The organism is Moraxella haemolytica, assembly GCF_030177935.1.
Classification (GTDB): Bacteria; Pseudomonadota; Gammaproteobacteria; order Pseudomonadales; family Moraxellaceae; genus Moraxella; species Moraxella haemolytica.
Map to the genome: position 1 here is coordinate 576,715 of NZ_CP089974.1, position 57,671 is coordinate 634,385.

Genomic DNA, 57,671 nt, shown 5'->3' on the forward strand with positions numbered 1-57,671 from the left:
TGCCAATAGTGATAGTTTGTGGGCAGCATCAATGCCTTCAACATCAAAAGTAGGGTCAGCTTCAGCATAGCCTAGCACTTGAGCTTCGGCAAGCACATCACCAAATTTGCGATTCTTGGTCTGCATTTCAGTCATGATGAAGTTGCCTGTACCATTGATGATACCAGCCAACCAGTCTATTTTGTTGGCGGCTAGGGCTTCACGAATGATTTTGATGATCGGAATGCCACCTGCTACCGCTGCTTCATAACGCACTTGTACGCCATATTCATCAGCAAGTGCAAAAATTTCGTTGCCATATTTTGCCAGTAGAGCCTTATTGGCGGTAACAACATGTTTTTTATGGCGAATGGCGTGCATGATGACATCTTTGGCGATATCAGTACCACCGATGACCTCAATGACGATGTCCACATCATCAGCTTGGGCAATGGTCATCAGGTCAGCATTCTGTTGAATGCTAGGGTCAATATCATCACGGTGGCGGCGTGTGCCAACATGGGTGATATTGATGACATGACCACTGCGACGAGCCAACTCATCGGTATTGTCTTTTAGTAGATTGACCACGCCAGTACCGACAGTACCTAAGCCTAATATGGCAAGATTAATGGTTTTGTTCACAAGACGCTCTCAGATTCTGTCTATTTTAATAAAAGATGGGTGCTTAACTTATCATAACTTTGACAAAGTTGCTAGATACTTCACAAAATTTTTTATCTTCTGTTTTGTGTTCTCTTGTGTTTTAGCAAGTCTCCTAAATCACTAAGTATTTCTCCATCAATCTTTATATTCAATCGCAAGTTTGGCAAGCTCTTTAGCGGGTAAATAACCACCAATTTGTCGCCCTGATTCGGTAAAGACGGCAGGCGTACCGCTAACACCGATTTGATGACCAAGCTCTATATGACTTCTGACAGGGTTGTCGCAGGCAGGTGCGGTGATATTTTCGCCTTCTTTAGCTCGTGTTAAAGCGTCTTGACGATTGTTACTACACCAGATGGCCTCGGTGAGTTCGATAAATCTATCGTTTCTAGGCCAAGCCAAATAACGCACCTCGATACCTTGGGCGTTAATGTCGTCAATTTCGCTGTGTAGCTTTTGACAATAATGGCAAGTTGGATCAAAAAAAACATAAATGGCCGCTTTGGTCTCATTTGTGGCAGGGAAGGTGATCATCTCAGTCGGATCTACTTTGGTGAGTTTTTCTTTGGTGAGTGTGGACTGAAGGGCGGCAGTAATGTCAACTGGTCTTTCGCCACCAATATTGGCAATTTGCCCTTGGATTAGATGTTCGCCTTTGGCATCTGAAAACATGGGCGGTGCTTCATCAAAACTTACCCAATAGATACCGTCCATTGAAGTGGGTGTGGCAGACTTTACGGTCAGCTCAACGCCTGATTTTTTTAAATTTGCTTGCAATGCCGACACCAATGGGTCATTGGAGTTGCCTTGCGGTGTGGTTTGTTTATTGGCTGATTGACTGGTGCTTGTTGTTGAGACCTGAGCGTTAGAATTTTCGCTACATGCACTCAAAACAAGTGCTAAAGATAAAGATGATGTGGTGATGATGGTACGCAGCTTTATCATTGTGTTATTTTCCATTAAGGTTGTGGTAAAAAGTTTCAGGGATTATCGGTGATTGGCTGGGATTACTTAATAATCTTTATGGCTACTGATTCATAAAAATTAATAGTAATGCGGTGTGTATTGTAGTTAAAATTTATTAATTATGCCAAAATTTTTCTATAAATACCAGTGGTATGTTAGGGATTTTTGCTAAAGATGTGTTGGATATATGTTAAAAATATCAAAAATCATTTGCTTTGTTGTCGTAATTTTTGATAGAATACATCGTTATTTTACAACCTGCATAATCTGCCTTTTGATGACTGTTTAGTTCTTCTGTCATTACAAGCAGGTAAGCTCTAAAGGAAATAACCTATGCTACGCATTGCCTACGATGCACTCACTTTTGATGATGTGCTACTATTGCCTTCCTATTCAGAAGTCCTACCTAAAGAAACCACCCTAACCACTCGCTTAACCACCGATATTAACCTTAATCTGCCAATCATCTCTGCTGCCATGGATACTGTAACAGAATCTAAGATGGCGATTGCAATGGCACAGCTTGGTGGACTAGGTATCATACATAAGAACATGAGCATTGAGCATCAAGCCAGTCGTGTTCGCCATGTCAAAAAATTTGAGGCAGGTACGGTTGCTGATCCTGTAACGGTTTATCCGGAGGTAACCGTAGGTGAGCTACTTCGTATTACTCGTGAGCATAAAATCAGTGGCGTTCCTGTGGTTGAGCGTGGCACAGATAAGGTTGTAGGTATCGTTACTCATCGTGATTTACGCTTTGAGACCAATTTGGCACAGCCTGTGGCGAATGTCATGACTCCAAAAGAAAAGTTGGTTACGGTCAAAGAGGGTACGCCACAAGAGACTATTAAGGCACTGCTACATGAGCACCGCATTGAAAAAGTGGTGGTGATTGATGATGATTTTAGACTAAAAGGCTTGATTACAGTCAATGACTTTACTAAAGCTGAAAATAACCCAAATGCCTGCAAAGACGAAAAAGGTCGTCTGCGTGTGGGTGCGGCTGTCGGCACAGGTTTGGATACAGAAGCTCGTGTTGAAGCACTGGTTGCGGCAAATGTCGATGTGATTATCGTAGATACTGCACATGGGCATTCAAAAGGCGTAATTGATCGTGTGGCGTGGATTAAAAAGAATTATCCAAATATTCAGGTAATCGGTGGCAATATTGCCACAGGTGATGCGGCATTGGCACTCATGGATGCGGGGGCAAATGCTGTTAAAGTTGGGATTGGTCCAGGTTCTATCTGTACCACTCGTATCATTGCAGGTATTGGCGTGCCACAGATTAGTGCCATTGATAATGTTGCAACAGCACTGCAAGATCGCATTCCGCTCATCGCTGATGGTGGTATCCGCTTCTCTGGCGATATGGCAAAAGCGATAGCTGCAGGGGCGTCGTGCATCATGGTGGGCAGTCTTTTGGCGGGTACAGAAGAAGCTCCAGGTGAGGTAGAATTATTCCAAGGTCGCTACTACAAAGCATATCGTGGCATGGGTTCGCTAGGGGCAATGAGTGGGCAAAATGGCTCATCTGACCGCTACTTCCAAGATGCCAAAGAAGGTGTGGATAAACTTGTTCCAGAGGGGATTGAGGGTCGTGTGCCTTATAAAGGTCCTGTAACAGGCATCATCAATCAGCTGACTGGCGGTTTGAGATCATCAATGGGATACACAGGCTGTCGCACCATTGAAGAGATGCGTAAGAATACGACTTTTGTAAAGGTAACATCAGCAGGCATGAAAGAATCTCATGTCCATGATGTGCAGATTACCAAAGAAGCACCAAACTATCGCCAAAACTAACCCAACAAAAAAACACCCCATTTTTGAACCAACCCCCAAATCTTAAACACAGGATTAAAGGCTAGGTTGATAAAACTAAGTGGTTTCGCTAAGGACTAAGTTTTTGTACTTTACAGGACTTAGTCCTTTTAGCTTGCTCTTTATTCTATCATGATTGTAGTGGTGTATGTACTCATCAATGGTGATTTTAAGTTCATCAAGACTTGTAAACTTAGTTTGTTCATAAAAGACTTCCTGTTTTAGTGTGCCAAAAAAAAACTTTCTATCCCTGCGTTATCAAGACAGTTGCCTTTTCTTGACATACTTTGGATGATACCATTGTTCTTTAAGGTTTGTTGATAATCAAACATCTGATAATGCCAACCTCTATCAGAATGGATAATAAGTTTATCATCTTTACCAAGCCTACAAAGTGCGTTACTTATCATCTCTTGTACCAACTCATAAGTGGGTCGTTCTTTGATGGTGTAGCTGATGATCTCCCCATTAAACAAGTCTATAACGGGGGATAGGTAGAGTTTGTGGTAAGTTTTGTTGTTACTTTTACCACTGCTATTGGCATTATCATCACCTCTGCTTGATGCAACTTCAACCTTCAACTCTGTGATGTCGGTTGCCTACTTTTGATTAGGCTTTGTGGCTTGAAAGTCTCTTTGTAGCACATTGTCTTTTATCTTGCCTTGTTGTTCACCTTGATAAGATGAATAAGGTTTGTGTCTTTTTTGTCTGATTTTAGCTTTTAAACCCATGACTTGCATTAAGCGTTGTACCTTTTTGTGGTTGATGACAATACCTTGACTGGCAAGTTGGTTGTTCAGTTCTGCACAAATCCTACGATAGCCATATCTGCCTTTATGGGTATCGTAGATGTGCTTGATGTACTCTTTTAAGGATAAATCTTTGTCAGGCTTTTTGTTTTGATGAATGTGGTAATAAAACACACTTCTTGGCAAGTTAGCAATACCAAGTAAGGTGTTTAGGGCATGCTTATGCCTTAATTCTTGCACGATGGTTATTTGTTCTTTGTTTGTTGTTTCTGACGAATTAAGGCATCTAGCTTTTTTAGGTAGTCGTTTTCTGCTCTAAGGTAAGCCAGTTCAGCTAATAAGTCATCAACGCTTTTTTCATTGTCTGGTTTGGTTTGCCAATGGGATTTTGGTTTGCTTACTTGGTTTTTGTTGGTGCTGTGGCTTGAATTAGACATTATTTTTCTGCCTTTGGGTTTTGGGGTAATCCCCATTATACCAAAGGACTGATAAGACTAAAACCAATTGAGTAAAAGTGCGTGATTGCTAATGTTAAGCTCTATTGCCAATTGATGAGAGGGTTTACCAGCCATCATTTCTAAAACAGCGTTGTGTTTAAAATCTGTATCATAGACAGCTTTGGTATTGCGTCTTTTAATACCATCAATGCCATATGCTTGGTAGAGTTTGACCCATTGTTTAACAATGCTGTCTGTGGGTAGGTTAAACTGTTTATCAGTTTGTTTGTAGCTGTGTCTGCCCTGATAATATGCTATTGCAGACAACTTAAAGTTGGTTGTGTATTTTGCCATAGAAAAGCACCCCAAAGGTTAGAGTGTCTAACTTTTGGGGTGCGGTTCATCGTTGGGTGATTTTTTTATTAATAAAGCAGATACAACTGACTTTATAATAATAAATGGCGCACCTAGCGGGCATCACATAAAACACATAAATTATTGATATTTAAATAATTATTTTATATTAAATTTCAGTTATACCAGTAAATATACCAGTTTTTTTCAAAATAACCCCTGTTTTTTGCTATTTTGCCCTATTATTGCCATGTCATGCAGGTGTGCGAAAATTGGCGAAAAGCAGGGCGGTTTTATGTAACTTTATGTAACTTTATTATAGCCCCCACTTTCTCCATCTTTTCGGAAGTTTTTTTCAAAACAGAATTTTTTTATACACGAATAGGGGCGTGGTGTCCGCTGGTGTGGTGTTTGGTATTTTTTGCACGCCCCCCGACTGGTGTTGGTGGTGGATATACCCCCTATGGAATTTTGCCCACACGGAAAAAGTATTAGGGTGGCGGTCTTTAAAGACAAGGGTTTTTCACTTTAAACCTACCCCATCACATACCAGCCAGCACGGTCGCACGGTTCACGCCTGCTGTTCGGTGCTGGGGCGGTCGGTTCGGTCGGTGCTGGTGCTTATCTTTGTTGATGGCTATATCTAGGCGGTGGGGCTGGTGTTTGCGTGCTTGTTTTTATTATCAACATATTCACACCTTTTTAATGATGAATTAAAAATACACCCTATCATTGCCAAAAAGCAATTTCAAGAACTGTCTGACGAAATTCTACACCTATCTACCATTCGCCCAATGTCTGCCACCGACATTGCCAACATTGTGGCATTGGGTGGTCAATCAGGCATTGCCAAAGAGCAGTTAATGCAATTTGCTGACAGTGCAGTCAAAATGGGCGTGGCGTTTGACATTTCCGCCCAGCAAGCAGGTCAATCAATGGCGGAACTTCGCTCCGCTTTCCAGTTAGACCAAAAAGGCGTGGAAACCCTTGCTGACAAAATCAATTATCTTGGCAATACCACCCCTGCTGCTGCCAAAAGCATCATGGAAATTATCCAGCGAGTGGGGGCGTTTGGCGAGGTTGTTGGTTCATCAGCAGGGGCGATTGCCGCTGTTGGTGCAACCATTCGTGGCATGGGGGTGGCTGATGAAGTTGCTGCTACTGGCATCAAAAATATGTTTTTGGCACTTGGTAAGGGTGAGAATGCAACCAAAGGACAAAAGGAGGCATGGAAAAAACTTGGTCTTGACCATGAGCAAATCGCCAAAGATATGCAGACCAATGCTGAGGAGACAACGCTCAAAGTATTGGAATCTATCTCAAAACTTGAAAAGCATGAACAGGGGCAAGTCCTTGAGTCGTTATTTGGTAGCGAGTCTTTACTGGCTATCGCCCCTTTGCTATCGCAACTTGATACACTCAAAGGCAATCTAGGCAAAGTTAGCGACAGTACGCAATACGCAGGCTCGATGAATAAAGAATACGAAGCACGAGCCCAAACCACTGCTAATAATTTGCAGACGCTCAAAGGTCATATGACCGCTCTGGGGATTACCATTGGCTCAGTGGTGTTGCCTGCGTTAAATGGATTGATTGATGATTTAAAGCCTGCTATTGAAACAGTTATCGACTTTGCTAAAGCCAATCCTGAACTTGTTGCCACGCTATTTAAGGTGGTGGCTGCTCTTTTTGCCTTTAAAGCAGGCTCATTGGCGGTTCGATTTGGTTTTAATCTGTTATTTGGTGGTCTTTTATCTGGGTATGGGGTAGTAGCTCGTTTTATAGGTGCTTTTAGGCTGGTTAATGCGTCCATTCGTCTTTTCCAGATGGGTAGGAGCTGTCTCCGCTTTGAGATTGTTTGGGTTGTCTGCTCGTCAAGCCCGCACTGCCATTAGTCTGTTTACAGGTGGGTTTAAATTGATTCGTTCAAGGGCGACTGGCTTTGTGTCTGTACTGGGCAAAATCATGACTTTTGCAAGGCTATTTGGTTCATCGCTTGTCAGTGTAGGCATAAAAGTCGGTCAAGCCTTTATGATGATTGGACGAGTGGCTTTAATAGTAGGTCGCATGATGATGGCTAACCCCATTCTTTTGGTAGCGATGGCAATCGCTGGTGTGGCGTATCTGATTTACAAGAATTGGGATACTATTAAGCCAATGCTTGTGGCATTCTGGACGAGCATCACACAGGCGGCAAGTGCCGCTTGGCAATGGCTGGTTGGTATTTGGAGCGGCTTTACCGCTTGGTTTGGTAATCTTTGGACGGGCATTACTGCCTGGGCAGGCAACGCTTGGACAGCGATAACAACAGGGGCAAGTGTTGCTTGGGGCTGGCTTGTTGGTATTTTTATCGACAATAGCACTACCGCCAATATGAATATTCGTCTTGGTCAGCTTATCAATCGCTTTGGCATAAGGAGCCATCTGCTCAGCCAATACAGGATCAGCTGCAATGATGGTGTATGCCTCCTTGTATTGACGATGGGCAATTAGGCTTTGGGCTAGGTGTGCTTTAAACAGCTGATTATCTGGATAATCTTTAACCAGATTTTGATATAAGGTAATAGCGGTGCGGTGATCTTGATGCTTCGTGGCAATGGTCGCTTTCGCCCAAGTAACCATCGGTGTCTCTATCAATGCTTGTGGCTGTGCCTCATAAATGGGCAATAAGATCTCTACACCATCACTCTGATGATACACCAATGCCGATAACATTGCCCTTGCTAACAGCTCTGGCTGTGCCAACAGCATCTCATCATCCACCGTCATTGTCTCTGTCTGCTTGATATCGATGGGTAATTGCGTTTTGGTAGGCTCAGGGATTTTAAAAGGCTGATCAACAGATTACAATCGTCTGTCATCTTAGCTTTGTTCATCGATCCGATTGGCATGAGCCTGCATGAATGGCAAAAGCACAGCACCAATGAGCAGCGACACGGACATATTTTTTATAATACATTGATACATGGTAATTTCTCATAACTCTGTCAAATCGCCAAAAAATAAGGCTCAACCCAATCATGTGATGGATTAAGCCTACATTCTAACGACACCTAAAACTTCATCTCCAACGCCAGCGTATAATTTCGCCCTGGGGCAGCGTAGCGAGCATGACTTGTACCGACATCTTGATTGACAGCATTGATGGATGATTGACGCACACTCTCCCAAGTACTGTATTTATAGTTCATCAGATTATACACGCCTGCTCTTAGTGTGATGTTGTCATGAGGCATATAATAGCCAGTTAAATCGTGTGTGTACCAACTGCGGCTACGCTTACTGGGTACAGCGATGGCAATCTCATGACCATAGTAGGCACTGCCGGTTAATTCATCAGGATTTTTGGCTTTAGAATAGGTCAAGCTGTGATTAAATCCCCATTTGCCACTGGGTGCATCATAGCCGATACCTGCGACCACACGAGATGGCTGAATGGCATCTAAAATCGGGTCAGTGGTCATGGTATAGCCATCGTAGATATGTCGGTCTTTGACCTTGACACGATTATACGCCAGATTAGAATACAGGCCGTCTGGCAGTTTGTCATAGACTCCATACCAGTCTATTTTACCCAAAACATTGATGCCCTCTAAAGTGATGTTTTGGATATTATAATAATCGCTCAAGGTGTACTGACCTCGTCTGTTGCCTTTGGCGATAAGGTCTTTGTAGTGATTGCGAAAATAGCTCGTCTCAATCGTACCAAATCGCCCTTGTAAGCCAACACCAAACTCATGGTTGGTGGATTTTTCTGGACGTGGGGCGATGCGATTTTTATAATCTTTGTCAGCAATGTCATTATCTTTGCCTGATGCACCCACCCGAATGCCATACATCTCATAAAAGGCAGGCACTCTAAAGCCGTTAGAATAACGATAAGACAGTGCCAAATAGTCTTTGGGGTGTACTGTAAACCCTGCATTGTATGACCAATTTTTATAATTATCCACCGCCGTCCAGTCATCATCAGTACTAAAGCGGTGATTATCATAACGCACCCCAAGCCCCAAATCCACCTTATCACCCAGTGCAATGTGGTCTCTTAGTGCCATAAAACTGTGCTTGCCTGTGATGATTCTTGGTTCACAGTTATTATTGTCAGTACTTTCGTTGTTGCAAGTAATGGCTGATTGTAAGGTTACAGGCACTCGTTTATAAATGCGAGGTTTGTCATAACTGCCATTATGACCCTGCTTATATTCATTATTATAACCGCCAGATGCATAGCTGTATGCCAGAGCACCACGCTCTAGTGTGGATTTGACATCGCCTATCCCAATCAGTGTCTGAAAGCGGTGTTTGGATTTGCCAAGTTCAAAGTTCTTTTGTAAATTAAGCTGAGCTAATTTGAGTTTTTCTTCGTATTGATTAAATTCACGTCCAGACCATGACCATGGCTTATCCACACTTGCCTGACAGCGACTCATATTGGGATAATCACTGCAACGCTGTAAATACACCGTGCTATCCACGCCGATGGTTTGATGGTCTAGACTAAGCAATGCTTTATCAATCAGTCCTGTTTGAGAGGGACTCTTAAATTCGTACGACACACCAAAGCGCTTTTTTTGGTGTTCTTCATCAAAAAATCGAGTGCGACTGTATCTAGCACCATATCTACCACTTTCTCCTTTATTAAATACAAGTCCTGACAGTGGATTGTCCGCCACATCAACGATACCAGAATTGCCCACCGCAAGACCCGTCTCAGCATTGATACTGCCTTGAGTTAAATCTACGCCTTTAGGGATGTCTGCTTTGGTGTAATAAGCAGGTAGGGTCATGTCCTGAATATTATAGTGCTGTTTGGTATGCTCTATGACCATGCCCAAACGATGGACATCACTCACATCATAACCTGCCTTATAGAAAATGGATTGGCTTTTATAATCCATCGGATTGGCGTGCACTCTGTCGATGCCTGTATAGTCTTTGGTGCTGGCGGTGCGTGTTGGATAGCGGATTTTGTCTGCCTGTTCCTGCTCTTTACTGCTTAAGGCAGGCGAGGTACGAATGGGCAAGACATCGCTGTTAATACTGGCAAATGGCAAAGGTGTGCAGTCCAGTGTTGGACAATCATCTTTGACTAAATAATAACTTCTGCCATAAGTGTCAGGCTTACGCAAGTCATAACGATCAAAGTAGCCTTCTAGTGGCTGATAGCTGTGTAAATACTCATCAATGGCTTTATGACCTTTGATCTCTTTACCCTCTTTGTGGGTATAGATAAGCAGGTTATCAAATTTGCCCATCTTAAATGCCCCAGCCACTGACTGTATCCATTGGTCGTTTTTACTGCTGTAGGCAGTTTTAGTGTCCAATCCCCAACTCTGACCTTCCTTGATGACATCAGATGAATCTTTGGTGGTCAGCCCCACTGCACCGCCCAATGCACCACTGCCATACTCTGCTGAGCTTGAGCCTTTGCTAAGCTCAATACTTTTGATGTTCTCGTATTCCACCTCATTGATTGCCCCAGAGCCAGCCTGTGTTTGGATTGAGCGATAGGATTGGGCTTGAGACAAACCATCAACCACGATGGCAACACGATTTTTATCCACGCCACGCATGGCATAACCTGAGGTTGCTCCTCGCCCTTGCTCAACCACGCTGATACCTGGGTCATAGCGTGTCAAATCACGAATGCCAAGAACCATCTCTTTATTGATGTCTTCAGTGCGTTTGACGACTTTGCCAAGCCCTGTAATTTCGTTGGTTTTACGGGTTGCTTGACGCTTAATTACCGCATTTAGTGCCTCAAGCTCAACACTTGGGTCATCGTTTTCATCAGCAAAGGCGGGCGTACCACACATCGCCATACTGACCGCTAAAAATAGCAGGCGGTATCTTACTTTTAACTCATTATGATTCATCGTGATTTTTCCATAAACTTGACAAAAAGCCACCCTAAGACGCCCAGACGGCGACTTTTTGCTTAAAATTTGGGATTTGTCTTACCTGTCTTTTTGCTTGATTTGGGCTAAACAAATCATCTTGGATTAGGGTGTTTGGGTTTGGCGCTTAGCCCCAAAGACTACACCGATTTTATCCTCGCCTGCCTTATCATGGTGTATAACTCCGCCAAGCTCGCTGGCATCAGCACCATAAAACCCTCCATGAAAATCAGCATTGATATGGGCAATGGCAGAGGCACCCGTACTACTTGGGTCAAGATTAAAGCCACCCTCACGAGTTGTGGCTTTACCACTAAATCCATTAGCACTAATGACCCCGTTTAAGTTTAGGATTGGCAATTCCTCCACACCATTATCGCCGATAAGTTTACCCAAAAATTCCTTTGTGCCAAAATCTACATCAAATCGGCTACGAGCACCCGATGGCTCACCTGAAGCAGACACCGACCATTTGCGACCATCTTTACTGACGATATCGCCCTCCCAAGTACCCCGATAGTGTGCTTTTCCTGCTTGGGGAATTTTGTCAATATCAGTACGCTCACCTACCAAAAATAGCTTGCCATCTTTAATGGTGATGACACCATTATCATCATTGATTGCACCATAAGAACCGAATTTGACATAGTCTAGGTTATTACAGCAGACCGTTACTGACAGCTTTTTGCCGTCATGCTCCACTTGCCTTGTATGAACAAAATCCATGTCAGCAAAGCTCTTAACATTATCTGGTAAGAGTGGCAGACGCTTGCCGTTAATCACAAGATGACTGACTTGACCAAAAGTATCCATCCTGGATTTTTGTACAGTGTCGCTGTCAATCACTGTCGCATCAAATCGGGTTTGTAGTTTGGCATCGTCCAACGCTTCACGCTTTGCCCCAAACACCCCAAACAGCGACTTATCCTCTGCCAAAAATTTACCTGCCATTTCTTCGGCTTTTTCTCCAAAAAATCCACCCTCCATCACACCATCTTTACCAAAAATACCATGAGTTTTATCTTGAGCAATGGCAGTGCCCACAAAACGATTGCCACTTAATTTGCCGTCTATATGATAGCGGTGGGCATCTACCTGCTCTCCTGCTTTGCTTTCGGTAGCGACATAGCCATGACTGTATAAATCGCCTGTGAGCGTCTTATTTGTAAAGTCTACCTCAAAGCGACTTCCATGAGCAATCTTGGCATTTTTGATGTTGTTATTGACATAAGCATCAAGCGGTGTTGCACCTGACATATTGGCAGGTGATGACTGATTATCCCGTGTAAAGCCACTTGGGGGCTGGGTGCGAGTTTTATCAGTATCTGAAGTAAAGTCCCATGTGCCAGTATAGATGACCTTTTGGGTTGGTAAGATGGTGGATGGTATGACGCCTTGATAAAATACATAACCACGAGAGCCTGAATACATCTGACGCTTGCCATCTGCTTCTGTTACAAAGCTCACCCCCGCCTCAGCATCAATGATATAACCTGAGCGTACATATTGCATATCACGAGTGCGTGATAATGTCCCTTTGTCATGAGAATAGACAACCTCACCACTTGCCCTAGGTTGCTTGTTTAAGATGTCTTCATAATATTTGGGCAAATCCTCAAGCGTATGACTGATGGCTTGGACTTCACCGATTTGAACACCATCTGTTCTGTTGCCTCGTCTGGGTATTTCGCTGATAAAGCCGAGTGCTGGCTCCTCACTACTTATATCCAATGTGCGTCTTTCACCTTTTTCATCTTGATAAGTCGGTTCTTTGGGAGTATTGGATTTGCCAGTGTTCTGGCTGGCTCCTTGCGTGTTTAAACTACTGACATTATCTAGGTCAAAGCTGCCTTTTCCGCCAGCACAAGCAGTCAATAATAAGCCACCAACGATAATGGCAAGTGGTTTTTTTGTGTAAAATTTCATACAATATCCATAATGATTTGCAATATTAAAATAAAAATCAGTATCATTTGAGAAATATTGATAATTATAAATAACATCTAATATGATGTCAATATAAAAGAAATATTATTTTATTTCTTTGAGTTGATAGTAAAGGATAAATGACCAATCAGTAAATTATCCAATCCCTTATCAGTACTTCATCTCAAGCGATATGATAAAATTTCGCCCTGATGCGGCGTACCGTAAATTTTAACTGACCAAGCACTCGCTCGGCTTCATCTGCGGACGGTGCAACCACCGACAAACCGCCAACACGCTCACCGTAGAGAGAAAGGTTTTTTGAGAATGAATTTGATACAAAAATCGGCAAATCCATCTCAACAGCACGACGAATGGCATAAGCATCTGCATCCATGCCATCATCAAAGCCCTGATGGGCAATATCCATAAAGGCAATGAGTTTTTTATCTTTGATGATGTCGAGTACAGTATCCCACTGCTCATTGGTCAGATCCACACCTGTTGGGTTGTGGCAACATGGGTGCAGTAGCACCACATCATTTTCATTTAGACGTCTTGATGGCGTATGATTTTATCAATCCATAACGCCTTACTGGGGTCAAGGCTGGGATAATTATCCAATATCCAATTTTTAATAAATGCTTGTTTTGGTGGCTGTTTGGGGTTTTGCCAATGGGTATTCATTGCATCAAACAGGGCAGCTAATGCGGCGTTGGTGTGTGGTAGCTCCACAATAGCAGGCGTACCATTCTCTGACTGACTAGCAAGCTGACTTTCAAGCTCTGCTATGCGGTTTTGCAGTTTGCTAATGGTCTCGGTTTGGGCTTGTTGTTCTAGTTGTTCGCTAAGTGTGCCATATCTGTTGATGTTGGGTTGTAGTTTGGCTTGTAGCGTCTCGTTTTCTTTTTTTAGGCGGTCATTTTGTGATATAAGGCTGGATAAATAACGCCCATCTAATACCTGCTGTAATTGCTTTCTTAGCCGTGCGATTTCCCTGTACTCCTCCTGCATGGCAAAATTCGGCTCTAGGCATTCTGCAAGTGGTTCAAATGCCAATAAATCTTGTCGCTTGAAATAGTATTCTTTTTGCCATTCCTGATAAAAGTAGCGTTTAATGTGTTCTTGCCAACCACAAATCTCATTTAGTCCCATCAAACTTTGAACAACCAATTTTCTATCACTTTCATCTTGTTTCAGATTATTGGCAATGTCATCAATAATACTTGAAACAGCATTCAAGCCGTCCATGTTTTTGATAAAGTCTTTGCACTCGTACAATGCAAAATCTTGATTGATTTTGTAGGGGGTTACTGCTTCGCCAAACTTTACCGACTGCAAATAAAGGCAAATATCATACAAGGGGTTTTGTGTATTTTCGCCAATCAATAACAGCAAGTCGGGTAAGCTGATATAATCTTTTAAGGGATTTAATGTAATGTCTAACAACCCCATTTCATACCTTACCATACCTTAAAAAATAAAGGTGCAAGGCGGTGGCGGTCTAAGGTATGAAAAATAACCGCCGTTCGGTTAATTACTCCTAGCCTTGCAAAAGGGTTAAAAATGATTGTCGTTACTCTGCAGTAGCTGCATTAGTTTTGGGTTGATAAATAGCTTTTCTTTGCCCGCCTGCACTTCGTTTAATACGCCTATTTCACACAATTTGGCTAAGTAGGTGCTGGCGGTTTGGCGTTTGGCAATGCCTTTATCAACCAAATTGTTAATCCGACAATACGGCATTTCAAAAATCACATCAACCAATTCACGGCTATAAATCTTGGGGGCGTTGTCTTTGATAAAATTAGCGGTGTTTTGGTGTAGCTCTTTGATTGCCAAAATCTTTTTAGTTGTCCAATCGCTTGTTTCCTTAATGGCAGTTAGCATATACACTAGCCAATCTTGCCAGTTACCATCGGCAGTTACGCCCATCAAGCCATGATAATAACCTGCCTTGTTTTGAATGATATAACGGCTAAGATACAAAATAGGCAAATCAAGCAAGCCTTTATCAATCAAATATAAAATATTGATAATCCGCCCTGTGCGTCCGTTACCGTCAAAAAATGGGTGTATTGCCTCAAATTGATAATGAGCAATCGCCATCTTAACTAATGGGTCTAAATCATCATCAGCATGTAAGAAATTTTCCCAGTCCGTCAATAGTGCTTTGATGGCGTTTGGGTCGTCTGGCGGTGTATAAATCACTTTGCCTACGCTGTTTTGTAATACCGTGCCTTTATGGGTGCGTATGCCTAACTGTGAATTTTTGATGGTTTGGCAAATGGTTAAGGCGGTGTTTGCGGTTAATGGTCGCTCTTTAATCGCTTGTATGCCATCATAAAAGGCAGTGCGGTATCGCAAGGCTTCTTTGGTGGCGTGGTCTGCCACATTGTCATCATGGGCGTATTGAAAGAGCTTATCAGTCGTGGTTACGATATTTTCAATTTCGCTACTTGATTGTGCCTCTAGTAGGGGAATGGCGTTAATCAGCATGGTTTGATTAGGGATTAGCTCGCCTGCTTGTTTTAGGCTGGCAAGACTTGCCCTAGCGGTTACGCATAGCTTTAGCACGGTTTTGGTTTCCACATCTTGCAAAGGTGGTAGGCGTGGTAAGTTGTTATAGGGGTGGTTTGGGTCAAATATCATCTTTAAAAAATCCAAAGTTTTAAACATGATAGCATAGATATGTTTATATCATCAACATAACATACCCATCATCTTTAAAAAACCCGAAAATTTAAAAATGATAACCCTGCTAAGTTATTCAATCTTAATAGTAAAACACCGCAAAGCCTTATAGATAAAGGGATTGATAGTGTTTGGTGTAGTCGTGGTTGTGCTGGTTTTTATGGTGTTTGGGGTAAAATTTATAATAACTTAGCACAACTTAGCAAATGGGTGGAAAGTTTTTAACCCTTATGAGGTAAGGCTTACAGGGCTTTTTTTGAATAACTTAGCAAACTTAGCAGACTTTTAGGGGTGTATTTTTAAATTCATCATTAAAAAGGTGTGAATATGTTGATAATAAAAACAAGCACGCAAGCCCTAGCACTGAACCATGCCAAACGCTGATTAGGGCGAAAATAGGGCGGTTCGGTCGGAATGGCTGGGAAATGAAAAAGTTATATCATAACCTATAAAAAAATGCAGGCGTGGCAAGCCTATAAAAAATCAACACCGCCAAAGCTGGTAAAAACACCGAACAAGCACGAACGGCAAAAAATACCAACGGCGCATAAAAAAAATCAAAGACGGCAAACGGCAAAAGGATAAATATATAAAAAAATATTATTTTTTTTATTTTTTTATATATCTTTTTGGGTGGTTTTTTTGTTTGAATTAGCTCGTACCGGCACAAATTTTTACACTTTTTTTGTTATATTATAACATTACATATATTCTTTAAAATAAATACCCCCTTTTGATTTGTATTTTTAATCATTTTTGGGCGTGCAGGCGTGCTATTTACTGCATGGCTTGGATTTCTAGCGGTTGTGTGTCTGGTGTATGGCTGTCTTTTGCTTTTTTATTCAGTCGCTCTAAAAATAGGGTAAGTTGGTCGGTGCTGGTGTCAGCAGTTAGGCGGTTTTGGTAGGTTTTGAAGTCGCTTTGTCGGACTTCATCAACGATATTTGCCCAATCGTTCATTATTTGAATGCGTCTGGGTAGCATTTGGGCATCATTGTACGCCCGTTCGGTTTTGTCTCTGCTGATATGGGCTAGTTGTAATTCAATGGCTTTGGGGTTGTACTGCATTTCATAAAGTGAAGTGCTGGCAAGCCCACGAAAGCCGTGTCCAGTCATCTTGCCTTGATAGCCCATGCGTTTTAATGCGGTTGTAAAGGCGTTTTCGCTCATTGCACCCGTTTTGCTTCGGTTGCTATAAAGCACATAGTGGCTATTAAAGCCAAAAGATTTGATTTGCTGTAGTATCTCTATCACTTGCGGGGCAAGTGGGACGATGTGGGGTAAACCTTTCTTCATGCGGTGGGCTGGTATTCGCCAAACTTTGGCGTTTAGGCCGATTTCTTGCCATGTCATGCCTAGCAGTTCGCCAGTTCGCACAAAAGTATAAGCCAGCAGATAAAAGCCAATGGGTCATTGGCTCAATGTTGGCGGTGTCTATGTCCTGCATGAGTTTGGGTAATTCTTGTATTTTAATTCGTGCGTATTTGGTTTCTTTATGTGTGATGGTGCGTCTGATATTTCTTGGAATGGGGTTATATAGGTTTGGCGTTAATTGTTTGAGTACAACAAAGCTATAAATGCTGTTGAGTTGTCCAATGATACGCCGTGCGGTGTATATAGCCCCTTGATTGGTTAGGTTTTCTGTCAGTGTTAAAATGTCGGTCAGATTAACGGCGTGAATGTCCTTTGTGCCAAATGCTTTTTTAATGTGATTGTTATAAATGCTTAAATCTCGTTCATAGGTTTTGATACTAACATTATTTTTTGATGATGTAGCCATTTTTGGGCGAAAAAATCAAAAGAAGTCTCATTGTCTTTCTTGGCTTTTTCAGCCTTGATGATGTCTTTTGGGTTTTTGCCTTGTTCTAGTAATTCTCTGATTTTTAGATTTTCACTTCGTGCATGGCTTAGGCTCATGGCTGGATATTTGCCTAAAGTGATTTCATGTTGCTTGCCCATGTAGCGATAAACCGCCATAAATACTTTATTGCCTGTATTTCTCACATACAGCCAAAGCCCACCACCATCAGCATCTTTATCTGGTCGGTTCGGTTTGCATTTTTCGGACGGTTTAAGTTTTTTAATGGCGGTATCTGTAAGGCTCATGCTGGTATATTTCCTGTATTAAATTTTATACCAGTAAATATACCAGTTTTTTTCGTGGATTTAAACGGTTTTATACGGACGGTATAGGACGATAAAACCAATAAAACCCTTTAAAATAAAAGGGTTCAAATACTGATTTGAACCCTATAGGAATATTATGTGGCGCACCTAGCGGGAATCGAACCCACGACCTTCAGCTTCGGAGGCTGACACTCTATCCAACTGAGCTATAGGTGCTAAGACTTAAAAAGAATATCGGTGCCTATTGGGCATGGCGAATTTTAGCAAGTTTTTATAAAAAATGCCACCCATTCCCACAAAAAGCGAGAAATTTTTAAAAATATTACTAATTTTTTGCTGATTTATTGAGATATTACATAAAAAGCATGGCATTTTACCTTCCTTTTCCCTTATAATAGCAGGGAGAATTTTTAATCATTTGGGCGTGTGCTAGCAAATCGCTGAATCAGCCCAAGACACCCAGAGTTTTTTGCTCAAGGCTAAGATGAGATGATGACAATGAAAAAAATTGTAATGTTATCTGCCGCCGCTACGCTGGCGATTTTCACAATGGCAAGTCAAGCTCAAGAAGCTACTCAGCCTACAACCACAAAAGAAGTTGCTAAAACTCAAGAAGTGGCAGCATCTGACAACCCTCAAAAATCAGCAGAGTCTATCCCTGAGGATAGCGAGCAGGTCAAAAAACTGATTGCGTTATACCCAAAACTCATCTCACGCATTGCCCCTTATGGCAAAGTATGTTTTGATGGCGAAGAATGTGACATTAACATCACCGTACTTGCTCCTGCTGTAGAAGGTGAGGCACGCCCTGGCGATATGCTGTATAAAGCAATCTGTGCAACTTGCCATGATGCAGGTTTGGTGGGTGCACCAAAGACTGGTACTTCTGATTGGGCGTCTCGCATTGCTAAAGGCACGGCGACTTTATATGACCACGCCATCAATGGCTTTAACGCCATGCCTGCTCGTGGTGGTGCTGACATCTCTGATGATGAAGTAAAAAATGCTGTAGATTACATCATCAGTCAGTCTAAATAACCTGTTGTTATGACCAAATGGCTTAGGTGGGCAGACTCACTTAGGCTATTTGGTTTTTTTATTATTGCTAAATTGTCAAGACGATGTGGCGAACTGGTGGCAAAATTTAGCAAGGTGGCGTCATTCATCAAAGTTTTAAACCGATTGATGAGTAATTGATTTGTCATTTCAACTTTCGCCTCCATATACATTACTTACTCTTAATGAAACGATATTTACATGACCAGTCCTGCTTTAAAGATTACCAACCTAAAAAAAACTTATCCCAATGGCTTTACCGCTCTAAAGGGCGTGGATTTGACCGTACCACAGGGCGAATTTTTTGCCTTGCTTGGGGCGAATGGGGCGGGCAAATCCACCATGATTGGGATTATCAGTTCGCTTTTTCCACCCACTGATGGCAAAGTGGAAATCTTTGGTATAGATTTACATAAACAGCCAAGCCTTGCCAAGTCCCAATTGGGTGTTGTTCCTCAAGAATTTAATTTTAATCAATTTGAACAATGCCTTGATATACTCATCACTCAAGCAGGTTACTATGGCATCAAAGAATCAGAGGCGTTGCCACGAGCTGAGTTTTTGCTCAAAGAGCTGGGGCTTTGGGATAAACGCCATACCAAATCACGCTCACTCTCTGGAGGCATGAAACGCCGTCTGATGATTGCTCGTGCCTTAATCCATCGACCCAAGCTCTTGATATTAGATGAGCCAACTGCAGGTGTGGACATTGAGCTTCGCCGTTCCATGTGGGATTTTATGGTGCGTATCAATAAGGAGGAGGGTGTCAGCATTATCCTAACAACGCATTATTTAGAAGAAGCTGAGCAGTTGTGCAGATATATCGCCATCTTAAATCATGGCGAGATTCTGATTAATACCGAGATGAAATCACTACTTACGCAGTTATCTTTAGAAACTTTTGTGTTTGATTTAAAAGATGAGCAGGCTACTTTGCCACAAATTAGCACTGCCCACCGTGTGCATCTGGCGGATAAAAAAACCTTAGAGATTACTTTGGATAAATCACAAAGTCTAAATGCGGTATTTATTGAATTAAATAACCTAAACATAGAAGTGCTAAGTATGAGAAATAAAGCCAACCGTTTAGAAGAATTATTTATGGGTGTGGTGGATAGTCATTTTCATCAGAATGGCGTGAACGAAGAGAACCGACTAAATGACAGAGAAGAATCATGAATACCCAATTTATTGCTTTTTATACCCTATTATGTAAAGAAATAAAACGCATTTTACGCATTTGGCCACAAACTTTATTACCCCCTGTCATTACCATGACGCTGTATTTTGTGATATTTGGGCAGATGATAGGCAGTAGAGTGGGGGAGATGGGCGGTGTTAGCTATATGCAGTTCATCGTACCAGGTCTGATTATGATGGCGGTGATTACCAATAGCTACTCGAATGTTGTCTCATCATTTTTTAGTACCAAATTTCATGGCAGTATTGATGAGCTTTTGGTATCGCCCATATCTAAGCACGCCATATTATTAGGTTATGTTTGTGGTGGCGTGTTTCGTGGGCTTGCCATCGCTTTGATTGTGAGTATTGTGGCATTATTCTTTACCAAATTGCCAATCGCTCATGTGCCAATCATGCTAATCACGGTTATTGGTACATCGGCATTATTTTCGTTGGGTGGATTGATTAATGCGGTATTTGCTCGCTCATTTGATGATATTTCTATCGTGCCAAGTTTTATTTTAACACCCCTAACATATTTGGGTGGGGTGTTTTATTCTTTAGAAAACTTATCGCCATTTTGGCAAAACTTATCGCTACTAAACCCCATCGTGTATATGGTAAATGCCTTTCGTTATGGTATTTTGGGGCATTCTGATGTCAATGTCGGTTATGCTTTACTGGCGATTTTGTTATTTTGTGTGATATTTTATGGTGTGGCGTATCAACTATTAAAAGATGGCAGACGCATCAGAATATCTTAATTTATAAATAAGACTTGATGGGGTGGGACTGACCACCTAAATTGATGGTATTAACTGATTTGTAAAAGGTAAAAAAATGAGTATTCATGGTGTATTGGGTGAAACCACAAGCTATCCTAAAACCTATGACCCTAGTATTTTATATCCCATTTCACGACAACTTGGGCGAAATGAGATCATCAAAGATGTGGGTTTTGACAAGGTCTATCACGGCGTGGATATGTGGCAAGCCTTTGAATTATCATGGCTAAGTCCTATTGGTGTATCACAAGTGGCGATGGCTCGATTGTTCATTCCTGCTGATTCGCCAAATATCGTAGAATCCAAATCCTTAAAATTATATCTAAATAGCCTAAATTTTACCAAATTTAGCACTGCTGACGAATTAAAAGCCACCCTGCAAAAAGACTTATCGGTCTGTGTGGGGGCTGATGTTGCTGTGGAAATCATCGGTTTAGATGGCAGTGAGTTAAATATTGCCAAGCCAATGGGGGTTTGTATTGATGGTGCGTTAGATGATGTGAATGAAGAACTGGTTTTAACTGATGATATTGACAGCAGTTTTTTAAAAAATACCAAGCGGGGCAAATTAACAACCCATCAATTCTATAGCAATCTGTTACGCTCGAACTGCCCTGTTACCAACCAACCTGACTGGGGGGTGGTGCAGATTGAGATGACCAGCGACCATCAAGTGGATTTTGGCAATGTTTTAAAGTATATTTTGTCATTTAGACAGCATAATGGTTTTCATGAACAGTGTGTGGAGCGAATCTTTGCTGATATGATGACATATTTTCAGCCAACATCGCTAAGAGTGCTTGCCAACTATACCCGCCGTGGAGGTATTGATATTAATCCTGTAAGGGTATTTAACAGTGAGGTGGGGCAGATTGGTCGAGTGGTGCGTCAATAATGCTAATCGCCTAAATATCAATAAGAAACCGCCTGCCCTTGTGAGAGTTGGCGGTTTCTATATGGATGATAAAAATAAACTTGTTAATAAAAAAACAGCCCTTAAAATATTAAGGGCTGTTTTTAGAATATTGGCACTCCATAGGGGATTCGAACCCCTGTTACCGCCGTGAAAGGGCGGTGTCCTAGGCCTCTAGACGAATGGAGCACAGGACTGTAAAGTTAATCAATGAATAATTACTTTACCAACTTTTGAACACTTTCACCGTATCTCTCAAAATTGGGGCTATTATATCAAGTTATTTTTATTCGTCAAGAATTTATTTTAAAAAATATTAAAATAATTTATAACTTGTTGATTTATATATATTTAATCTTTGAAATTGTTAAATTGTAATGGCACGCCAAAAGATTTTTCTTTCAATAACGCCATTGTTGCTTGCAAATTGTCTCTTTTTTTATCGGAAACACGCACTTTGTCGCCTTGAATGCTGGCTGAGACCTTTAAATCGCTCTCTTTGATGGTCTTGCTGATTTTTTTGGCGGTATCGCTGTCTAGCCCATCTTTTAGGTTGATGACTTGCTTGGTGTGTTTGCCTGACTGACTCTTTTCTTGGGGGTCTAGGGTTTGTAGATCCACGCCTCGCTTGATGAGCTGTTTTTCAAAGATGGCGTATACATTATCAGCCTGTAGTTCGTTATCAGTAGTGATGGTAACGGTTTTGGCTTTGTCATTCATCTCAACTGTGATATTACTGCCTTTAAAATCAAAGCGAGTGGCGATTTCTTTTTCGGTATTGCCGATGGCGTTACGCACTTCTTGGGCATTAAGTTCAGAAACGATGTCAAATGATGGCATAATATTTCCTCTTTGATGGGTGTTATGACAAGTTTTAGCAATCTGTTTTTTTGGATGTCTAAAGACTGGTAGAAATACTAAACCCTAGTCAAATATTGTAATCATATATTAAGGTTATGTTATCACACAATGCCATCAAAAGCGATGATTTTGTGATGAAAGGGGGTGTCTAAAAATGTGCACGAACTTTTGTTATTGGTTAGAGCTCTTTTTGGATTCTGCCCAATCTGAAAAATACGCTTTTTGGTTTGACTTCTTCGGAGTCCTATGTTGATCAACCTGCTTAATTCTATGTGAAAATTTGTAGTATGATTATACTGAGTTGGTTGATTTTTTGTTATTGCTATATTATAATAACCAAAAGATTAAATAATTTTAAATTTTATTGTTTTGCTGTATAAATAATTCCATTAAATACTTTTTTAACTCAATTAAAAATTATAAATCTCAAAAATTAGATTTACTTTTAAATTGCTCTCTACGATTGCGGCAAGACAATTTTTAAAAGCGTTTAATTTAACCAGTAAATGCTCATTAAAATATGTTTGACAGATAATTTATGATTGGCTTTTTTATCTGCCTTATTGAGTAGACTGATGTTTTTCTTTAGTAACTGGCTTTTGGCATTGTATTCTTGAATGTCTTGATAGTCAGAATGCACTCAAATGTGACCATTTGAATCTTTATGGTTTGATGACTCTTTTCGCCTTACTATTTTAAGCTGTCTAAAGGATGTTTTGGTTGCATCAATTAGCACGGTGTCAATATTAGTGTCTGTCCATAATGACTTTTGATGAGTTGTGCAAAATCTTTTATGCTTATTCGGTATGCTTTCTATCTATATGATGGTTTTGTATGCCGCACTTTCGTTAATCCCAAAGTCCTAGCTTGGATGAATGAACCTTGGTATTTTTGGCGGTAGTTTAAGGCTGTTATAAGTTTTTTTGGGATTATTTTGGCTTTCCATCGCTTGGTATAGACTCCTTGGCGTGGGTAAACATATGCTGATAGGTTGCTCGTTCTGTACCAAAGTAATGTTAAATGATATTTTGAATTAAATTGGTATTATGATTCTTTGGTTTAGGGGGTATCAAATTGTGTTGAGCTGAAGTTAATGTATAAATCTATTTGAGTTACTTAATTTAAAAAACTTAGAGAGTTGAATACTCATGAATGATAATTTTACAGAACTTGGAGCGATTACTTGGCTGTGGGCTAATTCTAATTTGCATAAGAATTGGACGCTTTCTCTCTTAACAACAAATGTTATTCCAGCAATTGAAACGAAGCAGTATGTACTGCTAAGAAGAGATAATATGCCTGTAGCATATTGTAGTTGGGCTAAGCTTAGTTTGGAAAATGAGGTTAAATATATTAACGATGTTACCTCTCTTAAGTTGGAAGATTGGCAGTCGGGTAATCGAAACTGGTTTATTGACTGGATTACCCCATTTGGCGATAGTCTGAGACTGACAAAACACATGAGAGAGTTGTTTGCAGATGAATTGTTTAGAGCTATCCGTGTGGAAGAAAATTCGTCGCATGGTAAGATAACTGAATTCCATGGAAAATCTGTTGATCCAAAGTTGGCCTCAAAAATGTTTGCGCAATACCACGAAGATCTGATGAGCAAACTATCAACTCAGAATAATTTTATTATATCTAAAGATAATTAATTCAAACCTTTTTAAAACAATTAGGGTAAATAGCCATGTCTAAAATAAATGTAATTAAAACTAATATTCAAGCCAGTTTAAGCTCCACTAAGTCTGGACTAAAAAGTCTTTATTTGGCCATTCCTAAGGACTATGATCTGCAAAAGGAAGGGAGCTTAAATAACTTCATCAAAGCTGCCGATGAGTTAGGAATTGCTCGTTTGGCAGAAGAGCCTAATCACACTGAAACAGCAAAAAAATCTATTGATACGGCAAATCAGCTACTCTCTCTTACACAAACCGGTGTTGCTATCTCTGCAACAAAACTAGATGAACTCTTAAAAAAACATTCTGCCAATAAGTTGGCACAAGGGCTGAAAAGTGCAGAGAATATTGATCATCAATTAGGAGATGCAAGTAGTGTGTTGGCAACCCTCAGTTCTTTCTTGGGTACTGCTTTAGCGGGCATGGAACTTGATTCTTTGATCAAGCAAGGCGATGCTGCACCTACTGATTTAGCGAAAGCCAGTATTGAATTGATCAATGAAGTGGTTGGCAACCTATCTAGTAGCGTTCAAACAGTTGAGGTATTTTCTGCACAGCTGGCAAAGCTAGGCTCCACTATATCGCAGGCTAAGGGTTTCTCTGGCTTAGGAAATAAGTTGCAAAACTTAAATTTCTCTAAAACCAGTGTTGGTTTGGAAGTGATTACTGGTTTGTTATCAGGTATTTCTTCAGGTTTTGTTTTGGCGGATAAAGATGCATCAACTGGTAAAAAAGTGGCTGCAGGTTTTGAGTTAAGCAATCAAGTTGTTGGTAATGTAACAAAAGCAATTTCTTCATATGTTTTAGCACAACGCGTTGCTGCTGGTCTATCAACTACCGGCGCAGTTGCTGCTTTAATCACCTCATCAATTATGTTGGCAATTAGTCCTTTGGCATTTGTGAATGCGGCGGATAAATTTAACCATGCCAATGCTCTTGATGAATTTGCAAAACAATTCCAAAAATTCGGCTATGATGGAGACCATCTATTGGCTGAATATCAGCGTGGTGCAGGCACTATTGAAGCTTCGTTAACTACAATTAATACGGCATTAGGTGCAGTTTCTGCGGGTGTTTCTGCCGCTGCTGTAGGATCTGCTGTTGGTGCACCTATTGCCCTATTGGTCGCTGGAGTAACGGGATTAATCTCTGGTATTCTAGAGGCATCTAAGCAAGCAATGTTTGAAAGTGTTGCGAATCGTTTGCAAGGTAGAATTCTAGAGTGGGAAAAGCAAAATGGTGGTCGGAACTATTTTGATAAAGGTTATGACTCTCGTTATGCTGCTTATTTGGCTAATAACTTACAATTTTTGTCTGAGCTAAATAAAGAGTTGGAAGCTGAGCGTGTTATTGCTATTACACAACAACGCTGGGATAATAATATCGGTGAGTTGGCAGGTATTACCAAGTTGGGAGAGAAAGTTGAGAGCGGAAAAGCTTATGTAGATGCTTTTGAAGATGGTAAAAAAGTGGAGGCCGGTGTTAATATTACATTAGATGCTAAGACTGGAATTGTAGACATCAGTAATTCAGATGGCAAGAAAACTCAAGCATTACACTTTACTTCACCATTATTAAGTGCAGGTAAAGAATCTCGCGAACGCATAAGTAATGGTAAATATTCTTATATCAATAAATTGAAATTTGAGCGTGTTAAAAATTGGCAGATCACTGATGGTGAGGCAAGCTCTAAATTAGACTTCTCTAAAGTTATTCAGCGTATTAATGAGCAGGAAACTGTAGAGGAAATTGAGCTGATTGTAAATGCTGGTGCTGGTAACGATGATATCTTTGCTGGGCAAGGTAAAATGAATGTGGACGGTGGAGCCGGACACGATCGTGTTTTATATAGCAAAGATGGTGGCTTGGGTAATATTATCGTAGATGGCACACATGCAACTGAAATGGGCAGCTATATCGTTAATCGTACAGTGGCTAAAGGTGATATTTATCATGAAGTTGTGAAACGCCAAGATACTGCGGTAGGTAAACGCACAGAGACTCTTGAGTATCGTGATTATGAATTGAGACAAGTTGGATATGGGTATAAGTCTACTGATCAATTAAAATCCGTAGAAGAAATAATTGGCTCTCAATTTAATGATAACTTCAAAGGCTCCAAATTCACTGATATCTTCCACGGTGGAGATGGAAATGATCTACTTGATGGCGGTGCTGGCGATGACCGTTTATTTGGTGGCAAAGGTGCAGATCAACTTTTAGGTGATGATGGAAATGATCTACTTGATGGTGGTGCTGGCGATGATGTATTAAATGGCGGTGCTGGCGATGATGTATACATTGTTCGAAAAGGGGATGGGAATGATACGCTGTACGATGCTAAAGGTAATGATAAATTGGCATTCGCAGATGCTAATTTATCAGAGTTAACTATTGAGCGTACTAAAGAAGGTATATTGATTAAGCGAAATGATAATTCGGGTAGTATTAATATATCAAATTGGTACATTACATCCAAATTGGTGAATTACTACGGTCATAAAACTGATAATAAAATTGAGCACCTTATTGGCAAAGATGGTACTTATATTACCTCTGAGCAAATTGATAGCCTTTTGGAAAACAAACAAGTTGGTGAGAAAATCACATCTCAACAATTGCAAGAGCTTGCAAACAAAAATAAGAGTCAAGAGATATCTGTATCGGACATTGCAAGCAGTTTAAATAAGCTAATTGGCTCAATGGCGTTATTTGGTACAGAGAATCCTGTGAGCTCCAATGCTCTGCAACCAACTACACAACCGGTTCATGGTATTTTAGCTCCAAGTGTTTAGTGATTTAATTTACTAGACAATATCACCACCCATATCATTGGTTATAGATTATGAAACTCGTGATATGGGTGGTGATGCTTCTTTAATTAGACTTAATGTACAAACCCTTAATAGTAATTTAGTTATGATAGATTATGCTCAACAACCTGCTCTATCTGCTCTGGTTATCCTTGCCAAATACTATGGTATTTCTGCAAGTCCAGCAGACATTATGCATCAGTTTTCTGATAATACAAAAGGAGACCTGAATGAAATTGAATGGATGTTGGCAGCAAAGAAATTGGAATTAAAGGTAAAGATTATAAAACAGCCTTTAGCTCGATTGTCAATGATAACACTTCCTGCTTTGGTGTGGTGTGATAATAAGCCCGATTTAGATCAAAATTTAAACTCTCATTTTATACTAACTAAAATTGATGGGGTGGGATCTGCTGCAAAATATCTCATCTATGATTTGATCGAAAATCGTCCTATGATATTAGATGCAAGTGAGTTTTCTGAAAGATATTCTGGTAAGTTAATGCTAGTAACTTCCCGTGCGTCAATATTGGGTTCATTGGCTAAATTTGATTTTACTTGGTTTATTCCTGCGGTAATCAAATATCGTTATATTTTTTTTGAAGTTATTATTATTTCAGTGGTGCTACAGATTTTTGCTCTGATTACGCCATTGTTTTTTCAGGTTGTGATGGATAAGGTATTGGTGCATCGTGGTTTTTCTACTCTGGATGTGGTAGCGATTGCCTTATTGGTAGTAAGTTTATTTGAAGTCATTTTAAGTGGTCTACGCACTTATATTTTTGCTCATACAACCTCTCGAATTGATGTAGAGCTAGGAGCACGATTATTTCGTCATCTACTCGCTTTACCACTTGCTTATTTTGAAAGCAGAAGGGTGGGTGATACGGTTGCACGCATACGGGAGCTGGAACATATCCGCAATTTCTTAACTGGTCAAGCTCTCACTTCAGTTTTAGATTTGGTGTTTTCTTTTATATTCTTGTTTGTAATGTGGTATTACAGCCCTACTTTAACACTGGTAGTTTTGGCATCATTACCAATATATGCGTTTTGGTCTGCCTTTATTAGCCCAATTTTACGCACTCGACTAAATGATCAATTTGCACGCAATGCAGATAATCAATCTTTTTTAGTGGAAAGTATTACTGCGGTTGGTACGGTAAAAGCAATGGCGGTTGAACCTCAAATGACCCGTCGCTGGGATAATCAATTAGCAGCTTATGTGGTTTCTAGTTTTCGGGTAGCTAAGTTGGCAATGGTTGGGCAGCAAGGAGTACAACTCATTCAAAAGATGGTTGTTGTGGCAACTCTATGGATTGGTGCAAAATTGGTAATTGAAGGCAAGCTATCGGTAGGTCAATTAATAGCATTTAATATGCTGGCAGGTCAGGTGGCCGCTCCTGTTATCCGCCTGGCACAGCTATGGCAAGATTTTCAGCAAGTAGGTATTTCAGTGGCGAGATTGGGTGATATTTTAAATACTCCAACTGAGCATTCTACATCTCGCTTAACTTTGCCTGATATTAAGGGTGATATTACATTTGAAAATGTTGATTTTCGCTACAAAATAGATGGGCATTTAATATTACAGAATTTAAATTTACAGATTAACGCTGGAGAGATACTAGGTATCGTAGGACGCTCTGGTTCAGGTAAATCAACATTGACAAAATTAGTACAGCGTTTATATGTACCAGAAAATGGGCGAATATTAGTTGATGGAAACGATTTGGCATTAGCTGATCCCGCTTGGCTGCGTCGCCAAGTGGGTGTTGTTTTGCAAGAAAATGTGTTACTCAATCGTAGTATTCGAGATAACATTGCCCTAACTGATACGGGCATGTCATTAGAGTTTATTATCCAGGCTGCCAAGATGTCTGGGGCACATGACTTTATTATGGAATTGCCTGAGGGTTATGATACGATTGTTGGAGAGCAAGGTGCAGGCTTGTCAGGTGGACAACGCCAGCGTATCGCTATTGCGCGTGCTTTAATTACAAATCCGCGTATTTTGATTTTTGATGAAGCTACCAGTGCATTAGACTATGAGTCGGAAAGAGCCATCATGCAAAATATGCAGGCAATTTGTCAAGATAGAACAGTCTTAATTATTGCACATCGCCTATCTACTGTAAAAATGGCACATCGCATTATTGCGATGGACAAAGGGAAGATTGTGGAGCAGGGTACACATCAAGAATTGTTGCAAAAAGAAGATGGTTACTATCGTTATTTATATGATTTGCAGAATGGATAAGTTTGTTCTATTAATGCTATTATTAAACATTCAAGGAAAATAATTCATGTTTATACAAGCACTTAAAGATTTTTTTATTCGTTATGTGACCGTTTGGCGAAATACATGGGCAGTGCGAGACCAACTAACTCCTCCTAAGCGTACTAAAGAAGAACTCGCTTTTCTTCCTGCACATCTAGAACTCACTGACACACCTGTATCCAGCTCTTCTAAGTGGACAGCTAGAATAATCATGATATTTGTCCTATTTGCTTTGCTATGGTCTTGGGTTGGACGGATTGATATTGTTGCCACAGCTTCGGGAAAAATTTCTTCAGGTAGTCGTAGTAAAACTATTCAATCTTTGGAAACAGCCATAGTTAAAGCCGTGTATGTGCGTGATGGTCAGAATGTTCAGCAAGGAGAGGTATTGGTAGATTTGGTGGCGGTTGGTTCAGATAGTGATGTCGCTCAGTCCGAAAAAGCCTTGCAATCAGCACAATTATCCAAACTACGCCTTGAAGCAATTTTATCAGCATTGAATCACCGTATCAGTCCTAAGATTGATTTAGCATATGCAAAGTCTTTAAATATTTTAGAATCGGAAATTAATGAAGCCCAAATTTTGGCCCAAAATCAATATCAAGCATGGTTGGCACAAGATGAACAATTAAAATTAATCTTAAAGGGGCATCAGGCGGAATTACAGTCTGCCCGATCTCAAGAACAAAAGTTGGTTGCGGTTGGTGCAATTGAACGCCAAAAGACTGATGACTATCGAAAGCTTAAAGCAGAGAACTTTATATCCGAGCATGCCTATCTGGAGCAAGAAAGTAAATTACTTAGCAATCAGAATGATTTACAAAGTACGCGTAGTCAGATTCAAAAAATACAAGCTGCAATCATGCAAGCTGAACAAAACCGTATGTTATATACTCAAAATCTAAAACGCGATACATTAGAATCTTTGCGTCAAACCAATGAGCAAATTAATCAATACACTGGTCAAACTAATAAAGCTAAGCAGCGTCAGAAATTGCTAAGTATTAAATCGCCTGTTAATGGTACCATACAAGAGTTAGCAACTTACACTTTAGGTGGAGTCGTACAAGCAGCACAAAAAATCATGGTTGTGGTGCCTAATGACAATCAAGTGGAAGTAGAGGTATTGGTGCTAAATAAAGATATCGGCTTTATAAAGGTTGGTCAGGATGTTATTGTCAAAGTTGAGAGTTTTCCTTATACTCGTTATGGTTATTTGACAGGCAAAATCAAAAGCATTAGCCATGATGCCGTAGAACACCAACATTTAGGACTGGTATATACTGCACTTGTTGCTCTTGATAAAAGCACATTAAATATAGATGGGGTAACAATCAACTTAACACCAGGGATGAATGTTACTGCTGAAATTAAAACGGGTAAACGCCGTGTTTTGGATTATATGTTAAGTCCATTGCAGACAAAAGTTGATGAAAGTTTTCGTGAGCGTTAATTTTTCCTGCACTTTTATTTAATTTGATAAACTGAGTATTGTAATAAGAATTGTTAAAAGCATCCGAATCAACCAGAGAAACCATGAGAAATATAAAAATGAAAAAGTATATTTATCCTTATTCACTTTCTTTACTCTTTTTTATGAATAGTTCTCCTACTTATGCGTTTAATTTGCAAGAAGCGTGGTTTGCTGCACAACAAAATTCTGCAGATTATCAGGAGGCGTTTTATCAAAAAAATGTTATTCAAGAAAAACAACGGCAGGCCAAATCAGTTTTCTATCCACATCTTTCTGGGAATATCAATTATCAGAATCAACCTCATTCTTCGACTTCTATTAAAGAAAATTATGGTTGGGATTTACAGCTTAGTCAAACTTTATTTGATGGAAGTGAGATTGCCAAATATCGTCAAAGTATCTACAATAGTAAGGTGGCTGAGAAAAATTATAGTGATGCTAAAGAGCAACTATTATACAATGTGGCAGAGAATTATTTTAATTTGTTACTTAGTAATGAAACAATCATTGCTTATACAGCAGAAAAAATATCTTATGAACAACAGGTTAGGCGTGCTCAGGCATTATTTGACAAAGGTGTTGCTACAGCACTAGATATACACGAAGCTCAAGCGGGTTATGACAATGCTGTAGCACAAGAGATTGCCGCAATTGCAAAAAGACAAATTTTGGAAAATCAGCTTAATAATTATACAGGGTTGGATAGTAAACAAATTGAGCCTATTTCTATCCTTGATCAAATTGATGATTATCTTTTACAGATTAAAAAATATAGCCTAGATGAATGGCAATCGATTGCTTTGGAGAATAATCATAGGTATTTAGCACAAAAATATGCTGTTAACAGCCAAGAAGAGGCTGTTAAAGCTGCTAAAAATAATCGTTTGCCTACACTCAAAGGGCAGATTAAATATCAAGATGTATCATCTCCCAATAACTACAAAGCTGATGATAAACAAAGAAATGCTACAATACAATTGCAGTTTCATATTCCTTTGTTCGCAGGTGGAGACCTAAATAGTAAAATAAGTGAAGCAATGAATCAATATGAGGCAACCTATGCTCAATTAGTTGCTATGGAGAGACAAATTAAACTGGCAATACGCCAAGCTTATGCTGAAAGTAATGCTATGTACCATCAAATTCTTGCACAAGAACGCGTACTTAAAAGCAGACAACTCCAACTCAAATCAACTGAAACAGGACAAATATACGGCATAAGAAACCATTTGGAGGTAATACAGGCTAGGCAGGGAGTAACAGAGGCAGAGCAAAAACTTGCAGAGACTAAATATAAATTCTTGATGGCTTACCTCACACTTATTAAAGAAAGTGGTTTAGAGTTGGAAGAGAATATAAACATTATTTGATCGAATTGGCTAAACTTTGAATTAAGCCAAGGGTGTACTAAAAGATAAAATCTGCGTTTTGGTGATTTTAGATTGTCAACAAAACATAATTATTTTGCGTTTTTAATAATACATCATACCAAATTAATGGCATGATGTATTATTAATATTATGATTCGCTTGTTTCTGCCGATTCTATTTCAGCATCAACGCTTGGCATGGCGGTTAGCATGGGCAACTCATTAAATACTTTACAAAATAGCTCGGCGGTTTTTTGGGTGTCGTATAATGCTGAGTGGGCATGATTATTATCAAAGTCAATGCCTGCCATGACGCAAGTCCTTGCTAGTACTGTATGACCGTATGCCAAAGCGGATAGGCTTGCTGTGTCTAGTACGCTAAACGCATGAAAGGGCGAATGATTTTTGCTATTGGTGCGGGCGATGGCGGCATTTAAGAAGGTAAGGTCAAAATGAGCATTATGCCCCACCAAGATACACTGACGGCAATCAAACTGCTTACGAACTTCTTTAAGTGCTTTAAAAATGCGTCTTAGGGCGATTTTTTCATTCTCGCTGATTGCCTTGCGAAAGGGACTATCAGGATTGATGCCTGTAAATTTTAAGGCGGCAGGCTCAAGGTTCGCTCCAGCAAATGGCTCAATATGGGCGTTTAGTGGCTCGCCTTGATACAGATTGCCTGTATCATCCATCAAGATGGGAATGCAAGCAATCTCAAGCAGGGCGTCTGTTTGAGCGTTAAAGCCTGCAGTCTCAACATCAACCACCACAGGCATAAAGCCACGAAAACGCTCTTTTAGGGTTGTTGGTTTATTGGCGAACTTTGTCATCACAACACCTGTCTCCAAGCTAGGGTCTGACCTGCCAATAGTGGCGTAAGCGTCTTGCCATCTAAGTAGTCATAGGACTCTGTGACGGTTTGTTCTTGTTTAGCTAGAGTAATGGTGCTGGTATTGATAGGCAAGCCATAGAAGCTAGCCCCAAAACGACTGGCAAAACCTTCTAGTTTATCCAAAGCCCCTACGCTTTCAAAGGCGGTGGCATAAAGTGGTAGAGCGTGTACGGCAGAATAGCAGCCAGCACAGCCACAAGCGGACTCTTTGGTGTGGGTAGCGTGAGGTGCAGAGTCTGTACCCAAGAAAAATTTGGGATTGCCAGAGGTAGCAACTTCTAACAAGCGTTGCTGATGCTTTGCTCGTTTTAAAATCGGTAAACAATAAAAGTGTGGTTTAACACCGCCAACGAGTAGATGATTGCGATTAAATAATAAATGTTGAGGTGTAATGGTCGCTGCGATGTGCTTGTCTTGTGCCAAGCAAAAATCAGCAGCATCGGCAGTGGTGATGTGCTCCATGACGATTTTTAACTCAGGAAAATGTTTGATAATGACGGATAAAATCTCGTCCAAAAAACGCTTTTCACGATCAAAGATATCCACATCGCTATGAGTAACCTCTCCATGCACCAGTAATGGAATGCCGTGTTTTTGCATGGCTTCAAATACAACCGCTCGCCCCAAAATATCAGTAACGCCATCTGATGAGTTGGTGGTTGCTCCTGCAGGATAAAGCTTGACGGCTTGCACCACGCCTGAGACTTTGGCACGCTCAATTTCATCAGGCGTGGTCTGATCGGTCAGATATAGCACCATGCGTGGGTCAAATTGGTCTTTACGAGTTTTGCTGATGTCCGCCTTTGCCAAAGCAGTCAAAATCCGCTCTCGGTAGGCAATGGCGTCTGCGGTTGTCTTGATGGGTGGCACAAGGTTTGGCATGCAGATGATGCGGTTAAAACTTGTGGCGGCGTGCGGTACGGTAGTGCGTAAAGCATCACCATCACGCAGATGAATGTGCCAATCGTCTGGCTGAATCAGGGTAAGTGTGGTCATGGTTGGTTCGTTATTGACTGACTAATGATGAATGATAATGACTATTTATTGTTAATATTTGGTATTTTAGCATGAAATGGGTGGGGTGTACGAATATTTGTAGTATATTTTGCAAGTTGCATGACTGTGTGAGTACATAAATGATACTTGCGTTACAAAAGACAAGTCATTGATTTTTTGTGATACTCAAAAGGTTGTAACCATTTTTATGCCATTTGTATTATCCAAGGCAGGGTAGCATCTGCATCTGGGTGCGTGGTACTTTTCGTTGGTATAAATTTATTTAATATGTCAACAAAAAAGCACACACAATATCAGTGTGTGCTTTTGGGGAAAATGGGCTACTTTTGTTCAAGTTGCGGCACAGCATTGCCACTACCTACACCAAGCAGACCTGTTTGGGTATAGATGGCTAGCTTATGGCGAGTATCGGTGATGTCTAGATTACGCATGGTCAGCTGTCCGATACGATCTAGTGGTGTAAATGCTGCATCTTCAACTTTTTCCATAGATAGGCGTTCTGGTTGATAGGTTAAGTTGTCAGATTCGGTGTTTAGGATACTGTAGTCGTTGCCACGACGCAACTCTAGCGTTACTGCACCTGTGATGGCACGAGCCACCCAACGCTGGGCGGTTTCTCTTAGCATGAGTGCTTGGCTATCAAACCAGCGACCTTGATATAGCAGACGACCCAAACGCAGACCATTGATTCGGTATTGTTCGATGGTGTCTTCGTTGTGAATGCCTGTTACCAGACGCTCATAGGCGATGTGTAATAGTGCCATGCCAGGGGCTTCATAGATGCCACGAGATTTGGCTTCGATAATTCGGTTTTCGATTTGGTCGGTCATACCCAAACCATGACGGCCGCCGATTTCGTTGGCTTTTAGGATTAGGTCAACAAGATTGTTGATGCGTTCGCCATTGATGGCAACAGGCACACCTTCTTCAAAAGTAACGCTCACCTCTTCAGCATCAATCTTGACATTCTCATCCCAATAGCGTACGCCCATGATGGGTTCAACAATCTTATGGCTGGCGTTTAAGAATTCCAAATCTTTAGCTTCATGCGTAGCTCCAAGCATATTGCTATCGGTAGAATAGGCTTTTTCTTTACTCATTTTATAATCAAAGCCGTTATCAATCAAAAACTGGCTCATCTCAGCTCGGCCGCCAAGCTCATCGATGAAAGATTGGTCAAGCCATGGTTTATAAATCTTTAATTCTGGGTTGGCAAGCAGACCATAGCGATAAAAACGCTCAATGTCATTGCCTTTATAAGTTGAGCCATCACCCCAAATATTAACCTCATCTTCACGCATGGCAGTAACCAGCATGGTGCCTGTTACTGCACGACCTAACGGCGTGGTGTTAAAATAAGGCATTCCGCCTGTGGTTATATGAAATGCACCGCAGGCAATGGCGGCAATGCCTTCTTGGGCAAGCTGCATACGGCAATCAATCAGGCGTGCCTTAATTGCACCGTACTGCTCGGCTTTGGCAGGGATGGCGTTGTAGTCGTCCTCGTCAGGCTGACCTAGATTGGCAGTGTAAGCATATGGCAAAGCACCTTTTTGCTTCATCCAAAGTAAGGCGGCGGAAGTATCAAGACCGCCAGAAAAAGCGATACCAACTTTTTGACCTTCAGGCAGGTGCTGTAAGATGGTAGTAGTAGTTGACATAAAAAACTCCAAAAAATAATGAAAATTTCAAAAATTATAGCACTTTTACTGGGCTTTTGGGGTTGATTTTTTATTTTTTTAAAAAATTACTGATTACACGAGAAAGTGTAAAAAACATGAATAAGTATAAAAAATGATAAGAAAACATGAAAAGATGATAAATTTACCATCATTTCTTAAGAAAATAGGGAAAAATCTGGCAAAATTTGCTAAACTAACATTTTATAAAATATCTATCATTTTTTAACTTAATACTCCTTGAAATTTTTATTGAATTGTTATTATCTAGGTGGTCATGAATTCAACCGCAGACAGCATTCATTTACACATTGATACCACTTGCCAAAAACTTAGTGTTTTTAGGGGTAAGGGGCTTGTTTGTGCCTTTAGCATATCCACCGCTAAAAATGGAGTGGGGCAGTTTGAGGGGACGGGGTGTACACCACTTGGCAGGCATATAATCAGTGATAAAATCGGTGGTGAATATCCTGTTGGTGCAGTCTTTGTTGGTAGGCGATTTACAGGCGAGATTTATGATGACAAACTTGGGCGGGCATATTCTGATAGAGATTGGATTTTGAGCCGTATTTTGTGGTTAAAAGGCACAGAAGATGGGTATAATCTGGGTAAAACAGCAGATGGCATGGTCTGTGATACGCACGCACGCTATATCTACATACATGGCACGCCTGATACTGAGCCGATGGGTGTGCCGATGTCGCATGGCTGTGTGCGTATGCGTAATAGTGATGTAGTGCGACTATATGACATGGTTGGTGTGGGTACGCCTGTGCTGATTGTATAGTAAGCAGGTGGCACAACATGGGTGTGTGCTGATGAGTTTTTAATCGTAAGATGATAAGGGCAATCATGAACCTACAAAAAGTTGATTTAAACCTACTGGTACATCTTGATGTATTGCTACGAGAAAAGAATGTTACTCGTGCTGCCGAACAGCTTGGTATCACCCAGCCTGCGATGAGTAATATTCTGCGTAGGCTTCGCTCTTTATTTAATGATCCGCTATTGGTGCGTTCAAGTGAAGGCATGACCCCTACCGAGCGAGCAGGCGAACTACAGCCACGCATTCGTGAAATTCTCTCTGATGTCAGCACTCTGCTTGAGCCACGCACAGAGTTTCGCCCTTATAGTACATCTAGAGTATTTCGCATCATGACCTCTGATTATGCCGAGGCGACTTTAGTGCCACGCTTGGTCAAGGCACTTCGTAGCGAAGCACCGAATGTCATTTTGGACTTTTTAACTCCATCTGATGTGTCCTACCAAGACATGGAGCAAGGGCGTGTGGACTTGGCGATTAACCGCTTTAATGAAATCCCTCAAAGCTTTCATCAAGTACTGGTATGGCGTGATACTTTTAGTTGTTTGTTATCAGCAGACAGTCCATATGTGAGCAGATTTAATCTCAAAAACTACCTAAAAGCCCAGCATGTTTGGGTGTCTAAGACAGGCATGGGTGTGGGTTTTGGGGTCAATCCTGAAAAATCAGGTGGTCTAGGCTCTATTGATCAAGCCTTGCAACGACTAGGACAAAAACGCCGAATTAGTGTTTTTACTCGCCACTATCAGATGCCCGCCATGCTTGCTGCCAATAAAGATTTGATTGCAACTTTGCCGACTCGTGTCGCCAAGCTACAAGCACACAACAATCCACAGATTATTGTCAAAGAACCGCCATTCTTTATTCCAGAGTTTGAACTCACAATGGCATGGTCGCCCTTGCTGCAGCACCACTCTGCACACCGCTGGTTAAGACAGTTGATTTTACATGTGGCTCGTCAGGTTATTGCAGAAGAAGAAAAGGCTGATGATTACCAAAGCGGTCAATCTGATGTATTGTTTGATGATTTGAATAATAAATTTGGATTTTAAGAACAAAGAAGATGAAGGATGCAAAAGGTAAATGGTAAAAAAAGGGTGAATGATGCAAGCCATAAAACCATTACCAAACATAAAAAACCCTAGCTGATTACTGGGTTTTTTATGGTTATTTTTTGGATTTTTGCTGTTTTAAGATGGTATGGTTGTTATGAAAGTTGCTATTAATATTACTGGTTTTGCTGATTAAATCGTTTGTCTCTTTGGTCGGGTAAGGCACCATCATTATCATCAAAGCTAGATAATGGAGCCATGACGGCATTTTTGGCAGGGAGTTTTTGCACATGAATCAGTCGCCAGTTGTGAATGCCATCATTATTGACTTGTAGGTAATATTTGGCAGGTGTATCATCAAGATAGACCTTGCCCTCATAGATATTATCGCTGATATGTCTGATGCTAAAATCCCTGTCTTTACTCTCATCGGTGGCGTGTGAAATACTAACGGCAAGAAGTTTTGGGTATTGTAGTGGTGTGCCGTCTTTTAGTTTTCCGCTTTGTAGGCTGTCTTTAGGGTAGCGAAGTTCAAACCTAACCTTATCACCATCAAAACGCATCACACCAGAGATATCAAGGTCATGTGCCAGCTTATCTCGTGTGGCGTCTTGATAGAGAGTTTTGCCGTCCATGTACCAATCATCTCGTACGGTACTGTCTTGAATCTTGATGGAATAGCCGATAAAAAACAGGCAAACCACCACCACAAAAGCAGGCAGACCAACCACAAAAATAGTCATAAAAGGGTTTTTGTACCAAGGTTCTTTTTGAGATGTTTGTTTTTGGTTAGTATTCATGATAATGAGGCTATAAAAAAATTTACTCTATTTTAGCATATTTTTAATCAAGCCAAAATATTGTTAGTTTAAAAATTCCAAATGTAAGATGGTTTAAACTTAATATATCTTAAAAGCTGATTGGCACTAGCATCTTTAGCTAAAACCAATCCATCCTTGATGATTGTCTAACTCTCATCAACAACCACAAAAAACACCCCAAGAAAGATACTTGGAGTGTTTGCTTGGTTTTAATGACTGGCACTGTGTTTATTGTTTTGGTTGATGGATAAAATTATCATCAGCACTGGCACTATATTTGCCATCTTCGGTATAGACCGTGATGGTGATTGGTGTTGTGCCAGCTTTGATGATATTGGCATCACCGATGATACTGACAGGCAAATCATACGGCTCATTCGCCTGCAATGGGATTTGTTTGAAGCGAGACTGTAGCGTCAATCCTTCGGTAGGCTCTAGGCGTACCTTGTAAATTTGCCTTTCGTCTGTTTTGTTGACGATTTTTAGGACATAGCTGTTTTCTACTTTTCCATGCTTGACAGTGCTGATTTGTCTGCGGTCATGGCGAATTTCCATCTCCAATGGTGCACGACCTGTAGCGACCAATGTCGCTGCGGTGATGGCGGCACCTAGTACAAATATATAGGCAAAGATACGAGGGCTGATGACTTTGGTTTTTTGTTTTTCGAGCAGTTGTCGCTCGGTGGTGTAGCGTATCAGTCCACGAGGATAGCCCACTTTGTCCATGATTTCATTACACGCATCAACACAAGCAGCACACTGAATACATTCCACCTGCAATCCATCACGGATATCAATCCCTGTTGGACATACTTGAACGCACATGCTGCAATCTACGCAGTCGCCATAACCCTCTGGGTGATCACCTCGTTTGCGTGCACCACGAGGCTCACCTCGTTCGTAGTCGTAGGAGACCAGTAGCGTGTCTTTGTCAAACATTACCGACTGGAAGCGACCATAGGGGCATAGATGTACACACATATGTTCACGCATATAGCCTGCATTGGTCTGAGTTACAAAGGTGATTAATATAAAAAACACCCAAGTAATTTTGCCCCAACCCATAAAAAATGGCGTATGCCCATTAAAGAACAGATAATCTGTTCCTACAATAAAGGCGATGAATGTCAAAGCAGTAATCGCAGAGAACACTAGCCAAACACCATGGATAAGCAGTGTTTTTAGGATTTTTTGAGTATTCCAAGGTGCTTTGTCAAACTTGATGCGTTGATTGCGTTCGCCGATGACCCATTTTTCTATATGCTGATACAGATGTACATAGATGGTCTGTGGGCAGGCATAGCCACACCACACACGCCCAGCATATACCGTAACCATAAATAGCGTCATGGCAGCAATGATGAACACGAATGCAAAGAAATAAAAATCCTGTGGCATAAAAGTTGCCCCAAAGATATGAAACCTTGGTTCAATCACATCTAATAAAATCGCCTGTCTGCCATTCCAGCGAATCCAAGGTGCAACCAAAAAACCAACTAATATCGCATACATCACCACAAGACGGATATTTTGGTATTTACCCTTGGCAAAGCGTGGGTGCACACGATGTTTTGTCGCATCCATGTCTTTAGAATGTGGAATGATTTTTTCTGGAGGTGGGCGTTGTTTTTTTGGTTTTTTTGGGGTGAGTTCTGCGGGTGCTGGCTTGGACGCTTGGTCTGCTTGATTGGCTGGCACCTTTGACTGGTTTTGTGAGTCTGGCATATAGACACCTTGTATGGCTGACTGTAAATATATCGGTTGATAAAATCAGCAAAATTGCTTGATGTGTTCTTAGGTCTTATTTTTATATCTTGGCGTTATTATAGCATTTTTGATAAATAGAAAGCGTAACTTTTGACTGATTATTTTATAATATGAAACACTATTTATCCAAATCCTAAAAACACCCAAATTTGAGTAGTTTTTAGGATTATGTCTAGACAAATGCATAAAACTTGAATAAAACCTTAAAACAGGATAGTTGTCATTAAAACTCAGTATGGCTTAAAATTTCCTTAAAGAGTGCTTTTTGTTCAGGGCTTGGTTTGGCAGATTGCAACGACATGATGGCACTCATGTCGCCATCAATGCGGATTTTGCCCATCATAAAGGCTTCTATGGCAATATTAGTGTCGCCTGTTTGTATGATGTCTTTAAGTGTTTGTTGGTCAATTCTGATGGTGCTAACAGCGTGTTCTGCATGACCTTGGTGGATTTTACCATCTTGTAGGTGTAGTAGGGCAGAGGTGTCTTGTTCAATGGTAATATTAATGATGAGTGTCTGCAAGGTGGGTGGTAGGTTTAGTTCACCAGTTTGGGCGTTAAGTTGGCTTACAACATCAAACCATGCCTGTGATAAAAATTGTGCCATTGGGTCATCTCCAAGATTCTTAAAATAAATAGTAGGGCAAGCCAACTTTAAATAACGATTGCGTCATGGGGTTGGCTTGTGCATCATGGGTGTATTATAAATCAAAAAACCGTCAATTAAATGGCTAAATGTCATAAAATTCAAACGCAAAGGGCGGTACAGGAAGTGATGACCAAATTGTAAATATTTGTGACAGATGACAGATACCTTGCATTGGCTATTCAAAAATCATGATTACCGACCATTTTGCCATCCAAATATCCCCTAAATTCAAGTTTTTGTTTTAAAAAAATCCGTCAAGATGGGCTGAAAATGGATAAAAATGCCTAAAATCACAAAATTTTGCTAAAAATTCAATTATTTTTACAAAAGATAGCCTAAAAATTACATTTGTGTTGTATAATAAAAGCTGAGAAGTATTGTTAATACCCTATTAGCAATATGGAATTAAAATAGGTTTGGTTTGCACAATATTAAATAGTGCTACCAAATCATGCAAGCCAAGCAATTCATCAGCCAAGCAAGCATAACTAATACACATTGTATAGATTTGATGATCTTTGTTGTATTTTCCTTAAAAAAATTAAGGGTTTTTATCTTGGCTGGCTTGTAAGTTGATGATATTTGTATTGCTTTGCGTTAAAATATATAAAAGTACAAATCAAAAAGCGTTGATTTTATCGCTGATGGCTGATTGATGATGAAGATAAATTAGACAGCATCAAGCAACATCAGCAATGAAATTCGCTATACAAATCGGGCTGCACAGGAAAATATCCAATGAGTCTAACTAATACAGCAGTAGCACCGAATATTGACCGTGAGTATGAAATCACTATTGTGCGTTTCTTTACCATCATGGCAGTATTTTGGGGCATCGTTGGCATGACAGTGGGTGTGCTTATCGCATCACAGCTTGCATGGCCAGCTTTAAACTTTGATACATCTTGGCTATCTTTTGGACGCTTAAGACCGCTACATACCAATGCGGTGATTTTTGCGTTTGGGGGGTCAGCACTTTTTGCAACATCTTATTACATCGTTCAGCGTACCTGTCAGACACGCTTGTTCGCTCCATATTTGGCTTGGTTCACATTTTGGGGCTGGCAAGCCATCATTGTCTCGGCGGTTATTACCTTGCCTTTGGGCATTACTTCTAGTAAAGAATATGCTGAGCTAGAATGGCCGATTGATATCGCTATTGCATTGGTGTGGGTTGCTTATGCTATTGTGTTTTTTGGTACTTTGATTAAGCGTCAAACTGCGCATATCTATGTGGCAAACTGGTTTTTTGCCGCCTTTATCATCACGATTGCACTACTTCATATCGTGAATAACTTGGCGGTGCCAGTAGGTCTATTCAAGTCATATTCGCTATATGGCGGTGCGACAGATGCGATGGTTCAATGGTGGTATGGTCATAATGCGGTAGGCTTTTATCTGACGGCTGCTTTCTTGGGCATGATGTATTACTTTATTCCTGTGCAGGTTGGTCGCCCTGTTTATTCTTACCGTTTATCTATTGTTCACTTTTGGGCATTAATTGCTTCTTATATGTGGGCAGGCGGACACCACTTGCATTATTCAGCATTACCTGACTGGACTCAGTCTTTAGGTATGGTGTTCTCGCTTATCCTGTTTGCACCTTCTTGGGGTGGTATGATTAATGGTGTTTTGACACTGTCAGGCAGTTGGGACAAATTGCGTACTGACCCAATCATCCGCTTCTTGATTGTGGCACTTTCTTTCTATGCCATGAGTACCTTTGAAGGTCCAATGCTTTCTATCAAAGCTGTAAACGCTATCAGCCATAACACTGATTGGACGGTAGGTCATGTGCATTCTGGAGCACTTGGCTGGGTGGGTATGGTTACCATTGGTTCTATCTATGTGCTATTGCCGCGTATTTGGAACAAAGCAAAAATGTACTCAACCAATCTTATTACGGTACACTTTTGGCTTGCGACTACAGGTACGGTTCTATATATCGTAGCACTATGGATTTCTGGTATTACTCAAGGTATGATGTGGCGTGCTACCAACCCAGATGGTACTTTGGCTTATGACTTTATCCAAACCGTTGTTGTATCACATTGGCCGTTCGTGGTGCGTACATTGGGTGGGGCGTTGTATGTTGCAGGTATGCTTGTGATGGCTTATAACTGCTATAAGACCATTAAAATGCCGAGCATTCCTGAAAAAATCGCCAAGCCTGATGAGGTAAACACAGGTCGTGATGAAGTATTTGATAATGACACCATCAAGGCTTAAGGGGAAAATCATGTCAAATATTACTCATGAAATTGTTGAAAAAAACACAGGCTTACTGGTTGTCTTTATTGTCATTGCAATTAGTTTTGCAACCTTGGTTGAGCTAATCCCACTGATTTATGACACCAATGCACCCAATCAAGGTGGTGTAAACAAACCTTTGCCAAATATGCGTCCTTGGACAGCACTTGAGCTGGAGGGGAGAGATGTTTATATCCGTGAGGGTTGTCATGTTTGCCACACTCAAATGGTTCGTCCACTTCGTGCTGAAGTGGAACGCTATGGACCATATAGCCGTGCAGCAGAATCCACTTGGGATCATCCGTTCCTATGGGGTTCTAAGCGTACTGGCCCTGACTTGGCTCGTGTAGGTGGTCGTTATTCAGACCAGTGGCACAAAGACCACTTGATTGACCCACGCTCTGTTGTGCCTCAATCCGTGATGCCTTCATATCCTTGGCTTGCTAAGAATGAAGTTGATGGCGTAAAAGTACAGCAAAAAATGCGTATCTTTAAAGATCGTTTTGGTTTGCCTTACACTGAAGAAGACATTGCAGCAGCACCTGACCAAGTTCAGGGAGCGACCGAGCTTGATGCATTGGTTGCTTACCTGCAACAACTTGGTATTGCAATGCAGGGTCAACGCTAATGAACTGGGGCGTTTTACATAGTATTGCAACCGTTGCGGCTTTTATTGCCTTTATCGGGATTGCATGGTGGGCGTACTCGCCTAAGAATAAAAAACGCTTTGAAGAAGATGCACAACTTGCGCTTGATGACAAGAATTTCTTGTCATCGCACGAGCGCACTAAGGATATACAATGAGCTTTTTTTGGGGTTCTTGGATTACTGTCCTATCACTTGCTTGCTGGTTATTTATCTTCAGCGTACTTGTGTGGACATTAAAATCTAAACCTGTCTTAGAAGAAGATGAAACGACAGGGCATTCATACGATGGTATTAGAGAGTATGACAAGCCATTACCAAAATGGTGGCTGGTTATCTTCTTTGGTACACTAATTTGGGGTTTGGGCTATTTTGTGCTATTCCCCGCTATTCAGCCAAATGTCTGGAAGGGCATTACAACGGTTGAGGTTGATGGTCAAGAAGTGCCTTGGACATCAGAAAACGAACTTAACAGCCAGCTACAAGCCAACAATAAAGTATTTACTGAAAACTTTGAACAAGGCATTTTGGCAAATGCAGGTGCAACTGAAGCAGTTGCTGTACTAGCAAAACTTAATGAATTACAAGCTCATAAAAAAGACGAAGCTGAACCATCAAAAGAGCTTCAAGACCAAATTGATGAGCAAGTAAAATTGCTAGCACCTTATGTGGATAAACTTTCAGCCGATCCTGAGGCACTAAAAGCAGGTAGCCGCCTATTCTTGCAAAACTGTGCATTATGTCATGGCTCGAACGCTAAAGGTTCTTTGGGTTATCCAGACCTAACGGATAATGACTGGCTATATGGCGGTGAGGCGGAGAATATCCTAATTACTATTCATAATGGTCGTGTGGGTGCGATGGCGGCATGGCAAAAGCAACTGGGTGAATCTGGTGTGCGTGCCGCTGCTGATTATGTGCTTAGCATCTCTGGCAACCAAAACGGCTATGATTTAAATGCAGCCACTGTTGCTCAAGGCAAAGCCATCTTTGAAGCAAACTGCGTGCTGTGCCATGGTTCTGATGCTAAAGGTATGACCGCAATAGGTGCACCGAACTTAACTGATGATATTTGGTTATTTGGTGGAGACCGTGAGTCTGTCCGTACTACCATCCGTCATGGTCGTTCTGGTGTGATGCCTGAATGGCAGACCAAGTTGGGTAATGAGCGTATCATGTTGCTTGCAGCTTATGTGCGTTCACTGTCGCAAAACCCAACAGAATAACACGCTGTTATTAAAAAAGAGCCGTTAATCGGCTCTTTTTTGGTTTCTGATTAAAAAGCAAGTACCGCCCCTGATTAACCAAAGTGATTGACAATAAACAAAAAACAATCAGAGTGTTTATTCTGATTGTTTTTTGTGGCTGACTGAATTATTTTTTAAGAGATTTTTTGGTTTTGGCTGTAGATGGCGGCCTGCAGCCAAATATTAGCTTGGATATAGTCATGCACCTTAATTTTTTGTGTGTCATCGGTGGTAACTGCAGCGATACGCACCACCAGAGGACTGGCATCAGGCTCACGCAAAATTACCACATCAAATAAGGTGATGTCTTTATTAAAAAACTGAGTTTGGCTAATGCCAAGTACCTGACCTTGACACCAAGCCTCATCTTCTTGACCAAAAGTGTCGCCAAAAAGATAAATACAGCTGTGTCCAAAGTTAATCTCAACAGGGGCGAGCGTCTCACCATCATCAAGATTGGGCTGCCATGCACGAATTTTATCATCAATATCATCAGGAACGTGACCGCCATTTTGACTGACAATGTCATTAAATGCACGATGATAGCGAATGGCAACAGGGTCTTCTACCAAGATGGTTTCGTCTTGATTGCTTGGTTCAATATGGTATGCCCATGCACTAAAATTGACATAGTAGGTTTTTGGGGTTTTGTATTCTGTACGGTTGACGGCATACAGTTGGTCAAAAGCGTAGATTGTTGCACCATCTTTGGTCTTTAGGCGTAAAATGGCGTCTGAGGTCTTTTCACAGCGGATGATGCGTTCTATGTGGCATTCTATTCCGTACGGACTATTGACCGCAGGAAAAGCGTTCACAAATGCTTTTGGTATACCATCTTCTAGACTTAAGATTTGTTTGATGTGGCAAGGTGTATCATTGGCAATCAGTATCTTGTTATCTGATGCATGACTTTGGGCCAATCCACTAGATAGGTGGGCTGTCTCAAGCATTGACTGTAGCCAGTTGGGAACATCTTGATTGATGTCATCGGTCAAGATTGCCCAGTGGTCGCCATGCCCTGCGTTTTGATCGCAAGGCAAATCCACTTTAGCGGGTGGCATTTCATGTTTGTAAGTATAACGCATTTGGTTCATACAATATTCTCAAAAGATATTTTTAAAATTTACCATTTAGATAGGGAGTTTATCTAAAAAATCAAGACAAAAACTTATCTAAAACTCATCTGATGTGTCATTTTATATAAAACCATCAAAATATGTATCAAAATCATCATTGTTAGCGACTCGCTGTGAATTTGTGATGTTAATTTGTGCTAAATGGTGTAAACTATGGCGATTATTCATTAAGAGAAAGTTGATTATGTTTCGTCCATTAGCGTTATTTATTGGGCTAAGATATACAAAAGCTGAGCACAAAAAAGGGTTTATCTCTTTTATTTCGCTCATCTCTATGATCGGCTTAGCATTGGGCGTGGCAGTACTTATTACGGTATTGTCGGTGATGAATGGCTTTGACCGTGAGATGAAAACTCGTATCTTGGGTATGATTCCGCAGGCGTCGGTGATTTCCTATGGAATCATTCCGGATTGGCAAGATTTATCCGACAAAATCATCAAGCAAGATCGAGGGCAAAATATCAAGGCAACCGCCCCCTTTATCCACCTGCAGGGCATGGTAGCAGCCAATGGGCAGGTCGCTCCTGTGATGATATCAGGCATTGAGCCAGAATATGAAAAGCAAGTTTCTATCGTAGATAATCATATGACCAAAGGTAGTTTTGATGATCTAAAAGCAGGTGAGTTTGGTATCGTATTGGGCAAGAGTACAGCAGATGGATTGGGTCTTGATGTGGGTGATAAAGTAACGCTTGTGCTTCCTGAAGCGTCATCATCGCTGATAGGGTTGATACCTAGATTTAAGCAGTTTACGCTTGTTGGGACTTTTAATATTGGTAAAGATGTAGATGGTGTGCTAGGCTTTGTGGCGATGCGTGATGCTGGTGTGATGCTAAGGCTGCCTGAAGGGGCACAGGGGATACGCTTGCTGATGCACGATGTCTTTAAGGCACCTGTTGCTGCTAATGAAGCGGCCAAACTCGATGATAATCTGTATCCTGATGATTGGACAAGCACTCATGGCAATCTATTTAATGCAGTTAAAATGGAAAAGTCTATCATCGGATTACTGCTGTTTTTGGTGGTGATTGTTGCGGCGTTTAATATCGTTTCAAGCCTTGTGATGTTGGTTACTGATAAAAAATCAGACATTGCCATCTTAAAGACTTTTGGGGCATCATCTAAGCTAATCATGCAGGTATTTTTGGTGCAAGGCATGATTATTGGCGTGATTGGTACGGTTGTGGGTACGATTTTGGGTGTGGTGCTTGCCTTGAGTGTTAATGACATTGTTAACTTTTTAAGCGGTTTATTTGGTGTAACTTTAATGCCGGCAGGTGCGTATCCTGTGGATTTTTTACCATCAGAGGTTCAGGTACTTGATATTGTAGTCATCGTTTTGGCATCGTTTCTATTAAGTTTTGTTATGACCATTTATCCTGCACTGCGTGCATCTCGCATTCAGCCGGCACAAACATTGCGTTATGAATAAGGAGATGGCATGAGCATTATTTTGCAGGCAAAAAATATCACAAAAACTTATGATGAAGGACGGATTCAAACCACTGTATTGACTGGGTTGGATTTAACCATTTGCAAAGGTGAACGAGTCTCTATTGTTGGTAGCAGTGGTTCAGGAAAAAGCACGCTGCTACACCTGTTGGGTGGTCTAGATACTCCAACGGCAGGAGAGGTATGGTTGCAAGGCAAATGTCTAAATCAGCTCAACGAAACAGAGCGTGGTGATTTGCGTAATCAGCATTTGGGATTTATTTATCAATTTCATCATCTGTTGGCAGAATTTACTGCTACCGAAAATGTCGCCATGCCCATGCTGATGCGTGCTAATGTTCCCATCGGTGAGGTACACAAGAGGGCTAATCGTCTGCTTGAGCGTGTGGGACTTTCACATCGCATGCACCATAGACCAAGCGAGCTTTCGGGTGGTGAGCGTCAGCGAGTAGCCATAGCTAGAGCATTGATTACCAATCCTGCACTCATTTTGGCAGATGAACCGACCGGCAATCTAGATGATTACAATGCCAATGCTGTTTTTGAGTTGTTGTCAGAGTTGCAACATGATTTTGGTACGGCATTACTTATGGTAACACATGATAGAAATCTGGCAGCTAGGGCGGATAGACAGCTTGAGATGCGTGGTGGTCAGTGGGTTTGATGAAGTAGCTGAACGCTTAACAAAAACGCCTTTAAAGAGGCGTTTTTGTTTTATTCGGTGGTGCTTAAATAGAAAAATCTTCAGGGTTGTTATCTGTTTGAGATTTGGCATCTCTGAGTTTATGACCTTTTTGGGTGCGAAATCTGGGGGCTTTGGTGTTGTAGCCTAAGCGTTTTTGCCAACTATTAACGATGTAGTACTGCCATAATACTCGAAATAACAGCCCTAGAACGGCACTGGTGATGATGCCACATACAACCAAACCCAATGTGAATGCTTTGAGTGAAAATAGGTGATTAGCAAAAGGGTTGACACCATTTCCTGTTACCCAAAGACTAAAGTCTGAGATGACAATCCCAATAGTGCGAATACCAATCATCGGTTCACCCAATAAGAACGCCCCTACATAATAAGATGCCCAAAATACAGGAATGGTGGTTAAAGGATTGGTAATCCAAGTTAGGGCAATTGCCATTGGTATGTTGGCTCGCAGTAACAGTGCTCCGATGATAGCAAGGGGCATCTGACCTGGCAAGGGAAAAAATGCACACAGTACACCAATGTATACCGCTCGTGTCAATGCACCACGGTTCATGTGCCATGGGCGAGGGTCGGCGATGAATGGAGCAAACCACCCCATGATTCTACTTTCACTCAACTTTTCTGGCGTGGGTAGCCATTTTTGTAATTTTTTCTTGGGCATAACGACAATCTAAAAGTTAAGAACAGCCATCAATGACGGATGTTATCTAAAGAATATTATAACAAAAAAACTAAACGCAGAGATGGTCGGTATCCTTGTTAATCATTGTTTTTTGTATATGAGCTTTATATCAATATAAAAAACAAAGAAGTAAATTATCCAATTCTAGCATACCATGACACATAAAGACAAATAAATTGCAGTCTTTATGGTTTGAAAAAATACTTTAAAAATAACTACTTGATATCATAAAAGAGTTCTGCAAGCATGATCAAGGTGTGATAAAATGCCAATATTGATCAACAACCATCAAAATATAGAAGTGATACAACGATGAGTGATAAAATTCAGATTAACCATCCAAAACCTAGTAAAAAACCCACTAAAAAAGCCTTGATCTGGATTGACCTTGAGATGACGGGGTTGGATACTCAAAATGATGAGATTATTGAGATTGCCACCATTGTTACTGATGATCAACTTAATATTTTGGCAGAAGGTCCTGTGATTGCTATTAAGGTGTCAGATATTGTGCTAAACGGCATGGATGACTGGAATAAAAAGCAACACGGTCAATCAGGTTTGATTGACAGAGTGCGTCGTAGCACAATGACGCTAATGGATGCGGAAAATGCGACACTGGAGTTTCTCGCCAAGTGGTGCGATGAGGGTGTATCTCCAATGTGCGGCAACTCAATTTGCCAAGACAGACGCTTTTTGGCACGCCAAATGCCACGACTTGAACGGTATTTTCATTATCGCAATCTAGATGTATCAAGCATCAAAGAGCTATGCTATCGTTGGCGTCCTGATGTGGCAAGCGGATATCAAAAGGGTGGGGCTCATTTGGCATTAGATGATATTCGTGATTCTATTCGTGAGCTTCGTCATTACAAGGCGTATTTTTTTAAATTGCTGGATTGATGAGTGAAATTGTGTGGTGCAATCCATTTCCGCTTTAGCCACCGAATAAAAAACCGCCTTTTTTGATGATGGGCGGTTTTTTGCAAACAGGTTCTTAAATGCTTTTAACATTTAGTGTGTTTTAACAAAGATTTTAAGAATTATTTTTTAATATTGGTGTATTTTTCAAAGTTCTTGATGTAGTCGTCTAGGTTGTCAGACAGCATTTGTTGGTATTGGGCGGTGTAAAATTTGATGATGTCATCTTTTTCTTTTTCAAAATCACTTGCTTTAGTAAAGCCAATGGAAGCGACAGATGCACTATAACGAGCTGACGCATATAGTAAAGATGAGCCAACTTGACCTGCGTGTGATTGTGGAGATAGCTGACTGTTGGCAAGGTTGATAAACGCATCGGCACGCTCATAAAAAGCATTGACTTGAGCTTGAAACTCTTCAGGACTTAGGTTGGGCTTATTGGTTTGTTCGCTCATGAGATTTTCCTGTTGGGCTTATTGATTTAAAACGCTTGTTGGTTTGTTTGGTATCAAGACTGATAAGATTAAAATCATGTCATATCAAGAAGGTAACAACCAAAAGATGATGGAGTGCAAAAGTAATGCATTACGCTTGTGATATATTACGATGATTGCCAAAATTACAAGATTAGCTAATACTGAGCTAAAACATGATAACTTTGGCAATATTATCTGTATCTAACTATAGACCTGCATCTGCTCGTAGAGCTTCAGCACGATCGGTTTTTTCCCAAGTAAAGGCATTATCTGAGCCTGTACGCCCAAAATGCCCATAACTGGCGGTAATTTCGTACATTGGTTGCAATAAGTCTAGCATGCGTGTGATGCCATAAGGGCGTAGGTCAAAATGTACACGAATCAAGCGTTCTATTTCTTGGTCGCTGATTTTGCCAGTATTAAAGGTATTGACCGAGATAGAAGTTGGTTCTGCCACACCAATGGCATAAGATACCTGCACCTCGCAGCGGTCAGCCAGACCTGCAGCCACGATATTTTTGGCGACATAGCGACCTGCATAAGCAGCACTTCTATCTACCTTGCTTGGATCTTTACCAGAGAATGCACCACCGCCATGGCGTGCCATGCCACCATAAGTGTCCACGATAATCTTGCGACCTGTCAGGCCGGCATCACCCACAGGACCACCGATGACAAATTTGCCTGTTGGGTTGATGTGGTACAGTGTGTCTTTATGCAGTAGTTCGCTTGGAATAATAGGTTTAATGATTTCTTCCATCACAGCCTCTTTTAGGGCAGTGTGGCTGATGTCTGGATTGTGCTGAGTGGACAAAACCAGAGCATCTACAGCAATAGGTTTGTGATGGGCGTCATAACGCAAGGTAACTTGTGCTTTGGCATCTGGGCGAAGCCAACTTAGTGTACCATCTTTACGAAGTTGGGCTTGACGCTCCATCAAGCGATGGCTTAGTTGAATGGGTGCAGGCATCAGTACATCAGTCTCATTTGTGGCGTAGCCAAACATTAAGCCTTGATCGCCTGCCCCTTGGTCTTCTGGACGACTTCTATCCACGCCTTGGGCGATTTCTGGCGACTGTTTGCCAATCATGTTAATAACCGCACAGCTATTGCCATCAAAGCCCAAATCAGAATGATTATAGCCGATTTTATTGACGGTAGCACGCACAATACCTTCAACATCAATATCAGCATGCGTGCTGATCTCGCCTGCTAAAACAATTGCCCCTGTCTTAGTAAGGGTTTCGCAAGCGACACGAGCGTCTTTATCTTGGGTTAAAATGGCATCAAGTAGAGCGTCTGAGATTTGGTCTGCCATCTTATCTGGATGACCTTCAGAGACGGATTCTGAGGTAAATACTTGGTAGTTCATAGATAATCACTTATAAAAATAGATAAAAAATTATGCGAATTTTGGTGGCTTTTCTAGGCTTGACAAAATGGTCTGATGACCGAACGCACAAGGTGGACTGCGTTTGTGTTTATTGTGCAAATATCAATGTACACAATACAAATAAAATCACAAGGCATTTGGTGGAAAATTATAAGATATTTTTAATAAAATTACCAATGAATATTTTTTTATATTTGAGTGGGCTTAAAGGAAGGGTCTTGGTGGTTTTAGTTGAGTCTAAATTGATTGGGTTTTTTGAAAGTTGTAAAATTATTAAGCCTAAGGGTTTGGTTTGCCAGATTAATCTTGGTCTTCTTTTCAGCCAGCAGTGTTTCGTTGTGTTTGCGTAGGCGTTCTATTTCTGCTTGTGCCGCTTGAAACTGCTCGGCTGTGATTTGGGTTTCTTGATTGTTTTCGTCTGTCATGGGTTACTACCTATGTTATGCAATTACAAATTGCGGACAATAAAAAACCCTTGCAAATTGCAAGGGTTTTTGAGATTAAAGGTTAAAGTGCGAACTACATCGCCATCATTTGCTTGTAGGCGTTAATTTTGCTTTGACGCAAGGATTCTATCTCGGACTTCGTCAATGCTTTTACCTGAATTGATGATGAATTTAGCTTCCCACTCGGTGAGTTTTGAGAAGTCGTAGCCGAATGTTTGTTGCCAGAATGGTTCAAGTGTGCCATATTTTTCTCTCAAAGTGGTTAAAGTATCACTACCAAGCCGTAGTTGTGCTGAATATTGTTTTCCAGTTAAGGCATATACACCAATCACGGTTGCACCGCTTTGTTCAATATGTCCCTTAAATGAAGCAAGTGTGCCACCTTGTGTTTGAGTATCATCGACCATTATAACATAATTACCCTTTGGTATGCTACCGTCAAAAAATGGTGGATTCGCCAATCTGTGCCAACCATCGCCCCCTGTGCGAGAGACTTTGACCGCTTGCACAACATTTAAATCCACTTGTCCACCAATCTTCTTTGCCAAAACCGTTGCTACAGCCACAGGTATCATATTTCGTCCTGTACTTTCTTCGGCGTGAACAGGGGCAAAAACAACTACTTTGTTGCCAATTAGGTCTTTTAATTTTTGAACTGCCTCATCACTGACCAAATCTTGTGCTAGCCTATAAGCACTAACCACATCGCCAGCTTTGGCTTGTTCATAAAGCAAATGACTGGTCGCATCGCCAAGTTTTCTATCAATAATGGTATTGGGTAAATCCCCCCAATCGGTGCGTGTCATAGACAATACTCTATCTTTTGTATTGTCTAATTTTAACACAGCACCAAACGCCTTTTCAAACATCACAGGCTCAAGCTCTCTCATCTGCTCCAAAGTCAAAGGCGTAAAGTTTTTATCCAGTTGCAAGGATTTAAACTTTTCTATACTCATACCACCATCACGAAACAGCTTACCCCGTGTCTTGCCTAATACCTCGTCTTGATAATGGGCTGGTTGGTTTTTTAGCCATTCATAATAGGTCTGATTTTCTACCACGCCATGCTCGCTTGCACGCTGTTTTGGAGCGATATAGCCGTCATAGATGATTTCAAAGCTACTTCTACAATTAAAGTGATAAGGCGGATAAGTGGCTTTATCTAAGGTCATTACCACACCGTCCAAATGGCGACAAATGGGGCTGGTGCGTCTGTCTAAGGTTGCGATGACCTTAATGCCTTTGATGATGTCTTTGTTATCGTTGATAAAGGCTTGCTTTGCCTCACTTGCCATTATCGCCGTGCCTGTATGGGCAAGGGTTTTGGCGTGTCTTGTGCTGATATTCAAAATACCGTCTTGATAGCGATTGGCACGACTGCCCCTTATCATCTGAATTAATTTGGCATTATCTAGGCTTTCGCTATGGGCTAGGCGTATGGCACGGATAATCCGCTCGCTTTCATTTTCGCCAAATGATTTGGTTAATTCTTCTAAAGTTATCCCCACATTGGCAGTTAAATTTAAAGGCTTATTAAATGCTTTATCAGCATAAGCTGTTAATGATTTTGGTGTGTTTAAACGCTTTTTAAAGGCTGTGTAAGTTTGATGATGTACTTGATAGCGATGACCAAACAATCCACGCCAGTTGCTTTTTAAACCATCCATGTACGCTTTAAACAAGCCTTGTAGTTCTTTATCAGCATTGGTTAAGACTTGCTTGATTTCACGAGCGTTTAGGCTTTTGACTTCATGGTTGAAGATTGTTTTGGAAATGGTTGGTTGATTGAATTTAGGGTTTTGCTGTGGTTATGATGGATGATTAACTGAATGATTGGTCATAAGACTGGTTTTTGATTTTATTTTTTCATGAGTGCTAAAGCCACTGATAAAGCAAGTATTTGCACGGCAATGATGAGCATAACTGTAAGCCACCATTGCCCATGTGCGTAGGCAATGCCACACGCCCACGCACCAATGCCACCGCCACCATAGTAGCCCATATAGTATAGTCCAGAGGCGAGTGAACGCCCTTTGGTAACTTGGCTACCGATATAGCTGATGGTGGCAGACTGGGTGATGAATACCCCTGACGACATGATGGTAAGTCCTATGATGATTGCAAGCAATGGCGTGCTTAGTGTGATAATCATGCCAATAATGGAGCAGAGCACCGCCCCTATGATGACCCAAATCATGCCAAAGCGTGCAATCAGTCTGCTTGACATGGGTGTGATAATCATGCCAATAAGATATAGAGCGAAGAGATTGGCAAGATGTGAGGTGCTGAGCTGATAAGGTGCGTCCGATAAGTGCAGACCAATAAAAGTAAAACACCCCACAAGGGAGAATAGTACGCAACCACCCAAGAGACAAGCACTCATCAAGTGGCGGTTTTTGGTGTGGGAAAATAGCAATGACAGGGAGTTGGTAAAATTACCACTTTTAACAAAATGATGTGATTTTGGTAGTGTTTTAAGCACCCATATCGCCCCAATGAGTGTGCAGATTGCCATCACACCATAACCGTATCGCCAGCCGATCAGCTCGTGTAAATGCCCTGCAATAAAACGCCCACTAAATCCCCCAAGCACCGTACCTGTTACATACAAACTCATCATCTGAGTGACATGGTTGTTGTACTCTTCCCCTATATAGGCAATCAATACAACTGTAATCCCAGGTATCGTCAATCCTTGTAAGAACCGCCAAATTGACAGTTCATTGACCGACCCACTTGCACCAATCATGCCTGTGGGTATGGCAAGTAGCAGTAATGAACCGACAATAAACACCTTGCGACCGAAGGCATCTGATAGCATTCCCATAAAAGGCGAGATAAGGGCGATGGCAAGTACGGTTGCACCTACCGCCACACCAATGGCAACTTCTGAAGCATGAAAATCTGCCATCAAGGTCGGCAAAATCGCTTGCACCGAATACACTTGTAAAAAGGCAAAAAAACCAATCATGGCGATGGTAAATTTTGCAGTTAGGGTAGGTGTATTATTGGTGGTCATGGCGGTGGTGAAATAAGAAGCAGGGAGTTTATTGTAGCATGATTATTCCTTATTTGTCCGATGTCAAAGGCAGAAATTTTCAACATGATGATGGATAAAAAACACCGTATACTAGGGGGATTTGTGGTACAATTTTAGCTAAGTTAACTGTTGGTTTATTTTTAATTTGTGCTTTACCCATGTGATGAGTTTGACCAATGTTAGCTTGTTTACTTTGATACCACCCAAAAGCGTTGCTATTGTAGGACCATGATGAATATAGCCATCCACCATACCCAGACCACGAGCGAACCAAACACTGTAGCACAGTTACCAGCCGACAACCATGTCATCATCATTGGTGGCGGTCAGATGGGGCTGTCTTTTGCATTGTTGTTGGCACATCATGGCATTTATAGTACGCTGATTGAGCAGGCGACTTATCCAGTCATCAGCCCTGATGACGATGTGGGTCGTACTCAATATCTAGACAGTCGCAATACGGCACTTTCACGGCGTACGGTGCAAATTTATACTGAGATTGGACTGTGGCAACAGATGCAAAGCCATGCTTGTCGTATTGATGGCGTGGAGATTAGTGAGTTGGGTAGTTTTGGGCAAGCCAGATTAGATAAGCAAGCAGAAGGTGTGGAGAGCTTTGGTCAAGTCATGGAAAATGCTTGGATGGGGCGGCAGCTACTACTGGCGGTGCAGGACAATGCATTCATCACATTGATTGATGGGGCAAGTGTGGTGGATATTCGTCAAGATGAACAGGTGGCGGCAGTTGAATTTAGCAAAGATGGGAAGAATTTGTGTTTTGATGCACCACTTGTAGTAGCTTGTGATGGCAGGGATTCGGTGTCTCGTCGCCTGCTGAATATTGATGTGGATACGCACGATTATCGGCAGGTGGGCATTGTGGGTGTGGTGCAGACGGATAAGCCACATCAGCATATTGGCATTGAGAAGTTCTCACCTGTTGGGCCTTTGGCGTTATTGCCTTTGACGGACGGTCGTGGTGATGGCAGTGATGGCACAACTCAGGGGTATCGCCGCTCGGTGGTGTTCATTTGCAAGACAGGTGAGGAGATTCGTTATCTGCAAGATGATGAGTATTTTAAGACAACATTACAACAGGTGTTTGGTGAGGATGCTGGGCGGTTTGTGGCGGTGGGTCGTCGTGGTGCTTATCCGCTTATGAAGGTGCTGGCTCATCGCCAAGTGGTGGGTCGTTGTGTGGTTATGGGCAATGCTGCTCACACTTTGCATCCTGTGGCAGGTCAGGGATTTAACCTGTGTTTAAGAGATGCTTACGCCTTAGCTGGTATGCTTGCTCATCAAAAAAAGCTCAATCCAAATTATGATTTGGGTAATTATGCCAATCTAAGAGCGTATGAAAAAGCACGGCAAACCGACCAAAAACGAGTGATTCATTTTTGTGATACGGTGGTGCATGGCTTTAGTAATAGCAATCCTGTGATGAAATTCGCTCGTAATATTGGGCTGATTGCTTTTGACAAGATTCCAGGTGTCAAACCATTAGTGGCAAGTTATGCCATGGGGCTAAAATCCTAACCATCTGATTAGAAAAATTTTTCTAAAAACCAAAAAAATACTTGCAATCTAACAAAAAATCGTTATAATACACGCCTACGGAAGCTTGGCAGAGCGGTTGAATGCACCGGTCTTGAAAACCGGCGTGGGTTTGTAGCCCACCGAGAGTTCGAATCTCTCAGCTTCCGCCATTATTCTTATTCCATCTTTGATGGATTTACCGCTTTAGGAAGCTTGGCAGAGCGGTTGAATGCACCGGTCTTGAAAACCGGCGTGGGTTTGTAGCCCACCGAGAGTTCGAATCTCTCAGCTTCCGCCATTATTAAACCACCCAAAACAAAAGGGTGGTTTTTTTATTATTCCATCGTCAGAACCTAAAAACTGTAAAATATTTGTCCAAAAGCCAAATTTACGATAGAATAAAAACTCTCATCCGTCCTTATTGATCATTGCCCATGTCTTTAATCCGTCGCCGTAAACTAACCAAAAACCAAACCCGCCAAATCCAAAAAAACCAAGATAAAATCATCGATGATGGCACGCTTGTTGGCGGAGTGATTGTTTCACATTTTGGAAGGCAGCTTGATGTACAGATTACCGAATTACCCCAGATTATTGAAGAGGGTGTAAGCCTTGCTGTTGGTGATATCTGGCGATGTCATGCTCGCACCAACTTACCAATGATGGCATCAGGCGATGGTGTAAAATTTAGCATTGATACAACGGCAAACTTAGGGCGGATTGAGGTGCTGTCTAATAGACGCACGCTGATTGCTAGACCTGACCGCTATAACAAGGTTAAGCCCATTGCTGCTAATGTAGATACCTTGGCAATCGTTTTTTCGCCGCTACCCAAGCCTGCAACCAATCTGATAGACCGTTATTTATTGATTGCCAGATTAAGTGGTGTGCAACCTTTATTGGTGCTCAATAAGGCGGATTTGTTGGCGGATTTTGCTGATGTTGAGAAGATTTATGAAGAATATCAACTACTTGGCAGTAAATACGGTTTTGAGATTATTAAGACTTCAAG

49 protein-coding genes, 4 tRNA genes and 2 pseudogenes (2 of these 55 only partly in view) are annotated in these 57,671 nt (G+C 41.2%); 24 read left to right on the top strand and 31 right to left on the bottom strand.

From position 1 onward, the window contains the following. Positions 1 to 624: the 5' portion of a homoserine dehydrogenase gene (locus LU276_RS02720; RefSeq protein WP_284674143.1), read on the bottom strand. It extends 681 nt beyond the left edge of the window; 624 of the gene's 1,305 nt are visible here — the first part of the coding sequence; its start codon is at positions 622 to 624; its stop codon lies beyond the left edge, outside the window. A 156-nt stretch (positions 625 to 780) separates the two neighbouring features. Beyond that, complete coding sequence (locus tag LU276_RS02725; protein WP_284674144.1) at positions 781 to 1,590, bottom strand: DsbC family protein; 810 nt, start codon at positions 1,588 to 1,590, stop codon at positions 781 to 783. Positions 1,591 to 1,944: 354 nt separating this feature from the next. Here LU276_RS02725 and guaB point away from each other — a divergent pair, with 354 nt between their 5' ends. Next, positions 1,945 to 3,417 carry an IMP dehydrogenase gene (guaB, locus tag LU276_RS02730; protein ID WP_284674145.1) on the top strand — a complete coding sequence of 491 codons (1,473 nt, stop codon included), beginning with the start codon at positions 1,945 to 1,947 and terminating at the stop codon, positions 3,415 to 3,417. Between the two features lie 75 nt (positions 3,418 to 3,492). On the opposite strand, the pseudogene LU276_RS10055 reads toward guaB, so the two are convergent. From LU276_RS10055 to LU276_RS02750, 4 genes and pseudogenes are all read right to left on the bottom strand, one after another. Next, positions 3,493 to 4,031, bottom strand: a pseudogene (locus LU276_RS10055) (IS3 family transposase); the annotation flags it as partial. 3 nt (positions 4,032 to 4,034) lie between these two features. Next, complete coding sequence (locus LU276_RS10085; RefSeq protein WP_284673631.1) at positions 4,035 to 4,424, bottom strand: IS3 family transposase; 390 nt, start codon at positions 4,422 to 4,424, stop codon at positions 4,035 to 4,037. 5 nt (positions 4,425 to 4,429) lie between these two features. Continuing rightward, positions 4,430 to 4,621: a hypothetical protein gene (locus tag LU276_RS02745; RefSeq protein WP_284673630.1), complete on the bottom strand. Its 192-nt coding sequence runs from the start codon at positions 4,619 to 4,621 to the stop codon at positions 4,430 to 4,432. A gap of 57 nt (positions 4,622 to 4,678) precedes the next feature. Then, positions 4,679 to 4,975, bottom strand: a complete 297-nt coding sequence (locus tag LU276_RS02750) for a helix-turn-helix domain-containing protein (protein ID WP_284673629.1) — start codon at positions 4,973 to 4,975, stop codon at positions 4,679 to 4,681. A 671-nt stretch (positions 4,976 to 5,646) separates the two neighbouring features. Here LU276_RS02750 and LU276_RS02755 point away from each other — a divergent pair. Continuing rightward, positions 5,647 to 6,870 (top strand): phage tail tape measure protein, encoded by a 1,224-nt coding sequence (locus LU276_RS02755; RefSeq protein ID WP_284674146.1) that lies wholly within the window; start codon positions 5,647 to 5,649, stop codon positions 6,868 to 6,870. A gap of 157 nt (positions 6,871 to 7,027) precedes the next feature. Here the strand turns inward: LU276_RS02755 and LU276_RS02760 are convergent, their stop codons facing one another. From LU276_RS02760 to LU276_RS02800, 9 genes and pseudogenes are all read right to left on the bottom strand, one after another. Beyond that, the gene (locus LU276_RS02760; RefSeq protein ID WP_284674147.1) at positions 7,028 to 7,744 is read right to left on the bottom strand and encodes a tetratricopeptide repeat protein; all 717 of its coding nucleotides are present in this window, start codon (positions 7,742 to 7,744) and stop codon (positions 7,028 to 7,030) included. Between the two features lie 284 nt (positions 7,745 to 8,028). Further along, positions 8,029 to 10,851 carry a lactoferrin/transferrin family TonB-dependent receptor gene (locus LU276_RS02765; protein ID WP_284674148.1) on the bottom strand — a complete coding sequence of 941 codons (2,823 nt, stop codon included), beginning with the start codon at positions 10,849 to 10,851 and terminating at the stop codon, positions 8,029 to 8,031. 126 nt (positions 10,852 to 10,977) lie between these two features. Beyond that, entirely contained in the window at positions 10,978 to 12,798 is a 1,821-nt protein-coding gene (locus tag LU276_RS02770) for a transferrin-binding protein-like solute binding protein (protein WP_284674149.1), read from the bottom strand. Between the two features lie 211 nt (positions 12,799 to 13,009). After that, a pseudogene (locus tag LU276_RS02775) lies at positions 13,010 to 13,357 on the bottom strand (aminotransferase class I/II-fold pyridoxal phosphate-dependent enzyme); the annotation flags it as partial. After that, on the bottom strand, positions 13,348 to 14,253 hold the full coding sequence (locus LU276_RS02780) for a hypothetical protein (RefSeq protein ID WP_284674151.1): 906 nt from the start codon (positions 14,251 to 14,253) through the stop codon (positions 13,348 to 13,350). The gene LU276_RS02780 and the pseudogene LU276_RS02775, both read right to left, overlap by 10 nt. Positions 14,254 to 14,358: 105 nt before the next feature. Then, the gene (gene fic / locus LU276_RS02785; RefSeq protein ID WP_284674152.1) at positions 14,359 to 15,447 is read right to left on the bottom strand and encodes a protein adenylyltransferase Fic; all 1,089 of its coding nucleotides are present in this window, start codon (positions 15,445 to 15,447) and stop codon (positions 14,359 to 14,361) included. A gap of 819 nt (positions 15,448 to 16,266) precedes the next feature. Next, complete coding sequence (locus LU276_RS02790) at positions 16,267 to 16,842, bottom strand: tyrosine-type recombinase/integrase (protein WP_284674153.1); 576 nt, start codon at positions 16,840 to 16,842, stop codon at positions 16,267 to 16,269. Positions 16,843 to 17,214: 372 nt separating this feature from the next. Next, positions 17,215 to 17,595 carry an Arm DNA-binding domain-containing protein gene (locus tag LU276_RS02795; protein WP_284674154.1) on the bottom strand — a complete coding sequence of 127 codons (381 nt, stop codon included), beginning with the start codon at positions 17,593 to 17,595 and terminating at the stop codon, positions 17,215 to 17,217. 160 nt (positions 17,596 to 17,755) lie between these two features. Continuing rightward, positions 17,756 to 17,832 (bottom strand) — tRNA-Arg (locus tag LU276_RS02800). A gap of 273 nt (positions 17,833 to 18,105) precedes the next feature. Between LU276_RS02800 and LU276_RS02805 the strand changes: the two genes are divergently transcribed. Next, positions 18,106 to 18,654, top strand: coding sequence for a c-type cytochrome (locus LU276_RS02805; RefSeq protein ID WP_284674155.1), 549 nt, complete (start codon positions 18,106 to 18,108; stop codon positions 18,652 to 18,654). On the opposite strand, the gene LU276_RS02810 is transcribed toward LU276_RS02805, so the two are convergent. Next, entirely contained in the window at positions 18,642 to 18,821 is a 180-nt protein-coding gene (locus LU276_RS02810) for a hypothetical protein (RefSeq protein ID WP_284674156.1), read from the bottom strand. The genes LU276_RS02805 and LU276_RS02810 overlap by 13 nt on opposite strands. Positions 18,822 to 18,873: 52 nt before the next feature. On the opposite strand from LU276_RS02810, the gene LU276_RS02815 reads away from it, so the two are divergent. From LU276_RS02815 to queF, 3 genes are all read left to right on the top strand, one after another. Next, complete coding sequence (locus LU276_RS02815; RefSeq protein WP_284674157.1) at positions 18,874 to 19,851, top strand: ABC transporter ATP-binding protein; 978 nt, start codon at positions 18,874 to 18,876, stop codon at positions 19,849 to 19,851. Beyond that, entirely contained in the window at positions 19,848 to 20,618 is a 771-nt protein-coding gene (locus LU276_RS02820) for an ABC transporter permease (RefSeq protein WP_284674158.1), read from the top strand. The genes LU276_RS02815 and LU276_RS02820 overlap by 4 nt, the downstream gene beginning before the upstream one ends. 76 nt (positions 20,619 to 20,694) lie before the next feature. Then, positions 20,695 to 21,534 carry an NADPH-dependent 7-cyano-7-deazaguanine reductase QueF gene (gene queF, locus LU276_RS02825; protein WP_284674159.1) on the top strand — a complete coding sequence of 280 codons (840 nt, stop codon included), beginning with the start codon at positions 20,695 to 20,697 and terminating at the stop codon, positions 21,532 to 21,534. Positions 21,535 to 21,665: 131 nt separating this feature from the next. On the opposite strand, the gene LU276_RS02830 is transcribed toward queF, so the two are convergent. Both LU276_RS02830 and LU276_RS02835 read right to left on the bottom strand, forming a co-directional pair. After that, positions 21,666 to 21,741: transfer RNA gene (locus tag LU276_RS02830), tRNA-Glu, on the bottom strand. Between the two features lie 162 nt (positions 21,742 to 21,903). Further along, the gene (locus LU276_RS02835) at positions 21,904 to 22,392 is read right to left on the bottom strand and encodes a YajQ family cyclic di-GMP-binding protein (protein WP_284674160.1); all 489 of its coding nucleotides are present in this window, start codon (positions 22,390 to 22,392) and stop codon (positions 21,904 to 21,906) included. Positions 22,393 to 23,561: 1,169 nt separating this feature from the next. Between LU276_RS02835 and LU276_RS02840 the strand changes: the two genes are divergently transcribed. The 5 genes from LU276_RS02840 (at position 23,562) to LU276_RS02860 (ending at position 32,030) form a co-directional block, all read left to right on the top strand. Beyond that, the gene (locus LU276_RS02840; RefSeq protein ID WP_019520343.1) at positions 23,562 to 24,068 is read left to right on the top strand and encodes a toxin-activating lysine-acyltransferase; all 507 of its coding nucleotides are present in this window, start codon (positions 23,562 to 23,564) and stop codon (positions 24,066 to 24,068) included. Positions 24,069 to 24,103: 35 nt separating this feature from the next. Then, entirely contained in the window at positions 24,104 to 26,887 is a 2,784-nt protein-coding gene (locus LU276_RS02845; RefSeq protein ID WP_284674161.1) for an RTX family hemolysin, read from the top strand. Between the two features lie 64 nt (positions 26,888 to 26,951). Continuing rightward, the gene (locus tag LU276_RS02850; RefSeq protein ID WP_284674162.1) at positions 26,952 to 29,165 is read left to right on the top strand and encodes a type I secretion system permease/ATPase; all 2,214 of its coding nucleotides are present in this window, start codon (positions 26,952 to 26,954) and stop codon (positions 29,163 to 29,165) included. 46 nt (positions 29,166 to 29,211) lie between these two features. Further along, complete coding sequence (locus LU276_RS02855; protein ID WP_284674163.1) at positions 29,212 to 30,639, top strand: HlyD family type I secretion periplasmic adaptor subunit; 1,428 nt, start codon at positions 29,212 to 29,214, stop codon at positions 30,637 to 30,639. Positions 30,640 to 30,722: 83 nt separating this feature from the next. Beyond that, a complete protein-coding gene (locus LU276_RS02860; protein ID WP_284674164.1) occupies positions 30,723 to 32,030 on the top strand; it encodes a TolC family protein in 1,308 nt (435 codons plus the stop codon). 148 nt (positions 32,031 to 32,178) lie between these two features. Here the strand turns inward: LU276_RS02860 and rnt are convergent, their stop codons facing one another. The 3 genes from rnt to argG all read right to left on the bottom strand — a co-directional run bounded on the left by rnt (position 32,179) and on the right by argG (position 35,599). After that, positions 32,179 to 32,859 (bottom strand): ribonuclease T, encoded by a 681-nt coding sequence (gene rnt, locus LU276_RS02865; RefSeq protein WP_284674165.1) that lies wholly within the window; start codon positions 32,857 to 32,859, stop codon positions 32,179 to 32,181. Continuing rightward, positions 32,859 to 33,917 (bottom strand): dihydroorotase, encoded by a 1,059-nt coding sequence (pyrC, locus tag LU276_RS02870; protein ID WP_284674166.1) that lies wholly within the window; start codon positions 33,915 to 33,917, stop codon positions 32,859 to 32,861. The genes rnt and pyrC overlap by 1 nt, the downstream gene beginning before the upstream one ends. Positions 33,918 to 34,258: 341 nt before the next feature. Next, entirely contained in the window at positions 34,259 to 35,599 is a 1,341-nt protein-coding gene (gene argG / locus LU276_RS02875; RefSeq protein ID WP_284674167.1) for an argininosuccinate synthase, read from the bottom strand. A gap of 295 nt (positions 35,600 to 35,894) precedes the next feature. On the opposite strand from argG, the gene LU276_RS02880 reads away from it, so the two are divergent. Both LU276_RS02880 and LU276_RS02885 read left to right on the top strand, forming a co-directional pair. Continuing rightward, a complete protein-coding gene (locus LU276_RS02880; RefSeq protein WP_284674168.1) occupies positions 35,895 to 36,404 on the top strand; it encodes a L,D-transpeptidase in 510 nt (169 codons plus the stop codon). A gap of 65 nt (positions 36,405 to 36,469) precedes the next feature. Further along, positions 36,470 to 37,492 (top strand): LysR family transcriptional regulator, encoded by a 1,023-nt coding sequence (locus LU276_RS02885; protein ID WP_284674169.1) that lies wholly within the window; start codon positions 36,470 to 36,472, stop codon positions 37,490 to 37,492. A gap of 176 nt (positions 37,493 to 37,668) precedes the next feature. Here LU276_RS02885 and LU276_RS02890 read toward each other — a convergent pair whose 3' ends face one another. The 3 genes from LU276_RS02890 to LU276_RS02900 all read right to left on the bottom strand — a co-directional run bounded on the left by LU276_RS02890 (position 37,669) and on the right by LU276_RS02900 (position 40,687). Further along, on the bottom strand, positions 37,669 to 38,292 hold the full coding sequence (locus tag LU276_RS02890) for a FixH family protein (protein WP_284674170.1): 624 nt from the start codon (positions 38,290 to 38,292) through the stop codon (positions 37,669 to 37,671). A gap of 249 nt (positions 38,293 to 38,541) precedes the next feature. Further along, entirely contained in the window at positions 38,542 to 39,897 is a 1,356-nt protein-coding gene (gene ccoG / locus LU276_RS02895) for a cytochrome c oxidase accessory protein CcoG (RefSeq protein WP_284674561.1), read from the bottom strand. 406 nt (positions 39,898 to 40,303) lie between these two features. Then, on the bottom strand, positions 40,304 to 40,687 hold the full coding sequence (locus tag LU276_RS02900) for an SCP2 sterol-binding domain-containing protein (RefSeq protein WP_284674171.1): 384 nt from the start codon (positions 40,685 to 40,687) through the stop codon (positions 40,304 to 40,306). Positions 40,688 to 41,467: 780 nt separating this feature from the next. Between LU276_RS02900 and ccoN the strand changes: the two genes are divergently transcribed. Genes ccoN through ccoP form a run of 4 tightly spaced genes read left to right on the top strand, consistent with a single transcriptional unit; the run spans position 41,468 to position 44,850 of the window. After that, positions 41,468 to 42,958 carry a cytochrome-c oxidase, cbb3-type subunit I gene (gene ccoN / locus LU276_RS02905; RefSeq protein WP_284674172.1) on the top strand — a complete coding sequence of 497 codons (1,491 nt, stop codon included), beginning with the start codon at positions 41,468 to 41,470 and terminating at the stop codon, positions 42,956 to 42,958. Positions 42,959 to 42,968: 10 nt separating this feature from the next. Further along, positions 42,969 to 43,607, top strand: a complete 639-nt coding sequence (ccoO, locus tag LU276_RS02910; RefSeq protein WP_284674173.1) for a cytochrome-c oxidase, cbb3-type subunit II — start codon at positions 42,969 to 42,971, stop codon at positions 43,605 to 43,607. Further along, positions 43,607 to 43,783 carry a cbb3-type cytochrome oxidase subunit 3 gene (locus tag LU276_RS02915; protein WP_284674174.1) on the top strand — a complete coding sequence of 59 codons (177 nt, stop codon included), beginning with the start codon at positions 43,607 to 43,609 and terminating at the stop codon, positions 43,781 to 43,783. The genes ccoO and LU276_RS02915 overlap by 1 nt, the downstream gene beginning before the upstream one ends. Continuing rightward, positions 43,780 to 44,850 carry a cytochrome-c oxidase, cbb3-type subunit III gene (gene ccoP / locus LU276_RS02920; RefSeq protein ID WP_284674175.1) on the top strand — a complete coding sequence of 357 codons (1,071 nt, stop codon included), beginning with the start codon at positions 43,780 to 43,782 and terminating at the stop codon, positions 44,848 to 44,850. The genes LU276_RS02915 and ccoP overlap by 4 nt, the downstream gene beginning before the upstream one ends. Before the next feature lie 155 nt (positions 44,851 to 45,005). On the opposite strand, the gene LU276_RS02925 is transcribed toward ccoP, so the two are convergent. Next, complete coding sequence (locus LU276_RS02925; RefSeq protein ID WP_284674176.1) at positions 45,006 to 45,965, bottom strand: hypothetical protein; 960 nt, start codon at positions 45,963 to 45,965, stop codon at positions 45,006 to 45,008. A 226-nt stretch (positions 45,966 to 46,191) separates the two neighbouring features. Between LU276_RS02925 and LU276_RS02930 the strand changes: the two genes are divergently transcribed. Both LU276_RS02930 and lolD read left to right on the top strand, forming a co-directional pair. Next, complete coding sequence (locus tag LU276_RS02930) at positions 46,192 to 47,439, top strand: lipoprotein-releasing ABC transporter permease subunit (protein ID WP_284674177.1); 1,248 nt, start codon at positions 46,192 to 46,194, stop codon at positions 47,437 to 47,439. Between the two features lie 9 nt (positions 47,440 to 47,448). After that, entirely contained in the window at positions 47,449 to 48,123 is a 675-nt protein-coding gene (lolD, locus tag LU276_RS02935; protein WP_284674178.1) for a lipoprotein-releasing ABC transporter ATP-binding protein LolD, read from the top strand. A 64-nt stretch (positions 48,124 to 48,187) separates the two neighbouring features. Here lolD and LU276_RS02940 read toward each other — a convergent pair whose 3' ends face one another. Next, entirely contained in the window at positions 48,188 to 48,826 is a 639-nt protein-coding gene (locus tag LU276_RS02940; RefSeq protein WP_284674179.1) for a DUF2062 domain-containing protein, read from the bottom strand. A 333-nt stretch (positions 48,827 to 49,159) separates the two neighbouring features. Between LU276_RS02940 and orn the strand changes: the two genes are divergently transcribed. Continuing rightward, positions 49,160 to 49,750, top strand: coding sequence for an oligoribonuclease (orn, locus tag LU276_RS02945; RefSeq protein WP_284674180.1), 591 nt, complete (start codon positions 49,160 to 49,162; stop codon positions 49,748 to 49,750). A gap of 140 nt (positions 49,751 to 49,890) precedes the next feature. Here the strand turns inward: orn and LU276_RS02950 are convergent, their stop codons facing one another. The 5 genes from LU276_RS02950 to LU276_RS02970 form a co-directional block, all read right to left on the bottom strand. After that, the gene (locus tag LU276_RS02950) at positions 49,891 to 50,223 is read right to left on the bottom strand and encodes a DUF3144 domain-containing protein (protein ID WP_284674181.1); all 333 of its coding nucleotides are present in this window, start codon (positions 50,221 to 50,223) and stop codon (positions 49,891 to 49,893) included. Between the two features lie 226 nt (positions 50,224 to 50,449). Beyond that, positions 50,450 to 51,616: a methionine adenosyltransferase gene (gene metK, locus LU276_RS02955; RefSeq protein ID WP_284674182.1), complete on the bottom strand. Its 1,167-nt coding sequence runs from the start codon at positions 51,614 to 51,616 to the stop codon at positions 50,450 to 50,452. A 248-nt stretch (positions 51,617 to 51,864) separates the two neighbouring features. After that, complete coding sequence (locus LU276_RS02960) at positions 51,865 to 52,062, bottom strand: hypothetical protein (protein ID WP_284674183.1); 198 nt, start codon at positions 52,060 to 52,062, stop codon at positions 51,865 to 51,867. A 122-nt stretch (positions 52,063 to 52,184) separates the two neighbouring features. Continuing rightward, positions 52,185 to 53,750: a minor capsid protein gene (locus tag LU276_RS02965; RefSeq protein WP_284674184.1), complete on the bottom strand. Its 1,566-nt coding sequence runs from the start codon at positions 53,748 to 53,750 to the stop codon at positions 52,185 to 52,187. A gap of 191 nt (positions 53,751 to 53,941) precedes the next feature. Then, on the bottom strand, positions 53,942 to 55,102 hold the full coding sequence (locus tag LU276_RS02970) for an MFS transporter (protein ID WP_284674185.1): 1,161 nt from the start codon (positions 55,100 to 55,102) through the stop codon (positions 53,942 to 53,944). Between the two features lie 351 nt (positions 55,103 to 55,453). Between LU276_RS02970 and LU276_RS02975 the strand changes: the two genes are divergently transcribed. From LU276_RS02975 to rsgA, 4 genes are all read left to right on the top strand, one after another. Next, positions 55,454 to 56,659 carry an FAD-dependent monooxygenase gene (locus LU276_RS02975; RefSeq protein ID WP_418001283.1) on the top strand — a complete coding sequence of 402 codons (1,206 nt, stop codon included), beginning with the start codon at positions 55,454 to 55,456 and terminating at the stop codon, positions 56,657 to 56,659. Positions 56,660 to 56,738: 79 nt separating this feature from the next. Continuing rightward, positions 56,739 to 56,829: transfer RNA gene (locus tag LU276_RS02980), tRNA-Ser, on the top strand. 37 nt (positions 56,830 to 56,866) lie between these two features. After that, positions 56,867 to 56,957 (top strand) — tRNA-Ser (locus LU276_RS02985). Positions 56,958 to 57,093: 136 nt separating this feature from the next. Next, positions 57,094 to 57,671 carry the 5' portion of a ribosome small subunit-dependent GTPase A gene (gene rsgA / locus LU276_RS02990; RefSeq protein WP_284674187.1) on the top strand. It continues 484 nt past the right edge of the window, so only the first 578 of its 1,062 coding nucleotides appear in the window; it begins with the start codon at positions 57,094 to 57,096; its stop codon lies beyond the right edge, outside the window.

Coding starts and splice junctions, on each gene's coding strand:
- LU276_RS02845 (WP_284674161.1), top strand. CDS start 24,104: ATGTCTAAAATAAATGTAATTAAAACTAATATTCAAGCCAGTTTAAGC.
- LU276_RS02925 (WP_284674176.1), bottom strand. CDS start 45,965: ATGAACCAAATGCGTTATACTTACAAACATGAAATGCCACCCGCTAAA.
- LU276_RS02885 (WP_284674169.1), top strand. CDS start 36,470: ATGAACCTACAAAAAGTTGATTTAAACCTACTGGTACATCTTGATGTA.
- LU276_RS02890 (WP_284674170.1), bottom strand. CDS start 38,292: ATGAATACTAACCAAAAACAAACATCTCAAAAAGAACCTTGGTACAAA.
- LU276_RS02900 (WP_284674171.1), bottom strand. CDS start 40,687: ATGGCACAATTTTTATCACAGGCATGGTTTGATGTTGTAAGCCAACTT.
- LU276_RS02960 (WP_284674183.1), bottom strand. CDS start 52,062: ATGACAGACGAAAACAATCAAGAAACCCAAATCACAGCCGAGCAGTTT.
- LU276_RS02950 (WP_284674181.1), bottom strand. CDS start 50,223: ATGAGCGAACAAACCAATAAGCCCAACCTAAGTCCTGAAGAGTTTCAA.
- argG (WP_284674167.1), bottom strand. CDS start 35,599: ATGTCAACTACTACTACCATCTTACAGCACCTGCCTGAAGGTCAAAAA.
- LU276_RS02975 (WP_418001283.1), top strand. CDS start 55,454: ATGGGGCTGTCTTTTGCATTGTTGTTGGCACATCATGGCATTTATAGT.
- fic (WP_284674152.1), bottom strand. CDS start 15,447: ATGATATTTGACCCAAACCACCCCTATAACAACTTACCACGCCTACCA.
- lolD (WP_284674178.1), top strand. CDS start 47,449: ATGAGCATTATTTTGCAGGCAAAAAATATCACAAAAACTTATGATGAA.
- LU276_RS02760 (WP_284674147.1), bottom strand. CDS start 7,744: ATGACGGTGGATGATGAGATGCTGTTGGCACAGCCAGAGCTGTTAGCA.
- pyrC (WP_284674166.1), bottom strand. CDS start 33,917: ATGACCACACTTACCCTGATTCAGCCAGACGATTGGCACATTCATCTG.
- LU276_RS02970 (WP_284674185.1), bottom strand. CDS start 55,102: ATGACCACCAATAATACACCTACCCTAACTGCAAAATTTACCATCGCC.
- LU276_RS02915 (WP_284674174.1), top strand. CDS start 43,607: ATGAACTGGGGCGTTTTACATAGTATTGCAACCGTTGCGGCTTTTATT.
- LU276_RS02805 (WP_284674155.1), top strand. CDS start 18,106: ATGATGACAATGAAAAAAATTGTAATGTTATCTGCCGCCGCTACGCTG.
- LU276_RS02725 (WP_284674144.1), bottom strand. CDS start 1,590: ATGATAAAGCTGCGTACCATCATCACCACATCATCTTTATCTTTAGCA.
- LU276_RS02815 (WP_284674157.1), top strand. CDS start 18,874: ATGACCAGTCCTGCTTTAAAGATTACCAACCTAAAAAAAACTTATCCC.
- ccoG (WP_284674561.1), bottom strand. CDS start 39,897: ATGGATGCGACAAAACATCGTGTGCACCCACGCTTTGCCAAGGGTAAA.
- guaB (WP_284674145.1), top strand. CDS start 1,945: ATGCTACGCATTGCCTACGATGCACTCACTTTTGATGATGTGCTACTA.
- LU276_RS02810 (WP_284674156.1), bottom strand. CDS start 18,821: ATGACAAATCAATTACTCATCAATCGGTTTAAAACTTTGATGAATGAC.
- orn (WP_284674180.1), top strand. CDS start 49,160: ATGAGTGATAAAATTCAGATTAACCATCCAAAACCTAGTAAAAAACCC.
- LU276_RS02745 (WP_284673630.1), bottom strand. CDS start 4,621: ATGTCTAATTCAAGCCACAGCACCAACAAAAACCAAGTAAGCAAACCA.
- LU276_RS02820 (WP_284674158.1), top strand. CDS start 19,848: ATGAATACCCAATTTATTGCTTTTTATACCCTATTATGTAAAGAAATA.
- LU276_RS02855 (WP_284674163.1), top strand. CDS start 29,212: ATGTTTATACAAGCACTTAAAGATTTTTTTATTCGTTATGTGACCGTT.
- LU276_RS02850 (WP_284674162.1), top strand. CDS start 26,952: ATGGGTGGTGATGCTTCTTTAATTAGACTTAATGTACAAACCCTTAAT.
- ccoN (WP_284674172.1), top strand. CDS start 41,468: ATGAGTCTAACTAATACAGCAGTAGCACCGAATATTGACCGTGAGTAT.
- metK (WP_284674182.1), bottom strand. CDS start 51,616: ATGAACTACCAAGTATTTACCTCAGAATCCGTCTCTGAAGGTCATCCA.
- LU276_RS02940 (WP_284674179.1), bottom strand. CDS start 48,826: ATGCCCAAGAAAAAATTACAAAAATGGCTACCCACGCCAGAAAAGTTG.
- ccoO (WP_284674173.1), top strand. CDS start 42,969: ATGTCAAATATTACTCATGAAATTGTTGAAAAAAACACAGGCTTACTG.
- ccoP (WP_284674175.1), top strand. CDS start 43,780: ATGAGCTTTTTTTGGGGTTCTTGGATTACTGTCCTATCACTTGCTTGC.
- LU276_RS02750 (WP_284673629.1), bottom strand. CDS start 4,975: ATGGCAAAATACACAACCAACTTTAAGTTGTCTGCAATAGCATATTAT.
- LU276_RS02930 (WP_284674177.1), top strand. CDS start 46,192: ATGTTTCGTCCATTAGCGTTATTTATTGGGCTAAGATATACAAAAGCT.
- LU276_RS02765 (WP_284674148.1), bottom strand. CDS start 10,851: ATGAATCATAATGAGTTAAAAGTAAGATACCGCCTGCTATTTTTAGCG.
- rnt (WP_284674165.1), bottom strand. CDS start 32,859: ATGACAAAGTTCGCCAATAAACCAACAACCCTAAAAGAGCGTTTTCGT.
- LU276_RS02880 (WP_284674168.1), top strand. CDS start 35,895: ATGAATTCAACCGCAGACAGCATTCATTTACACATTGATACCACTTGC.
- LU276_RS02965 (WP_284674184.1), bottom strand. CDS start 53,750: ATGGATGGTTTAAAAAGCAACTGGCGTGGATTGTTTGGTCATCGCTAT.
- LU276_RS02790 (WP_284674153.1), bottom strand. CDS start 16,842: ATGACATGGCAAGAAATCGGCCTAAACGCCAAAGTTTGGCGAATACCA.
- LU276_RS02780 (WP_284674151.1), bottom strand. CDS start 14,253: ATGGGGTTGTTAGACATTACATTAAATCCCTTAAAAGATTATATCAGC.
- LU276_RS02835 (WP_284674160.1), bottom strand. CDS start 22,392: ATGCCATCATTTGACATCGTTTCTGAACTTAATGCCCAAGAAGTGCGT.
- LU276_RS02795 (WP_284674154.1), bottom strand. CDS start 17,595: ATGAGCCTTACAGATACCGCCATTAAAAAACTTAAACCGTCCGAAAAA.
- LU276_RS02840 (WP_019520343.1), top strand. CDS start 23,562: ATGAATGATAATTTTACAGAACTTGGAGCGATTACTTGGCTGTGGGCT.
- queF (WP_284674159.1), top strand. CDS start 20,695: ATGAGTATTCATGGTGTATTGGGTGAAACCACAAGCTATCCTAAAACC.
- LU276_RS02860 (WP_284674164.1), top strand. CDS start 30,723: ATGAGAAATATAAAAATGAAAAAGTATATTTATCCTTATTCACTTTCT.
- LU276_RS02770 (WP_284674149.1), bottom strand. CDS start 12,798: ATGAAATTTTACACAAAAAAACCACTTGCCATTATCGTTGGTGGCTTA.